The sequence below is a fragment of the Spirulina subsalsa FACHB-351 genome, assembly GCF_026130165.1.
Classification (GTDB): Bacteria; Cyanobacteriota; Cyanobacteriia; order Cyanobacteriales; family Spirulinaceae; genus Spirulina_A; species Spirulina_A subsalsa_A.
Genome location: NZ_JAIHOM010000001.1, coordinates 1 through 57,671, shown reverse-complemented (window position 1 = coordinate 57,671; position 57,671 = coordinate 1). Strand labels below are relative to the sequence as shown.

Below are 57,671 nucleotides of genomic sequence, written 5' to 3'. Positions count from 1 at the left end.
ATGGAAGTTGGGGTCAAATTCCTGACCTTCGGGGCGCATGGCTGACACTCCAATCCGTTTGAGTCCATCAACTAGGTTTTTGTAGACGCTTTGATAACTCTTGTGGATGACCATTTCTGCTTCGGTGGCGGGTTTGATTTGCGATCGCGCTCGCTCAAAGTTATCCACCACGGGCAAAAGCTCGGTAATAGTATTCCGTTTAACGTGATACTCCTGTTCTTCTTTTTCTTTTTGAGTGCGCTTACGGAAGTTATCAAAGTCGGCGGCGATTCTCAAAGATTGGGCTTTATAGGTTTCGAGTTGTCTCCCCTGTTCCGCGAGTTGTTGACGCAGGGACTCGACTTCTAACTGAAGCGCTTCGATAATTTGGGCTTGTTCACTAGAAACAGCATGAGTTTCCGGTGCAATATTAGGCTCTTCTCCTTGGGGGGTGACAGTTTCCCCTTCTGGGGTAGGAGTTGCTTCACCCGTGGCCTGCTCATCTAAGCGGGTTTCGGAGTCTAAGGACTCTGAGTTATTAATCTCTGCTCCCTCATCAGGCTGATCTATATTCACTTCTGGCTGCTTTTGCTCGTCCATCATAACGTCTTATATCTACCTCGAACACGCAGTACAGCATACCTGCACTCACGCCGTGAAGAATGACACTCATTCCCTTCCCCTATCATACCCCCTCTCTTTGAGGGATGTATCAGCTTTTTTTCACCCAACGAGGTCAGGAGCATTAGTGACCAGTTAAGCATAAATGTCCTCTTGTGTTGATTCTCCTGGGCAATTGGGTTCTGTCGGCTAGAATGAGAGTAAGCCTGTAGGTTGGGCTAGGGCAACCTAACCCACCCCCCCCTTTTTTCCTGACTTAACTCTATGGGTTGTTTACATTTGCCCCACTGTTCTTAAAGATTGGATAAATTTGCCCGGATTACTCTAGACAGTCCGTAATTCGGTTGTTTAACGTAGAAGATAAGAAGAGAAGGTTTGAACAACCGGATTCTGTTTAGGGAAAAGAAGGCTGGATCAATTACCGAAAAGGGCTAGGAGAACAAATGAACAACTTATCTACTCTGATCAAAAATACTGCAATTTCTGCTGGCGTTGCGATCGCCGCATCTACATTCTTCGCCGCAACCCCGGCTGATGCCTTTACCATGAAATTTGACCCCAGTTTTGGTACAACCAGTGACTACACAGGGTCTTTAGGTGAATTAAAATTCGACTTCGTGGACAGTGGGAACGGTGGGGTCAGCATCTTAATGACCGTTGCCAATACCACCCCTTCTGACATTGGCTCCACCTTAGTCGGTTGGACTTTCGACACATTGGACTGGATGGACAGTCTTGCTTGGAGTTATGACAATATGGGGACAGACTTCACCCTCGTTTTTGAAGACCCCAGCTATCAACCCTTCGGGACTTTTGACTTTGGGGTGCGCAGTGAAGGCGGCAACAACCGCAGTTTTAGTGGTGGTAAACCGACGGCTGGTTTGAGAGAAGGTGAATCTGCTCAAGTAGCTTTTACCTTTAGTAACGTCGGGAAAAGTGCCAGTGAATTAGAATCCCTGTTTGCCAGCGCTTATGAAAGTGGTCAACTCCGCGCCGCCGCTCGTTTCCAACAGGTTGGCGTGAATGGAGAAGAAAGCGACAAGGTGTTAGCGGGCTATTTCCAAGAAACTATTCCCCCCGAACCTCCCTCTGTTTCTGTTCCTGAACCCACCGTTACCCTCGGTCTAGGAATGTTCGCCCTCGGTGCTTTAGGGGCTGGTCGCAAAAACCGTAAGTCTGAGTGCTAATTCTCCCTCAACGGTAGTCAATCTTTTCACCCAACATCAGGAATCCAGAAGAAGGAGTATGAGGATAGCTCATGCTCCTTTTGGTTTCTTTAGGGGTTGAAAGGGCGTGGATTCTGAGCGGATGTTAGGATGGGGGGCCGGGGGGCGCTGAAGCGCAACTACGAACGAACTACGAATGAAGGAGTTAGAGGCGAGTTAACAGGTGGTGGAAATCTTGGACTATTTTGGCCTCGTTTTCAGGGGTGAGTGGGGGAACATGAACAAACAACCCCACACTAGAAGACTGGGTGCGGTGTAAATACTCTAAAACGTGAAAATATAACCCCTCACAGACGAATTTTCCCGCATCATGACTAATCGTTGTGGCAGCTAATGGGGCAATGAGAACCTCTAGGGGGAGGGATGTGGAAAATTGTGTAGTTCCCCAACAGGCACGGGATTCTACAGTCAGACCTTGCCGTGACTCAGCCATCCCACAACACACCACACCATAGGGTTGATATTGTTCTATAGCCTTCTGGACTTGTTGACTGGCCTGGTCAGTATCGACCGGGAGATGTCGGAGATAGAGTAACTCTAGGTTGTGGGGGGGATGCTCTTGGATTTTCTGCAATAAGTCATCCGAGGAGTTAGACCGTTGATGGGGCAACCAAGTTTGAAAGGATGTGAGGAGAATTTGACGCGCCATGACCGAGGAAGGAGAGATGATAATTGATCATTGATTCTCGAAAATTCCCCCCCAAAATTTGATAGCCTAGACTAATAGCTTTGGGAGCGGAAAAATAGAGTGGACATTCAAATTGGTCGAGGGAAAACGGCTCGACGTGCTTATGGTATTGATGAAATTGCCCTCGTGCCGGGGCAACGCACCCTAGATCCGATTCTAGCGGATACTCGTGTTACTATTGGCGGGATTGAGCGAGAGATTCCGATTCTGGCCAGTGCGATGGATGGGGTGGTGGATGTGAAAATGGCCGCCCTCCTGACGGAGTTGGGAGCAATGGGAGTTTTGAACCTCGAAGGGATTCAAACTCGTTACGCCGACCCTAACCCGATTTTAGACCGCATCGCTTCGGTGGGAAAAGAGGAGTTTGTGGGTTTAATGCAGGAGCTCTATGCAGAACCGATTAAACCCGAACTGATTCAACAACGGATTCAGGAGATTAAGGCGCAAGGGGGTATTGCGGCGGTGAGTTTAACTCCGGCTGGAGCCGCACAGTATGGTTCTGTTGTCAGTGCGGCCGGGGCGGATTTACTCTTTATTCAAGCTACTGTTGTTTCAACAGCCCACCTTTCTCCGGATTCGGTGACTCCCTTGGATTTAGTGCAGTTTTGCCAAGAAATGCCCATGCCTGTTGTGTTGGGGAATTGTGTCACCTATGATGTGGCCTTGAACCTAATGAAGGCAGGGGCGGCGGCTGTTTTGGTGGGCATTGGCCCGGGGGCGGCTTGTACTTCCCGAGGGGTGTTAGGAGTGGGGGTTCCCCAAGCGACGGCGGTGGCTGACTGTGCGGCGGCGCGGGATGCTTTCGCCCAAGAAACGGGACGCTATGTGCCTGTGATTGCCGATGGGGGGATTGTGACTGGGGGTGATGTTTGTAAATGTATTGCCTGTGGCGCTGATGCGGTGATGATTGGTTCTCCTATTGCCCGGGCGGCTGAGGCTCCTGGACGCGGGTATCACTGGGGGATGGCGACACCTAGCCCGGTTTTGCCTCGGGGAACTCGGATTAAGGTGGGGACGACGGGAACTTTAGCCCAAATCCTGACGGGTCCGGCGAAGTTGGATGATGGTACCCACAATTTGCTGGGAGCGTTGAAAACCAGTATGGGAACCTTGGGGGCGAAGGATATTCGGGAAATGCAGCAGGTGGAGGTGGTGATTGCGCCTTCTCTGTTGACGGAAGGTAAGGTGTATCAAAAGGCTCAACAGTTGGGGATGGGTAAGTGAAGGATTGACCCAAGAATCACGCTGATGGTGTAGGCTTTTCGTGACCTTGATCCGAAGATTGGCCTGACTTTGATGGGAGGCTTTTAGGGTGCAGACCCCGGTTCTGCAAGTTAAAAGCCCCCTCCCGAGGCCGACCTATGCCTTCGGCAAGCCATGCCCAAGGTTACAGCGCGGGGCAACAGTCGGAAAAGCTAAAGTTCCCAACTCACGATAGAATGTCGCCGGAAATTGAACTGCTGTTGTGTTGTCTTCGCACCCCTACCCTGCCACAGGCTGAGGGGAGAGTGGCCGAGTTACTCCAAGCTTCTTTGAATTGGGATGTCCTGTTAGCGTTGGCTCAGTGGCATCGGGTGACACCGTTGTTCTATTGGCATCTCAAGCAGGGGGGAGGATGGGAGAAATTGGGGGATGAGGTGCGATCGCATTTAAGCGGGCGATTTCAGCAAAACTTGCAAAATAATTTCCTGCTGACTACGATTTTATTGAAGGTGATGCGGCAGTTTCAGGCGCAGGATGTCCGGGCTATTCCCTTTAAGGGGGTGGTTTTAGCGGGACAAGTGTACGGGAATTTGGGGCTGCGACAGGTGAGCGATATTGATATTTTGGTCGAAAAATCTGAGGTGGCGATCGCCCAGAAATTGCTCCAAGACGCGGGGTTTTTTCCCGCACAGGTTCTCACCCCTCCTCAGCAAGTATTACGCCTTAAATCGAATTATGAGGACGTTTGGCTGCATCCTGAGAGTGAAACCCCCCTCGATTTACATTGGAATTTATTGCCGCCGTTTTTCCCTTGTCAAATTTCGGTGGCTGAGTTGATTAGTCGCAGTCAACCCTATGTTTTGGGCAAAAACCGTTTACCCAGTTTAGACCCAGTGGATTTGTTGCTGGTGTTGTGTGTCAATGGGTCTAAGGATGGTTGGTTGGAATTACAGCGCCTGTGTGATGTGTTCTACTGTCTGAAAAAGTATCCCCAGTTAGATGGGGAGGAGTTGCTCCAACGAGCAGCCAGCTATGATTGTTTACGGATGGTGTTATTGGGTTTATCCCTGACCCAGTTATTGTTCCAGCATCCTCTGCCTGTTGGGATAAAAGAGGCCATTGAGGGCGATCGCATGATTCCTACCCTCACTCAAACCATTTACCAGCGATTCCTCACCCCCACCCCTCCCCAACTCAGTTTATTAGAGCGCGCCTATTTTCCCCTACAACTCCAACCGGGATGGCAAAAGAAACTAGCTTATTGTGCCAAGTTGGTGCTTCCCATTAATGAGCGGGATTTAGAATCTATTCATCTACCCCAATTTCTCTTTCCCCTCTACTATCCCTTGCGTTTACTACGCTTAATTGCTAAACACACTCGCGATTTAAAGCGCCATTTTTTCTAGTCAAATCAGGACAAAATTGACCTAGGGTTTGTGGGTCGAGAGTCATCCCACACCAAAACATTTTGGGTTGTGCATAGTGTTTACGGTGTGGGGCTTCTCTCGACCGACATTTAAGCTAAAAACTGGGTTGGTGACGAATTAAACTGAGGAACTCCTCACGGGTTTTTTGATCGCTCTGGAACACTCCCACCATTGCACTGGTGACAGTCCAAGATCCCGGTTTTTGTACTCCGCGCATCACCATACACATATGACTCGCTTCCATGACTACAGCCACCCCTTGAGGATCTAAAACTTCTTGAATCGCTTCAGCGACTTGGCGAGTTAACCGTTCTTGGACTTGTAAACGACGAGCATACATTTCCACAATGCGCGCCAATTTACTTAAACCCACTACCTTCTGATTGGGGATATAAGCAACGTGAATTTTGCCCATGAAGGGTAACATATGATGTTCACATAAACTGAACACATCAATATCCCGCACTAAAACCATTTCGTTGTGTCCTTCGTCAAAAATTGCCCCATTGACGATGGTTTCTAGGGATTGGGTATATCCTTGGGTTAAAAACTGCATGGCCTCAGCCACCCGTTTGGGGGTTTTGAGCAACCCTTCTCGTTCAGGATCTTCTCCGACCCCTTCGAGAATTTTTTTCACGGCCTCCATCATTTCGGCTTTGGCTTCTTCTGTCACCGGACGAGGTTCAGCATTTTGGCCGTTGTGTGTGGATCGATCCGGACGACTCACGATTCCGGATGGGGAATTCACAGGGAGGACTCCGTTGCTGCTTACAGGGAGAGTTGAACTGTTGGAACCATTTGCGGCAGTAATTGTCATAACAGAATTAGGAAAGAAAATCCTTTATATTGGAGAGGACAAGGTGAGGAAAGATTCCTCGAACAAACACAGTAAGAGTTTCACTCCTGCACAACCGAGGGGTTGAACCCAGAGGATTGGGGAGTGGTGCTGAGGTGCGATCGCCTTGGCTAGGACTCCTCACGGCTTTAGGATCGGGAGTCATAACCAAACAATCTCCCCCCTGCGGAGACATTCGGTTCTTCGGATGACCCATTGAGTTTAGGGAATTGGATCAAACCAGCGCGCTATAGCCATCTACTCCTTGCCCTCGGGGACGAATTCAGGGGATAGAAGTTCACGGGCTTGGAAGAGAGTGCCGTTTATACATCACAGGCGTGATCCGAATTAGAGTTAAACTCTCGGGTCGTGCCAAGTGATGAACATTAAAAAAATGCTCAAAATTAAACTGAATGTAAATAAATTGTTACATTACACAGTATACCATCTCTGTTCCGCGTCTTAGGCATTCTAGGGGAGTAGATTCCAAATTAGACCGCTTCGAGTTTCTCCCCCCCTCGTACCTTGACAAAATTCACAGCTTCCCTATTCCCTAGGGCTTGCTGAATAACTCGGGGAGTCGGGAGCAGGGGAGCAGGGGAGCAGGGGAGCAGGGGAGCAGGGGAGCAGGGGAGCAGGGGAGCAGGGGAGCAGGGGAGCAATTATCAATTATGAATTATCAATTCCCTTGTTAAGTTCCCCACTCTCGCCGCTTATCCAATAACATGGGCGGGGCGGCAATGAGGCGATCGCGACCTTGAGCCTTAGCCCGGTACAATGCTTGGTCCGCCACCGTGATCAAGATTTTTGGTTGTTCTTGGAGGGTAGGAATCAAAGAGGCCACCCCGAGGCTTAAACTCACATAGGGACTAACTTGGGACTCCTGATGGGGAAGTTGTAGGGCTTTAACCTGCGATCGCATCCACTCCGCCACCTTCAGCGCCCCCTCCAGAGGCGTATTGGGCAAAATCGCCACAAATTCCTCCCCCCCGTAACGGGCCACCAAATCCCCCGGACGGTTGACACTGGCCGCTAAAGCCCCAGCCACCTGTTGAAGGCACAGATCCCCCGCCTGATGCCCATAATGGTCGTTATAGCGTTTGAAATAGTCCACATCGCACAAAATCAAAGACAAGGGCTGCCTTTCCCGCGCCATCCGTCGCCATTCATCCCCTAGAGTTTGATCAAAGCGGCGACGGTTAGGGATTTGAGTCAAACCATCTATCGAAGCCATCCGTTCCAAAGCCGCTAAAGCCTGTTGACGTTCTGTAATATCAACCCCCACAAAAAAAGCCGCTTGATTATTGTTGTATTTTTGCCCCACAATAAGATAGGATCGAGACTCACCCCTTATAATTGAGGTAATTTCCTGAAAAGCCTCTCGCTCAGAACCCTCAAAAAACTGGCAAATAAACTTGTAGAACTCAGACCCCGTTCCCATAAAGCCAATGTCGCGATTTATAAAGTCTTCAGGGGTTAGGTTGAACATTTGAGCGAGGTTGCGGTTGACCCCTAAATAACGCAAATCTGAACTCACCCACGATACAATCCCCGGCACTGCCCCTAAAATGGCCTCTAGTTGGTCTTTCGCCGTGCGTAGCTCCTCCTCCGCTTTAGCCCGTTCTGTGGCTTCGGCTAAAAGCTGTTCCGTCAGGCTCAACAGAGCCGCGTTTTTCGTCTCGATTTTCTGTAATAAATCCCACTTGCTGTCCTGAGTTCCCACCGCCCCCGTTGGAGATATCTGTTCTGGTGAACTGTCCGTTTCCTCAGCCAGTTGGCGCTCTAGTTCTAAAACCCGTTGGCGATGATATTGGAGCTCCTGGAGCAGTTGGGCATTCATAGCAGTTTCGGGATACAAGAAAATAGGGAATTCTCAGTAACTGAGAGTTCAGACGGATTACCCCCTGTTTTGAGCCTTGCTTTATCCCTAATTTACCCTTTCTGCTCTTTTCTTGCCCCTATTCTGGGTCAGATAGGCAGCGCCAGAGAAAATTTCGTGACGAATCTCTTAATAAATGTTACAATACTTAACATAAATGTAAAGTAATTGGCATCTGCGCAACAGTTGTTTGGGAAAGGCAGATTCTAAACTTGCTCGTAAACGTGCGGAAACTTAACTCTATGTTGCGGAGGAATGATATAATGAAAGTTTTTGAGTTTATGCCAGCCCCTCGATCAATCCGGTTAGATTATCCTGACCCCCTCGATACAATCTGCATTTTAGCCGTCTGCGGTTAACCTGTGGTTCACGTCTCTGGGAATGTGTTCTCCCCTTAGACCCTCTCTCCTAGCTTAATCATTCTTCAACAAATTTCTTTAAGAAAACGGGGACAGGTCGAAGCCTGAACCCATTGGTTAAAATCTCTAGTCCCATTGTCGATCATGAAAACTGCTCTAGATCCCGTCCGTACCTACTTAAAAGAAATCGGTCGCGTGCCGCTCCTCACCCACGAGCAAGAGATTGTCTTAGCCAAACAAGTGCAAGCGGGGATTGCCTTGCAGAACTTGAAAGAGGAGTTAGAACAAAACCGTGAGCAACCCCTGACCCTCAGTGAGTGGGCCAAGGCCGCCCAATTGAGCGAGGCCGAACTTCAGCGCACCTTGACGCTGGGAGATGTGGCGAAACGGAAAATGGTGGAAGCCAACTTGCGTTTAGTGGTGTCTGTAGCCAAGAAGTATATTAAGCGCAATCTGGATCTGTTGGATTTAATCCAAGAGGGCACCATTGGAATGCAGCGCGGGGTGGAAAAATTCGACCCGACCAAAGGGTATCGCTTCTCCACCTATGCCTACTGGTGGATTCGTCAGGCCATCACCCGGGCGATCGCCGAAAAAAGCCGTACTATTCGCCTGCCCATTCACATCACCGAAAAACTGAACAAAATCAAGAAAACCCAGCGCCAACTGTCCCAAGAATTAGGACGGGCGGCCACCATTGGCGAACTGAGCGAAGCCTTGGACTTAGAACCCAAACAAGTGCGCGAGTACCTGGAACGGTCCCGCCATCCCCTGTCCTTAGATTTGCGCGTGGGGGATAACCAAGACACCGAACTCGGGGATCTCTTAGAAGATACCGGAGCCTCACCGGAAGATTTCGCCACCCATTCCGCCCTGCAAGTGGATCTGGAGAAACTGATGGGGGATCTCACCCCCCAACAGCGTGAAGTCTTGACCTTGCGCTATGGTCTGCGGGATGGACAGCCTCTGACCTTGGCTAAAATTGGAACTCACTTGAACATTAGTCGGGAGAGAGTCCGGCAACTGGAACGAGAGGCCTTGAACAAGTTGCGCAAGCGCAAAGGCTCAGTTCAAGAGTACCTAGCGAGTTAAAGCCAAGTTCCCCCCTGAGTTTTCAGGGGGGAACTTGTGTTTTGCTCTTGCAGAAGACTTATCTTAGGGTCTGCTGAATAACTCGGGAAGTCGGGAGTCGGAAATAATTCTCAATTCCCTATCCCCTATTCCCTATTCCCTTGTTAGGTCTAGCGTTCTGTTGGCAAAGCCTTCCGAAGGAAAGGAAACGGTTTTTCCAACAAGCCCTAACTGCCCCCAATGCGAGCCACATCACGGGCATTCTCTTCAAAAGCAGCACTCAGGGCATCATCGCCACTTAAGCCCGCTTGGAGAGCCTTCTGGATGGCTTGTAGCACCCGTTTGTAATCCCGAGGCATGACCTTCACGAACTTGGGTCGCATTTCCTCCCAATTGTCTAAAACCTGTTGCGCTTTCCGACTTTGGGTATATTTAGCGTGGTTTTGGATCATCTGGTGGATTTCGGTGATCTCTTCGGGATCTTCGAGGGATTCTAAGTCCGACATCTCCGTATTACAACGGCTGGCAAAATCCCCGGTTTCATCTAGGACGTAGGCAATCCCGCCACTCATCCCCGCGCCGAAGTTGCGCCCGGTGCTACCGAGGACGATCACTTTTCCGCCTGTCATGTACTCACAGGCATGATCTCCCACGGCTTCGACTACTGTCCGGACTCCCGAGTTCCGCACACAGAAGCGTTCCCCGGCGACTCCACCAATGTAGGCCTCGCCTCCGGTGGCTCCGTAGAAGGCCACATTGCCAATGATGATGTTCTCTTCAGGAACAAAGCTAGAAACGGCGGGAGCATAAACAATGACTTTACCGCCACTGAGTCCTTTCCCAAAGTAGTCGTTGGCATCCCCTTCTAACTCTAGGGTGACTCCCTTGGGAACAAAGGCCCCAAAGCTTTGACCTGCGCTGCCTTGGAAGTGCAAATGTACCGTATCTTCGGGTAGGCCATCCCAGTGGCGTTTGGTGATTTCGTTGCCCAAAATTGTCCCAACTACCCGATTGGTGTTTTTAATCGGCAGGATGGCCTTGACTTTTTCGCCGTTTTCGATGGCAGGTTTGCACAGATCCAACAGGGTGGTCATGTCCAGAGATTTATCTAAGCCGTGATCTTGGGCCATTTGGCAATAGCGCCCGACTTCGGGGCCGACTTCGGGCTGATAGAGAATCTTAGACAAGTCAATGCCTTTGGCTTTCCAATGGTCTACGGCTTGTTTGGCTTCCAATACATCAGTCCGACCGACCATTTCGTTGATGGTGCGGAAACCGAGTTCTGCCATGATTTCCCGCAATTCTTGGGCGACAAACTTCATGAAGTTAACGGTATATTCGGGATCTCCGATGAAGTTCTTGCGCAGTTCGGGGTTTTGGGTGGCGATACCTGCGGGACAGGTGTTCATGTGGCAAACGCGCATCATGATGCAGCCGAGGGTGACGAGGGGGGCGGTGGAGAAGCCGTATTCTTCGGCTCCGAGGAGGGTGGCGATCGCAATATCTCGCCCGGTTTTCATCTGACCATCGGTTTCTACGGCAATGCGAGAGCGCAGATTATTCAACACTAAGGTCTGATGGGTTTCGGCTAATCCTAACTCCCAAGGTAAGCCCGCGTGTTTAATCGAGGTTTGAGGCGAGGCCCCTGTTCCCCCATCAAACCCGGAAATCAGCACCACATCGGCATGGGCTTTGGCTACGCCGGCCGCAATGGTTCCCACTCCCACCTCTGAGACTAATTTCACACTAATCCGAGCTTCCCGATTGGCATTTTTCAGGTCGTGGATCAGTTCTGCAAGGTCTTCAATGGAGTAGATATCATGGTGGGGCGGTGGTGAAATTAAACCCACACCGGGAGTTGAGTGGCGCACTTTGGCAATCCAAGGATAGACCTTCCGGCCGGGCAATTGTCCCCCTTCACCGGGTTTCGCCCCTTGTGCCATCTTGATTTGAATTTCTTTCGCTTGGGACAGGTACAAACTGGTGACACCAAAACGGCCTGAAGCCACTTGTTTAATGGCGCTATTTTTGGAGTCGCCCCGTTCATTGGTCCAAGTATAGCGTTCTGGGTCTTCGCCCCCTTCCCCGGTGTTAGAACGGCCACCGATGCGGTTCATGGCAATGGCGAGGCTTTCGTGGGCTTCCTTGGAAATTGACCCATAACTCATGGCCCCGGTTTTGAAGCGTTTCATAATCGCTTCAATGGGTTCTACTTCCTCCAAAGGAATGGGGTCCCGGGCTTTGAATTCCAACAGACCGCGCAGGGTGAAATACTGCTTGTTCTGTTCATTAATCAAGACCGCATATTTTTTATACAGTTCGTAGTCCCCGGTTTGCACGGCTTTTTGTAAGCTGTGGATGGCTTCAGGACTTAACAGGTGCGCTTCTCCATCTTTGCGCCATTGATACTCCCCACCCACATCTAAGGTGTGACCATTGGTGGGGCGGTCGGGGAAGGCGTGGCTATGGCGTAAAATGGCCTCCTGGGTAATGACTTCTAAATTTGACCCTTCAATGCGGGAAGCGGTCCAGGAGAAGTATTTATCCACCACGGAATGATCTAAGCCAATGGCCTCGAAAATTTGCGCCCCTCGGTAACTTTGAATGGTGGAAACGCCAATCTTAGAGGCGACTTTGATCACGCCTTTAGTGGCCGCTTTGATGTAGTTTTTACAGGCTTTGTCGTATTCCACATTGACCAGTAAGCCCTCTTGAATCATCTGGTCGATGGTTTCAAAGGCTAAGTAGGGGTTAACGGCACAGCAACCATAGCCGATTAGGGTGGCGTAGTGGTGAACTTCCCGAGGTTCGCCGGACTCTAGGATTAAGCCCACTTGGGTGCGGGTGCCTTCCCGAATCAGGTGATGGTGTAATCCGGCCACGGCTAATAGGGCGGGAATGGGGGCATGATTGGCATCTACGCCCCGGTCGGAGAGAATAATCAGGTTAATGCCGTCTTTAATGGCTTGACTGGCTTGGCTAAAAATCTCTTCCATGCGACCTTCTAGGCCTTGAACCCCGGCTTTGGGGTCAAAGAGAATGGGGAAGGTGATGGATTTAAAGCCGCCCTCGTCTACATATTTTAATTTGGCTAATTCCCCATTGGTGAGAATGGGGGTGGGCAAGCTAATTAAATGACAGCTTTCGGGTTGGGGTTCAAGTAAGTTACGTTCGGCCCCAATGGTTGTCTCGGCGGAGGTAATAATGGCCTCGCGGATGGAGTCAATGGGGGGGTTAGTGACTTGGGCAAAGAGTTGCTGGAAGTAGTCGTAGAGCAACTTGGGACGGTCGGAGAGGACCGCTAGGGGGGTATCGGTGCCCATCGACCCGACGGCTTCCACGCCATCCCGTGCCATGGGGGTCATGAGGATGCGTAACTGCTCAAAGGTGTAGCCGAAGGCGGTCTGCCGTTGGACGAGGGGCAGGGTATCGGTGAGGGGTTGCAGGGTGGGCGCGTCTTTGAGGTCGGCTAGGTTGACCATTTGCTGGTCAATCCACTCCTGATAGGGTTCGGCGCTGGCGATCGCGTGTTTAATCTCTTCATCGGCCACAATGCGCCCTTCGGCCATGTTGACCAGGAACATCCGACCGGGTTGGAGACGACCTTTAAAGGCGACTCGTTCCGGTTCGATGGGTAAGACTCCCGCTTCCGAGGCCATGATGACTAAATCATCTTTGGTGACGTAGTAGCGGGAGGGGCGTAAGCCGTTGCGGTCGAGGACTGCGCCGATCATGGTGCCGTCGGTGAAGGCAATGGAGGCCGGGCCGTCCCAGGGTTCCATTAAGCAGGAGTGGTATTTATAGAAGGCCTTTTTCTCTGGACTCATGGACTCGTGATTGGTCCAAGGTTCAGGAATCATCATCATGACGGCGTGGGGGAGGGAGCGACCGCCTAAAACGAGGAGTTCTAGGGCATTATCAAAGATGGTGGAGTCGCTGCCTTCGAGGTTGATGACGGGTTGAATTTTGTCGAGGTCGTCGCCAAATAGTTCGGATTGGAACAGGGACTGGCGGGCGTGCATCCAGTTAATATTGCCTCGGAGGGTGTTAATCTCGCCGTTGTGGGCAATGTAGCGGTAGGGGTGCGATCGCTCCCAACTGGGGAAGGTGTTCGTGCTAAAGCGGGAATGGACTAAAGCGAGGGCGCTTTCCATGTCGGGGTCATGGAGTTCGGGGTAGTATTCTCCCACTTGGACGGGCATCAACATCCCTTTATAGACCATTGTCCGACAGGAGAGACTGGCGGGGTACCAACAAGGATCTAGACCTGTTGCCCGGATTTCGTGCGATCGCTTGCGGATAATATACAATTTGCGCTCAAAGGCCAGATCATCCCCCAGGTTCGCCGCCCGTTGGATAAAGACCTGTTCCATAAACGGCTCACTTTTTTGGGCCGTCGCTCCCAAGGGACTGTCATCGGTCGGCACATCTCGCCACCCTAACACCTGTTGTCCTTCCTCAGCCACAATCTGCTCGAAGCGCTGACGGCTTTGTTGCCGTTGTTGGGGGTCCCGGGAACTATAAATCATCCCCACCCCGTACTGTCCGGGTTCAGGTAGGTTAATATTTTCGACCGCGGCCACTTTTTTCAGAAACTTGTGTGGCACTTGCATCAATATCCCAGCACCGTCGCCCGTATTCGGTTCACAGCCACAGGCGCCTCGGTGGTCTAGATTGAGCAATATAGTTAAGGCTTGTTCGATAATTTCATGTGATTTCTTCCCCAACTTATGAACAATAAAACCAACACCACAAGCGTCATGCTCGAACTGTGGCTCGTATAATCCTTGTTTAGACGGCAGCTTGTTGCTGTTCATTGATGCTTCTCTATAACAATTACGGTTCCGTGCGTTTTCAGCCTGAATCTAGAAGGCGGGAAGCTTTTAAGCCTAGATTCCTACACTTCAACGTTGTTTGATTTTTGATCAACCTTTTGGGTTCGGGGCGAGTTCTTAAGGAAATTTTAGACTCATCTTTACAACTTGTTAGGGTTTGAGCCTCTTTGGGGGGGGAGTATTTTGACTGGGGGGCAGAATCCTTAGCTGGGGTCTATCCTCTGTCAGGTAAGGGTTTGTGCGCCTTAAGACTCAAGGAATTTACCCGAATGCCCCCAAACCTTATCGTTTTGTTAACTGACATCCCTCAGAGGATGACATAGAATGAAATTGTCGTTAAAATGTAGTTAAAGTTACAGAAATAACGCACTGGCTTTAAACTGTATTATCCTTTACCATCGGAGATTGGAATTATGATGATTAACAAACAGGCTCGATTATTGAATGCTCGCAAGCGTGAACGCGACAACAACCGTCATCGTCAAATCTCTACCTTGATTCGCTCTGCTTCTGGTTTAGAAAATACTAACGATAGTGAAATGCGCTAGAGTTTAACGCTTTGTTCTCTTGAGTGCTAATCATCACCAGCTTGCAACAAGAAATAAGGTGTTCAGTTCTTAAGCGGTAGGATTTTAAGAGTCCTGCCGCTTTCTGCGTCGGCGTGTCTTGGAAAGATATTAGCTGCATTTTATGGCGACTTAAATCACCGTCTGGCAGGTAATCTGCACCTTTCCCCTCTAGATCGTTAACTCCCTTGTACCTCTACTTTAACTTTCACCCCAAACTCTTCCTCAAATACATCTTTTTTATACTCTAAATTCCACTTTTCTAACCCACAATCATCCCCAGAAATACGGGGGGTCAGATATAAAATCAGTTCCTTATGGTGAGGGTAATAGTCACAGTCAATGGCGGCGACTCCTCCGATTTGGCGACGGTCACAGGCTACGGCAAGGCGTAAAATAGCACTCAGTTGATCAACAAGGTGGCGATAGTGTTTGTTGGGTAAATTTTGATAGTTTTCGTGCTTTTTCTTGGGTTTATTTTTTCGGTGATACCGGGCAATATTAGCAATCACTTCTATTTCGGTTTCAGTAAAGCCTAATAACTCGGCATGGCGAATCAAATAATAGGAGTGTTTATGGTGGGCAGAATGACTAATATAAAGCCCACTATTATGGAGCATTCCGGCCGCCCATAAAAGTTCTCGTTCTTCTTCGTTCCAGTAGTGGAGTTTGTCGTGGAGTTGGTCGAATAAACTGAGGGCAAATTGTGCCACGCGCTCACTATAGTCCATTTTGACTTTGTATTTGCGGGCAATTTTATAAACACTGCGTTCTCGTACTTCACTTTGAAAATGGAGGCGATCGCTAATTAAACCATGAGACAGCATCCAATCCACGATCATCCCTTCCCTTAAAGCCCGTTCACAGAGGATAATTTCCTCGAGATCCAACATCTCCATGGCTTCCGTCAGAATCACCGCCCCCGCTACAATAATCTCAGCGCGTCTTTCAGACATTCCGGGGAGCTTCAGGCGATCGCTATAATCGGAACTGGCAAGGGTCTGAGTCAGGTCTAGCAAGGTTTCCCGGCTAATGCAATATCCCTGAATAGGATTAGGGGGATTCCCTGTCGTCATTTTGGCGTGGAGGGTGGCCAAGGTTTCAATGGTGCCGGAAGTCCCCACTAAACGGGCAACTTCCCCCGCTTGTAGCCCCTTTTGAATCTGTTCGACGGGGCGCTCTAACATCCCCCGCACATAGGCCCGTAAATAGGTTAACTCCTCCTGACTAATAGGATCCGTGGTGATAAACTCATGGGTTAAACGCACCGCCCCCACCTTGGTACTACTGAGAAAACGGGCTTCTTGGCGATCGCACAAAACCAACTCCGTGGACCCGCCCCCAATATCAATAATCACATGGGGCGCTTCCTCAAACTCCATCCCCGACAAGACCCCTAAATAAATTCGTCTCGCCTCCTCCTGCCCCGAAATCAGGTCGATTTGTAACCCTAACTCCTTATCCACCCGTTTAATAAACTCACTCCCATTGGGGGCCTCTCGCACCGCACTGGTGGCCGCTGCAACAATATATTGCGCCCCAAAACTGGTCGCCAAGCTTTGACAGCGTGCCAGAGTCGTCATAGCTCGTTCCACAGCCTCCGGGGTGAGATCCCCCGTCTTGGGGTCAGAATCCCCCAAACGCACCGTATCCTTTTCCCGCGCAATAATCGTAAACGCTGGAAGATGGGGATCAATGCGTACCACCACCATATGAATCGAGTTCGTCCCAATATCAATCGCCGCTAGGCGAACTTCTTCAGTAATTTGCAGGTCAGGGGAACGGTCTGCCGTAGGCCAAGGTGCAATGGGATCAAGCATAGGTTTTGTTGTCTCTCAATATCTGCATGGGGGTTCAGGAGAATCCACCCCACAGGAAACAGCTAGGGTTTCTCCTTCTTAGTTTCCCCTAGATCGGGTCGATTTCCGAGAGAACTTAACAAAATTTGCCCAAGAAAAGCGGGCAATCTGCCCGCTTTAGCATGAATGGGGGGATCAAGTCAGGGTCTAGCCCACAAATTCTAAACGAGGTTCAGAAACACCTTGAGATTCAGTCCCTTTCAGATACGCTAACATGGTGTCTGCATCAGAGGTTTCAAAGGGGTCGGTGGGGCAGTTGTCAGAGTAACCGGGTTCGGCAAACAGTTTTTCAATCTTGCCGTCGTTCACTAGCATAGAGTAGCGCCAAGAACGCATCCCGAAACCGAGATTCGCTTTGTCTACTAACATCCCCATTTTGCGGGTGAATTCCCCGTTCCCATCGGGCAGTAAGAACACATTTTTCGCGCCGATTTGTTTGCCCCACTGGAACATCACAAAAGCATCGTTCACAGATACGCAGATAATTTGATCGACCCCTTGGGCTTTGAATTCTTCGTATAATTCTTCATAACGGGGCAGGTGGTTAGAGGAGCAGGTAGGGGTAAAGGCTCCAGGAAGAGAGAATACAACTACTTTTTTGCCGCCGAAGATATCTTGAGTGGTTTTGTCTTCCCAACGGTAGGGATTCGGACCCGGCACGGACTCATCCCGCACGCGGGTTTTAAATACTACATCAGGCACTCTTTCAATTGCAGCCATAGATAACCTCTCAATATGTAATCAGTGTTTGAACCGTTTGGTTTGAACTGTTTGGTTTGAACTGTTTGATTTGAACTGTTTGAACCAATTGCTAGGGAATTGCAAGGGGTTCACGGGGTTGTTCTGTTCTGTATCTCAGAATAATTCTGATTTAAGAATCTGTCAATAGTCATAATTGCTTAATTTATAAATTTTTTCTAAAAGAGAACTATTCTGAGATAGGACTGCTAACATAGAACAATCAAGCAGCCTGTAATGGGCAAGAAATCATGACTCGCTAAGGGGCAGTGAGTTGTGAAGCGGTCGAGTTGGTGAAATCCTTTAAATTTCGTAAAATCCTTGAGCGAAGGAGTGTTGATTTTCGTGCTTTATCGTTGAGTCGGAGTGAGGTGGTATGGAGCAGCGAGCGGATCAAATCGTTAAAACCATGAAAACGAAGGGCTTACGGGTGACACCCCAGCGATTTGCCGTTTATGCCAATTTGCTGGAACGCAAGGATCACCCAACGGCTGAACAAATTTTGCAGGATTTAAACCAAGAAGCACCGAGGTCTTCTCAAGCAACGGTGTATAGTTCTCTACAGGCTTTGTGTCAGGTCAATTTAGTTAAGGCGGTGTTATTGGAGGAGGGGGTTTGTCGTTATGATGCCAATATTAACCGTCATCACCATTTTCGCTGTAAGTGTTGTGGCAAGATTGAGGATATTCCTTGGGAACAGTTACCAGAAATGACCTTTGAGCAACTCCGCCCGGGTTTACAGGTGGAGGGGTATGAGGTGACGGTGCATGGGATATGCGATCGCTGTGAAGAGTAATCACGCACAACAGCCAGACCTCAACTGACCAGTTACTCCACTGTCTAGTATGTACCCACAAGGTGAAATCATCTCACCTCAAAAAAGATCCAGATTGACCCCAGCCCCGAGTTAAAGGAGTTTGCCCTGTTTCACTGGAAACTGAAGCACCTCATCACTGGGAGTGGGAGTGGGGGGAGTAGGGGGGGTTTGGCTTCTCTGAGGTTTCAATAAATGCACGGCCATCGCATAGGGAAGCCCGGGGGAATTGGAGGGCAGGGGGGAAGGGTGGGAACGTAAGGGACAAGAGGGGGGAAGGCTGCCAATTTGTTTGAGGCGATCGCGCAATCCCCTTAAATGTTGTTGAGTGTCCTTGGGGAGGTGAGGTTTCGGTAACTCAGAATTCGGCCAAGAGGGGATATCATGACAGGGACAAGTATTAGGAGGCATTCCCCGTAATTTTGCGGGAACAGGCATATCACAACGAGCGCAAAGGATGAGATCCCAAGCGGGGGACAATAAGGCCTCAATCGTGGTATCTGTACCATCTAAGTAGCAATCCCGACCCTCCACAGCTAAAATCTGTTGCCAACACTGCTCAAATTCGGGAGAATAGCGATCGCCCTGCACAATAGACTGAGGCTGCATGACTTGTCCATTGTGGAAATGAACCGATTTCCCCAGTAATAACCAATGAGCGAGATATTGTTTAACGTGGTCAACAGAAGCCATAAGAAGTAAAGGTAAAGGTTTCGTGCGCTCTCTGTTTCGATCCTACTCTGATTTTTTGTGAACTCCCATTAAATTAAGCTTGAATCACGAGAAAGACCCTTAAACCGGCCCACTCCCTTATCCCATAGCCGGGATTTTCTAGCCCATTTTAGGTTACTTCTTCCCCTCTTGCTTCCCCCACCCTCACCTCATGAGAAGCGTTTTTTCTCGCTGATCCTCCCTAAACGTCCTCTGCGTAACCTAAGCCTTGATTTCCCTTGACCTAGGGTAGAATACTGCTAAAAATGCCTGAATCTTGCCCTAAAACCCGTGGGGATCAAAAATAACTGCAACAGTTTCAAACAATACTTCACACATCACTAGAGAAAACCGAAAGTATTCGTAAGAAATTATAAAGATTTTTAAAGTGATTCCTCACACAGTAAACAGAGAGACGTTGTAGGGTACGGAAGAATAACTGTAATGCTGACGCACTATCCCTCAACAGTAAACAGTACGACACCGGGAAACTATAGCGTTTCCAAATCATTGATCAACTCTCAGAGGAGTTTATCATAATACTTCAAGCTCCTTGTAACCCTTGTATACTGTTCCCCGTTCCCTTTGCTTTCTCTTGTGGATTACAAAACTCAAATGGGAACGCAATATACCCTAAGAGAGATTAAAAAACAGTCTTAACGATGACAGGCAACCATCCCTTGACAAAGGATGTATTATGCTTGTAGTATGGTATTGTTGAAACTAGCAAGCTCGGCTGCTGGCGTATTCTTGTACACATCCTTACACACAACTTAATAATCCCAGAACAACTCAATAATGATAGGTAGGTGAAAATCATGTCTACCAAAGTGTTGAACATCATCGAACAGATGAAAACCTTAACCTTAGTGGAAGCGGCTGAGTTATTCCGGGAAATTGAACACCATTTTGGTGTAGAAGCTTCTCCCTTAACAGTGAAATTTGGTTCTCCGGGGATGACTGAAAAAATGTCTGCTCGGGAAATTTATACCTCGGAAATGTCTACTCAGGAAATAATGATTAACGGGATAGCATCTCCCGCGATTTATAACTCTGCACAAGCAGTTGATGTCATTTTAGAGTTTATTCCGCCCAACCGAAAAACCGCCATCACTAAAGTGGTTTGGAATGTAACAGGAGTGGGGTTTAAACAAGCTAAATTGATGGTTAAAAAACCTCCGGTTGTCTTAAAAGAGTCCATTCCCTCCCATGATGCCATGAATATTAAAAAATATCTGGAATCATTTGGGGCGAAAGTCTCTCTGCAATGAGCTAAGACTAGGTTATTTTTGGCTCAGGTTGCCGGATTGAATAACGCGAACAACCCACACCAACCAAGCACAGGTATGGTGTGGGCTTTCTGCTTCAGCTTGTAGCATCTTAAGAGGCAGTTAGTTAATGTTGATTTTAGTTAATGATGATTAACGATTACATTTGAGCAGTAGGCTGTTGACTGATGGGGTGCGATCGCTGACGGTGACGAGTTTGGTACACTTTAATGGGTCGATCAATGCCCTTAAACGTGCGCTCCCCCAGCAAATAAAAGCCTTGAGGCCGTTTTAGCCGCTTATAGGTATCTTCCGAGATCACACATTCACAAGGGGGGCAAATCGCCTCCAAACGCGCCGCTAGATTCACCGTCGCCCCCAACACCGTATAATCCACCCGTTGGTGACTCCCCACATCCCCCACCACCGCTTTCCCACTATTAATCGCCACATGAATCTCTAACGGTTCAGGCCAAACCTTCGCCGCATTCAAACGGTCTAAATGGCGCAACATCCCCACCGCCGCCGCCACCGCCCGATCCGCGTGGTCAGATTGGGGCTCCGGTGCGCCAAAAAAGGCCATAATACAATCCCCAATAAACTTATCTAAAGTTCCCCCAAACTTAAACACATACTGCAACATCTCCTCAAAAAACCGATCCAACAGCTTGGCAATTTGCGCGGGAGTCATCCGTTCCGACATCGCCGTAAAACCCACCAAATCGGCGAAAATGATACTAATTTCCGCTTCCTTGGGTTTTAATCGTCCGTGATCCAACGCCCCCACCGCAATCAACTGTTGCACTACCGACGGGGAGTGATAACGTTCCAACTGTTGGCGAATTCGTTCCTCTCCTTGGAGTTTCCGCGTTAATAACCACCGTTGCACACTATAGGCCACCAAATTAGCCACCGTAGAGAAAAAGCTCAAATCCTCCTCATCTTCCGAGGCATCAGAAGTCTTTAAATTCAAACTCGCATCCGCATACATCACCCCCACCACTTGGTTTTTATCCCACAATGGCACCGCTAAGGCCCCGCGAATCCCTTTGGCTAAAATACTATGTTCCCCTTCAAAGCGTTTATCTTCTTGAGCATCAACGGTTTTAATCGCGACTTTTTCCTTAAAAACTTGCTTACAGATACTCCGACTAATCCAGCTATGAGTCCGGGTGTTCAGATAGTCGGGGAGTTCAAAACGAGTGGCCGCATCAATTAAGGTTAACTCCCCATTAGCATCCACATCCACCAACAGCGCCAGACGTTGAATATTTTTTAATTCCTTAAACACCACATCCTGCACCCGATTGAAAATAGCCTCAATAGACTCGGCTGAGTTTAAATCCTTGGCAATTTCCACCAAATACTGTAAACGAGAAATCGCCCGTTGCTGAATATTAAACGTTTCCCCCCGGCTGGTATCTTCGGATTGTAACCACTGCCTTTGTAACTCCTCCGCATTGCGCAAAATCGTCATGCGGGTGGGACTGTGAGAAACTTCTGTTGTGTGGGTAACGGTACTCGATTCAATGAGATAGGTAATCAGGAAAGCATTCCCCACCTGCACAATGTCGTTATGGTGCAGAGGGAGAGATCCCTGTAATTGAACCTGATTAAGGAGTGTGCCATTGGTACTCCCTAAGTCCTCAATCATCCATTCCTGGGCGGAGTTTTGAAAAATCCGGGTATGGTGTCGAGAAATTTCCGAAAATGGTAGACATAGATCACACTCAGGTAGACGACCAATGATAAATTCAGATGATGCTACACTTACCACTCGTTCCGGAGTCCCTTCAATATGTAAGCGTAGCCGTAACTCTGTCATAATTTACTCCCAGTCTGAGGGGGGCTAGGGTTGGGTAACAAGACCAACAGGGTTGAGTTGAGTTGGTTTTTCTCCACTCTACTCAATATTTTGGCTATTGGAGGTGATCAGCGTTCACCGTGTCAAATTGATAACACTAGATTTTTTGTAGTTGCACTCTGTTCGGTCAAACCCAAGAACTAAGGTAAGTGTAGCGAATAACTGGGGGGAGTACCACTCAGGGGGGGGGATTTCCCCCCAGATCGGTCAAGAGGGGGTCACATAAGCCACAATGAAGGAAGAACGCATCTAACCCAAAGAAATTATGACTGACCTCCTTTCTATTACTGAGATCGGTGATCCTATTTTGCGCCAAAAGGCTGACCCCCTAGAGAATATTTTAGACCCGGCTTGGCAAGGGTGGATGGATCGTCTGATTGCCACGGGATTAGCGGCCAAGGGGGTGGGGATTGCAGCGCCTCAAGTGTCCCAGTCTTGCCGTTTGTTTGTGGTGGCCTCTCGACCAAATGGGCGCTATCCCCATGCTCCACAGATGGAACCGACGGTGATGATTAACCCCTCTATTTTGGGCTATTCGGGGGAAATGGTGAAGGATTGGGAGGGGTGTTTGAGTGTGCCGGGTGTCCGGGGTTTGGTGAAGCGCGATCGCCATATTGAGGTCAGTTATTTGGACCGTTGGGGACAACCTCAACAAGGGGTTTTAACGGATTTTGTGGCGCGGATTTTTCAACATGAGTTAGATCATCTCGATGGTATTTTATTTGTGGATCGTTTAGAAAGTGAAGCGGATCGTTTCACTGAGGAAGAATATCAAGCCCTACTCATTCCCTAAGTCTCTCTTTCTCCATCGTTTTTCAATGAAATTTTAAACAAAACAGCCTAAATTCTTGCCCCCAATTCCCTATTTCCATTCACTCAACTGATTTTAGGATAGCCCGATGATGAAATCAAGTACAACACGCTATGCTGGCTTGTTGGGGGCTTTAGGCTCACCAGTCCGCTTATTTATTGTCCGGTTTCTGGTGAAAAAGTACCCCCACGAAATTACAGTAGCCGAATTACTGGAACGAATTAAGATTTCCAGTTCTGGGCTTTCTCGTCATTTGGATAGGTTAAAACAACAGGGTATTATTCGGGTGAGAAAAGATAAACAATATGTTTTTTATTCCCTGAATACGGAGGTTTTAGAGGATTTAATTGCCTTTTTTTATACAGAATGTTGTGTAAAACAGCATATTGTGGATTGGCATAAAATTACCCAACACAATGAGGAGTTTTTGTTGGGTCAAATTCTCCATAGAAATCCGCAACAAGAGGATTTAGAGGCTTTTATTCCCCATCATATTTATGAGCGCTTGGGGGGAAAAGCGGTGCAGGTGTTGCTGTTGGCGCGGATGGAAGCGATGCGCTTAGGGCAGGAGAAAATAGAGGCGGAACATATTCTTTTAGGCTTGTTGGGGGAAGGCAGTGGGGGGGCGGCACGGGCTTTGAAGATGGTGGGTTTAGACCTAACACAAGCGCGGTCTTTTGTCAAGAGTCGGTTAGGGACTCAAAAAGGGGGGATTATGGCATTTTCCCCGATGGCTCAACAGGTTTTACAGTTTTCTCTGGAGGAGGCGATCGCATCGGGTCATATTTTGATTGGCAGTGAGCATTTACTGTTAGGGGTGACTCGTCTCTGGAAGAAGTTACTCCCCCACCCTGAACAATTTTGTCCAGCCTTGGTGTTACTGACGGAATTGGGGATAGATCCCCCCACTTTAGAAAAATCTCTGCGCGGTGCTTAATCTTTCAGCATAACCGCTCAGGGGATGGGCAAAAATTTGTCCTGATGAATAGCAAGAAACTCCGTATCAGGAAATAGAAACCTGACACGGATTAAATTTGCTATGCACACATACATTACAGTAGTTCTCCTGAGCTTACTATCAATTGTTCCGGCTGTGAAGGCGGGATTAACTGAAATCAGCACGGTGCCCGAGCCTCTGCAAATTAGTTCAGCCCAGCCTAGCGCGGGGTCTGACACTTGTACGGATTACTGCTCTAGCGATCGCGGTAGTGGCCGAGTGAACCGTTATAAAGGCTATAAAGAGTTAGATGCAACGAAGGAGCGCGGTAGTGGACGACTGGAAGAAAAAACCCCAAAAGAAATGGCTTAAAATCCATTTGTAACCCAATCATCAGGGACACGAGAGAGTGTCCCTTTTTGCTGTTTTCCTCTTCAAAAGGGCAGCGAGAAGCCTAGGGCGGTTTTCACTCGCTCTAACACCACTTGGGCGCTCTGTTCGGCTTTTTGGCGACCTTGCCGTAAAATGCCCTCTAAATAGCCGGGATCTGCCATAATGTCCTGATATTTGGTTTGGATGGGTTGCAGGGCGGCAATGGTGGTTTCTGTTAACAGGGGTTTAAATTGCCCCCAGCCCATATCTTGACATTCTTGAGCGACGGCCTCTTTGGTTTGCCCGGAGAGTAGGGCATAGAGGGTGAGCAGGTTATTACATTCGGGACGTTCGGGGTTATCAAATTCTAGGCCTTTGATGGGATCGGTTTTGCAGCGTTTAATTTTTTTGGCGATCGCATCGGGACTATCCAACAAGTTAATCCGACTTTGCTCTGAGGGATCGGACTTCGACATTTTCTTTGTACCATCGGTTAAGCTCATCACCCTTGCCCCATCTTTACGGATTAAGGGATCGGGCAGTTTTAACACAGGTTGCTCTGGTGTGCCGAATTGATCATTAATCCGAATCACAATATCCCGCGTTAACTCAATATGCTGCTTTTGGTCTTCCCCGACTGGGACTAAATCCGCATCATAGAGCAAAATATCCGCCGCCATCAGTACCGGATAATCTAATAACCCTACGCTGACATTTTCCCCCTGTTTAATCGCTTTTTCTTTAAACTGAATCATCCGTTCTAGCCAGTTGATGGGGGTGACACAGTTCAATAACCAAGCGAGTTCACTGTGGGCTGAAATGTGGGACTGAACAAAAATCGTAGAATATTGTAGGTCAATACCACAAGCTAGATAAAGGGCGGCGATCGCATAAGTATCAGCCGCCAAGCTGGCCGGATTGTGGGGAACTGTAATGGCGTGTAAATCCACCACACAGAAATAATTGTCATAGTCCTGTTGAGACTCTACCCAGTTGCGGATTGCCCCTAAATAGTTGCCTAAATGTAAATTCCCGGTAGGTTGAACTCCTGAAAGAACTCGCTTTTTACTCATGCGTCTTAGTAAGTGGAAGGTCGTCTACGCTTCACGTAATGGTTTTCCTTCCTCAATTATGCCTAAAGATGTCCCCGGTTTATCCCATCCAGCATTTCAACAATTGTCAATTTTTGACCTGTTGAAATAGATAGAATTCCCGTCCGTTTACGGCGGGGCGGATGTCAAGGCTAACTGTTTACTCTAACGATAGCAGCCAAGGGACAGCGACAGCCCCCCCTTCAAAGGCGGCAAAAGGAACCCCACTGGGACTCAGAGTAAAATACTGTAACTCTACCTTTTGACGGGTATAGGGTAAAACCACTTGATCCCCTGCTTTTAACCCTTCATATTCCGACAAACGGACAATTTCTTTTTTTTCGCGACGTTTAGGTTTTTCCACTTTGGTGGATTGTTGGGGTTTTTTGAGGGTTTGGGTGGGACGACTCACGGGGGGAATCGGCCGCTGGGGGGGAATGGCTTCTGGGGGATGGTTGGTTTCGGTTTTCTTGTTCACTGTCATGCCTAACCCTTTGCTTTAATCCTTCTTCTCACGTTAGCAGTTTCGTTTCGCTTCTGTTTAATTGTTCCGAGGGCAAATTTCCTCAACCGGAACAATTGCCTGCGTGTTAGCCTGTGGACTAGATGGTTTGCAGTATATTTTGATAGTATATTTGAACTAGCAAAATCTCAAGGCTTAATAGTAGATTATGAAAACTCGCTTTGGCTTGGCACTGTTTTTGAGTTTGTTTTTAACGGTTTCTCTGTCTCCGGCCTATGGACAAAGTTCACGCATTGAACAACTGTTTCAAGCGGGGAATAGGGCTTATCAGGAGGGGAATTATGAGGGGGCTGTAGGGATTTGGCAACAGGTGCTGGAGATGGCTCCGGATAATCCTTCGGCTTATATTAATTTGGGTCTGGCGTTGATGGAACAGGGGGCCGTGGATGAGGCGGTGGCGGCCTATCAAAAGGCGATTGAACTAGACCCGAATAATGCGATCGCCTACAACAATTTGGGCAATGCTTTTAAAGCCCAGAATAACCTCTCGGTGGCGCGTTCTGCCTATCAACAGGCTATTGATCTTGACCCGAATTTTGCCATTGCCTACAGTAATTTGGGGGTCGTATTACGGGCCCAAGGCCGGACGAGAGATGCCCTGAATGCGTACCGTCGTGCGATCGCCCTTGACCCCAATTATGCCCAAGCTCATAATAATCTCGGCAACCTTCTTAGCGCCCAAGGCAACTTAGAACAAGCCATTCAAGCCTATGCCCGGGCTATTCAAATTGAACCCACGGCCACCCGCTACTATAATTTAGGCATTACCCTGATGGCGCAGGGCAATTATCCCCAAGCCATTGACGCTTATCTAAAAGCCCTTGAATTGGAGGAGAATCATCTTGAAGCCTATATCAATCTGGGAATTGCCTACAAAGCCAATGAGCAACTAGAGGCAGCACTTGAGGCTTATCAACGGGCGATTGCTTTGGATGGGAATAATGCGATCGCCTACAGTAACCTCGGCAACGTTTTAAGCGAAATGGGACAACTAGAGGAAGCCATTGCCGCCCACCGTCGCGCTGTGCAACTCCAACCTAGTGCTATCCGCCATAATAACCTCGGGTCTGCCCTTGCCCAAAGTGGGGATCTCGCAGGAGCTAAACAGCAGTTTGAACGGGCTTTACGTTTAGATCGAAACTACACTACAGCGCGGGAAAATTTGCAGATTATTGAACAAGCTTTGAGTAGTGATGAATAGGCAATCGGCAAGGCTGACAAGTTCAGCCTGAATGTCCTTTTGTCTCAGGGAATTAATAATTAATACTTGATAATTAGGACTTGCTGAATAACTCGGGGAGTCGGGAATAGGGAATAGGTGAAATGACTCAAAACAGGAAAACGAATAGTTACGAGAGAGACTATCATCAATGGACAATAGAACAAGCTCAGGCCTTGCGAAATTTGGTTAATACTTATCACAACTGGCAGGAGTTACAAGACTTAGACTGGGACAATATTATTGAGGAAATTGAAAGTTTGGGACGGAGTGAATATAATGCGGTCGTTAGTTTATTAAGAAGACAAATTGAACATCGTTTAAAAGTTGACTACGTTCCTTTAGAAGAATGTCATAGGAAATGGAAGGCGGAAGTCATTGCTTTTCAGAAAAATTTAAAAGGTAAATACGCCCCCAGTATGAAGCCTAAACTTGAAAACCAGTTCACCGAGATTTATCAGGATGCCGTTGAAATTGTTGAAGCTGAATATGACGTCAATTTACCGGAGCAATCCCCTTATTCTCTTGACGATTTGATCTTTTGACCCCATCCTAGGGAGAATTCATGAATTCCCCCTAGTCCCTATTCCCTTGATCACCGGATTGAATGCGATCGCCCCAAAGTTTTTGTAGATACCCTAAAATCAACAATCCCCCCCCCGTACTCAAGGTCGCCAACACCCAAAAACCATGAACAATGGCGGGTTTTTGGTCCAGCGCCCAGCCCCCTAAAGGAGGGCCAATGAGGTAGCCAATCGCCCAACATTGGGAATTCAGGGAGAGGTAAATTCCCCGTAGGGATTGAGGGGCCAGATCAACCACAAAACTGGAGGCAAAGGGGACATAACTCACCGTGGAAGCGGCTAAAATGCCCAAGCTGAGGACAGCCGGGATAATGGCATAATCAGACACCTGTCCCGTTAGCCAAACACAGGCAAATCCCGCCCCCCAGCCACAGAGAGAAAACATCAGGGCATGGGGACGGCTAAAATGACTGAGAATCCGCACCATAGGCAATTGTAAGAGGGCGGCTAAGACAATATGAAAACTGAATAACAGGCTAATGGTTTGGGGGGGGAATCCGGTGTCGTTAGCACTGCCGGGGACAAAGTTGGAGAAGTAGAGGGGGAGACTACTTTGAATTTGGGAAATGTAGGTGGTGAAGAGGACGTTAACGACAAGATAGATCAGGAAAAGGCGATCGCCCAGTGCCAACACCCAACGCTGGGAAAGTGACTCACTCGAAGGATTACCTTGACGAGTTTCTGCGATCGCCCCATAGATCAAGCCGAAAAACAAAACAAACGAGATCCCATCCACCACAAACAACCAACGATAGAGGCCTAGGGTCGCCATGAAGCCCCCTAAAATTACCCCCACCCCCAATCCAATCATATCCGCCAAACGAGTCACCGCAAACGCTTCATCGCGCTTCTCGACCCCCGTAGAATCGGCTACCACCGCCTCCGTTGCCGGCCAGTACAAACCAATACCCAACCCCATACACAAACAACCCAACACCAACAGAGGGAAATTGTGGGTCAGGAAAAACACCCCATCGGCCAAAGCCGAAATGGCCGCCGACAGTAACAACGTTTTGCGTCTCCCCCACTCAGGAGAATCCGATAAACTGCCCCCCACAAAGCGCCCCACGATACCAGAAACAGCCTGACTCCCTAATGCTAGTCCCACCTGAGTCGTCGAGAGTCCCACTTGATTGACAAAGAAAATGGGGGCATAAAAAAGTGTGAATCCTGTCCCCACTTGAGACAATAAACGACCAAACGCTAAAATCCAAACCGGAATAGGGAGTTGGGGAAACCAAGATTTCATAAGTTTGGTGCGGACTAAGATTCAGGTTAATACTTAAAGCTAAACTCGGACAAAAAGAGGGTACGTTTGCGCGTACCCTAAGGGGCTAAAAAAAATGAATTACCCAAAAAATTGATCTTTAAAATCAAGATTCAAAAGTTGTCCCTAATCGAGATAACCAATTAAAGTACTCATGTCTTCAATTTCATTAGAAGCCACTGGACGATTGCCCATAATACTGTAACTCTGGCTAATAGCTAACGTACTTTTCATGATGGGACGATTGCCCGACACCACCATACTGCTACTGATATCTAAGCCACTGGAAGTCACCGGACGTAAGCCCATCGTATCGTAAGTTCCCACCACTTTTAGATGACTGGGTTCAATCGGGCGGTTTTGGGGTAATCTGGTGGAAGATTGGTAGACTAAACCCGCAGATTTCTGACTAGCGGGAGCCAAACCCCCTTGAGAAGTAGCTGCCACAATTCCTGTTTCTGGTTTACCCATTTCCTCTTTTCCTTTATTGTCTTTACTGGTGTTATCTTTGTTTATGGTATCTTTACTGGTGTTATCTCTGCCATTAACAGCCGTTGCATTATCACCACTCACAGTTTTTTCTCCCTTGTCTTCAGAAGTTTTTGCATCAGAAGTTTTTGCATCAGAAGTTTTTGCATCAGAAGTTTTTAGATCCGGTGTCTTGTTGCTCGAACTTTGAGTTGTAACACTGTTTTTCACAGGTTTGGGTGCTTTGGCGGCATTGCTCATCTTAGTTGGTTAACCCTTGGGCTTGTACTAGGTGGACTGCTCTACTACAATTTTAAGAATAAGTGGCTAAATTTTAAACTTAATTTAACGTCGGTCGAAGCTCCCCACTCTAAAAATACAGGGATCTGTAACAATAATCTATAAAAATTCATGATTGGGGCGAAAAGTTTTACTTTATGGCGCAATTCCACCTCCAAGCACCCTTTACACCGACGGGAGATCAACCTGCGGCGATCGCACAACTGACGGATTTAGTCCAACAAGGCAACCGTTTACAAACCCTCCTCGGGGCAACCGGCACCGGAAAAACCTTTACCATTGCCAGTGTCATCGCCAATATCGGTAAACCGACCCTCGTCCTTGCCCATAATAAAACCCTAGCGGCTCAATTGTGCAACGAATTGCGGCAATTTTTCCCCGAAAATGCGGTTGAATACTTTATTAGTTATTACGACTATTATCAACCCGAGGCCTATCTTCCGGTGAGTGATACCTATATTGAAAAAACCGCCTCTATTAACGATGAAATCGATATGTTGCGCCACTCTGCGACTCGCTCCCTCTTTGAACGGGATGATGTAATTGTAGTGGCTTCAATTAGTTGTATTTATGGCTTAGGGATACCTGCGGAATACCTCAAAGCGGCCATTCCTCTACGAGTCGGAGCAGAATGTGATCAACGGCAATTATTACGGGATTTAGTCTCGGTGCAATATAGCCGCAATGATACCGAACTAAAGCGCAGCAATTTCCGTCTGAAGGGAGATGTTTTAGAAATTGTCCCCGCCTACGAGGATCGGGTGATTCGCCTTGAGTTTTTTGGCGATGAAATAGACGGCATTCGTTATTTAGATCCCCTCACGGGAGAAATTCTACAAAGTCTCTCGGCCGTGAATATTTACCCCGCCCGCCACTTTGTCACGCCTGATGAGAAGTTAGAGTCTGCTTGTCAAGACATTGAAACAGAACTTAACGAACAATTAGAAGCCCTACAAAAGGCGGGTAAACTATTAGAAGCTCAACGGTTGGAACAGCGTACCCGTTACGATTTAGAGATGTTGCGACAAGTGGGCTACTGTAACGGAGTGGAAAATTATTCTCGCCATTTAGCCGGACGAAAAGCAGGAGAACCGCCGGAATGTTTAGTGGATTATTTTCCGAAAGATTGGCTATTAGTTATTGATGAATCTCATGTTACAGTTCCCCAAATTCGGGGGATGTACAATGGCGATCAAGCCCGGAAAAAGGTACTGGTTGATCATGGGTTTCGTTTACCCAGTGCGGCGGATAATCGACCTTTAAAAGCCGAGGAGTTTTGGGCTAAAGTGAACCAATGTATTTTTGTTTCAGCCACTCCGGGAGATTGGGAAATGGAACAGTCGGGGGAGGCGATTGTAGAACAAATTATCCGACCGACAGGAGTCCTTGATCCAGAAATTTTTGTGCGACCGACAGAGGGACAGGTTGATGATTTATATGGGGAAATTCAAGACCGGGTGAAACGACAGGAGCGGGTGTTAATTACAACGCTAACTAAACGAATGGCGGAGGATTTAACGGAATATTTCCAAGAACATAATATTCGGGTGCGTTATCTCCATTCTGAAATTCAATCCATCCAACGGATTGAGATTTTACAGGGGTTACGAGAAGGGGAGTTTGATGTGTTAATTGGGGTGAATTTGTTGCGGGAAGGTTTAGATTTGCCGGAAGTGTCTTTAGTGGTGATTATGGACGCGGATAAAGAAGGGTTTTTGCGGGCTGAACGCTCTTTGATTCAAACCATTGGTCGAGCAGCGCGTCATGTGCGAGGTCAGGCGATTTTATATGCCGATAATCTGACAAATAGTATGATTCGGGCGATTGACGAAACGGAACGCCGTCGGGGGATTCAACTGGCTTACAATAAACGGCACAATATTACACCCCAACCGATTCAAAAGCGATCGCCCAATGCGATTCTGGCTTTCTTGGACATTTCCCGTCGTCTAAATCGTCAGGAATTAGAACAAATCTATGAAGTTCAGGCTGACTTGCCGTTAGAGCAGATTCCGACCTTGATTGAACAGTTAGAAGTGCAGATGAAAGAGGCCGCCCAAAAGCTGGAATTTGAGGAAGCGGCTAAGTATCGAGATCGCATCCAAAAATTGCGCGATCGCCTCTTAGGTCATATCTAGGGCTTGTTCCCTAGCCCCACAAGTAGAGTTATTTAGCAAGCCCTAGGTCAATTAAACCGTCTCCACAAACTGACGAATTCGGTCTAATCCCTTGGCAATAGATTCCATATCTGTCGCATAGGACATCCGAATACAATCATCAGCCCCAAAAGCCGCCCCCGGAATCACGGCCACTTGATGGGCTTCTAACAACTTACTGCAAAAATCCACCGAAGATAAACCCGTTTCGCCGATGTTGACGAACACATAAAATGCCCCCTCGGGAGTAGGACAACTGAGTTTAGGCATCGACCCAATCTGTTCTAAGATGTACTTCCGACGCTCATCAAAGGCCTTGACCATCTGAGTCACTTGTTCCTGACTGCCTTCTATGGCCGCGATCGCACCATACTGAGCAAAGGTACAGACATTTGACGTACTGTGGCTTTGAATGGTGTTCATTGCCTTAATAATTTCAATTGGACCGGCCGCGTAACCAATCCGCCACCCCGTCATGGCGTAGCTTTTCGCGAAACCATTACTAATAATCGTCCGAGCAAAACTTTCTGGACTGACGGCCCCAATACTTAAATGGGTGGCTCCGTCGTAGAGGATTTTCTCGTAAATCTCATCGGAAACGACCCAGATATCTAATTCGACCACCATCGCGGCCAAAGCACGGATTTCATCGGGGGTATAAACGCAGCCTGTGGGATTAGAGGGAGAGTTCAGGACAAATAACTTGGTTTTGGGTGTAGTAGCCGCCTTAAGCTGTTCTGGGGTAATTTTGTAGCCATTGCTGGCATCTGTAGTCACAATCACCGGAGTTCCCCCGGCCAGCTTCACCATTTCTGGATAACTCAGCCAATAGGGAGCGGGAATAATCACCTCATCCCCCGGCTCAATGAGAGCCAAAATCAAGTTAAATAGAGAGTATTTGCCCCCATTGGTGACAATTACGTTTTGAGCTTCGTAGTTCAGTTGATTGTCCTGTTGGAGTTTGCGGGCAATGGCTTCCCGGAGTTTCGGCTCCCCCGCCACCGGACCATAGCGGGTTTTCCCTTCATCTAGTGCCTTTTTGGCGGCTTCCTTGACATGAACGGGGGTATCGAAATCGGGTTCTCCGGCGCTAAAGCTACAGACATCTAATCCTTCGGCCTTCATCGCTTTAGCCTTTGCAGATATGGCTAGGGTAACAGAAGGCGGGACTTGGGCGACTCGTGAGGCTAGTTTCACAGTGAATAACACCCCCATTTCATGGTTTAGATTGTTTGGTGTTTTATTAGCCTAAAGTGCGATCGCCCAAATCCCCGATTTTTTCACTACTTTTTTAGATTGTGCCTTGATCGACTCCCCTATTTCCCTTCCTCCAACGCCCGGATCTGTAAATCCTCCAAGGAGATTACCCCTAGGGTCGCTTCATGGGTCGCTGACAATACCACTGGAGGGGCAACACCAGCCTCTAGGGCTTCTTTCCAGCGCCCAGCACACAAACACCAACGATCTCCGGCTTTTAGCCCCGGGAAATTATACTGGGGGGCTGGCGTGCTTAAATCATTGCCCTGTCGCCGAGTATAGTCCAAAAATTCCGCCGTCACTTGGGCGCATACCGTATGCAATCCGCGATCACCCGACCCAGTGTCACAGCAACCATTACGATAAAACCCCGTCAAGGGAGCAGTACAACAAATCTTTAAAGGTTCTCCTAATACATTTTTGGCATCAGACATTATTGGTAATTTATCCTCACGTTTCGGCAAATTTAACATTATGTAAACTATTTTAACTGGGGTGTTATAGCTCCCCTTAGTCAAAACAGGGTAAATTTGTGATTTATGTCACATTCTTAAGGCGAATAATTAGGTAAAAAACGATTGTTGAAAAATAATCAGCACCGCCAACCAACGAGCATCAGATTAATGTAGGGTAAGGCTTAAGGCTCTTTTTTACCCCCAAAAACCCCCAGATTGTTTAACATGGTTGTTGGCGTTCATTAAGCATCTTAAGGTTTTCTTTACAATTAACAATTCTCCACAAAAAAGTGGAATTACTCACAAAAAGCTCACATTTACTCAGTATTGTATAAACCGTAGGCGAAAAGCGTTCCATCTGCTATTAACCTTGATCCCCATTCCCAAGCCCTAGAAGATGAGCGCCAGTGACCAGCTTACTTTTGTCCCTGCTCCTGATTCACTCCCCCTAAGTCCTATGTCTCACGCATCTTGTCCTTGTTGTTCTTCTACACTTCTCCGCCATGTTAGGCACTCGGGTATTTATTGGTATTGTTCTCACTGCCACTCAGAAATGCCTAACTTTGCGGAACAGCCTCAACGGAATATCTTAGGCTTGTCTCAAGTCTCTGTCAGCACAGCGCTGGTGTTACAGTTTGAACGATCTAAAGTCGCTGTGGCTTCCTAGATTCCCTGCCGAGAGCTTAAGATACGGTTGTTCAGACCAGTTTTTTAAAGATTTTTTCAGATTTGTTCCCCGAGTTTTGACGTTTTTAACTTTTCTCCATTGATCCAGTTTTGATTGATCAGCCGGCCAGAATTGACGAGTTGGCTGGTTTTTTCTTGGTAGAAGTCTCCCAACGTCCCAGATAATAGATTGAAAACCCTTAAAACAGGAGAGACAACGTAAAGTATGGTGCGCACTGCTTCAACCATGTTACCTCTAGGAACCTCTGCCCCAGATTTTGAACTGCTGGATGTGGTATCCGGGAATCAGATTTCTTTAGCCAGCTTTGAGAACAAAAAAGCACTGTTGGTGATGTTTATTTGTCGTCACTGCCCTTTTGTCAAGCATATTCAAGAAGAATTAGCCCGCTTGGGAAACGATTATGGAGACAGTGAGTTAGGAATGGTGGCGATTAATTCTAATGATGTGGAAAACTACCCAGATGATGCTCCAGACCGCTTAAAGGATATGGCCCAGATGTTAGGCTTCACCTTTCCGATGGGATATGATGAGACGCAGGAGGTGGCTAAAGCTTATACGGCTGCCTGCACTCCAGATTTTTTCTTGTTTGATGGCGATCGCAAACTGGTTTATCGCGGTCAGTTAGATGATAGTCGTCCGGGCAATGATCTCCCGGTCAATGGTCAAGACCTACGCGCTGCCATTGATGCCCTTTTAACCAATCAACCCCTTCCCCCTGACCAAAAACCCAGTATTGGCTGTAATATCAAGTGGAAACCCGGTAATGAGCCTCCCTATTTTGGTGCTTAAACCGTTGCCAAATTCACCCATTTAGGGGATGTACTCAGATCCGTGAATTAGCTATGATAAAAGATGAGCTAGGAAATAACCAGTCGGTTATTTAGTGATAATGTGCATTATTCAACCTGCTGGAAACAGCAGGTTTTTTGTGTCAACCCGATTGTTCCCAGAGAAACCACAGTGCCTGAACGTAAAATTCCTGAAACTGTGCCAGTTTTGTTCTAGAGATACATCACCTAGACCAGTAGGGGCGACCTTTCCAAAACACCCCGACAATGATTCCAGTTAGGGTGACACCGGACATCTGTAGGATGCCATAGGGGAGTATGGCACTTTTAACGATGACACTGACCAGTAAACAGAGGACTAACGCCCACAGAGTCCCACTATTTAACATTAAGTGCGATCGCTGTCTTTGAGCCAAGAGAACCCCTAACACCCCCAAACCTAACCCCACAAAAAAGGGCATGACTTCCTCCCAAGGCGGACTAAATAGAGGGGATAACAGGGTGTTAGCCGCCTCAGATTGCCTCAACACTAAGACTAAAAGCTGATCGGCGATTGTCCCCAATAGTACCGTCATCCCAGCCACCAAGAACAAGATAGACCAGGGTTGTTGCTTAAAATTATGCCAAGGGTTCATATCTAGAGAATAGGGAATAATTAATAATTTATAATCATTAATTATTAATTCTTTACACCAACTCAATCACACCAATTAATATATACTTCCCGAAAAACTTAGTCCGAGTCGCGTAGAGGTCAATGTCCATCACATGACGATTTTTCTTTTGCCCTTGACAACGACAAGAAAGGGTAGACGTAAACCCCTTAATACATTGGGAAAACTGATCCGCTACGACATGATAATGACGAGTGGAAACCAGCTTTAAAATGGAATCTAGGGCGACTAGCTCGCCAAAATCGTAGGCAAACATCTCCGCGACTTGATTATTGGCATATAAAAACTTGCCCGTGTCGGCAATAATGAACATTCCCAACTGAGATAAATCTCGTTCCCTTTCTAGATACTCCTCATCTTCGGCTTGGGATTTTTCCCGTTGTTGGTGTTCCTGCATATAGAGTCGGGCATTATCCAAGGCTAAGGCCATTTGAGTGGCGCACATTTGGATTAATTCGGCTGATTCTTGATTAAAATGCTCCGGTTTAGGGTGGGTGAGGGTGAGAATTCCCAACAACACTTTACCGCGTAAAATCGGCACACAAAGGGCAGAACCGACAGTATAGGGTTGATTGGGCAGTGTGACCCAGCGTTCATCCTGTTTCGTATCACGGACTAAACCAATTTGACGATGACGGACGACCCAGCCCGCTAAACCTTGGTCTAACACTTTGCCAATCAGAACATCGCGTTCTTCCCGCAGAGTAGCCCCTCGTGCTAAAACGCTTTCGGTGACTCGCCCTTCTTGATTGAGCAAAAATAAACTACTTTCTTCGGCCTCGGTGAGTTTGATGGAAATTTTAGTGGTTTGCAGTAACATGGAGCGCAACATTAGCCGTCCGGTAGCGGCCCGTCCCATGGAAATGAGCGATCGCACTAACTCATCTTGAGCATCAAAAGCCAGTTTAATTTTCTGGAGTTTCGCCTGTTCTTGACGCAGGGTTTCGATTTCCTGTATCAATTCGGCGGGGGACAGTTGGGAGAGGTCGCGATCGCTCATGATGTTTCGGTCACTCAAATAGGTCTGTGGACAGGCTCTTAATCTAAAGTTCCCTCCCCTCTGGGAAGATGCACCATCTTGAATTGTTGATCAATATTCAACTAAAGCTGACGCTGAAACTCTTCCAATAAATCCATTAAATCCACCTGACACTGTAGCGGCAATAAATCCCCTAAGGGAACCTCTCGTTTTCCCCCCCCAATTTTGACTGGGATATTGCTTAAAAGGCGGGTAACATTATCTTCATTCAAATCATTCTCGACCAGCAAGGGATAAACTTGTTGGGCGACTACAGTATGGAGTTTGGCATCCGTTAGGTACAGGTGCCATTTTGCCACGTCAATATAAACCACTTTGCCAATTTCGGCGGCTAAATTCTCGATTACTTCTGTCGTGTGAAAGTCAACCATCGGCTTTTAGAGATCGGATTTTACAGAATAGTCTGCGATCGCCATAATATAGACCAAATGGCACAACACCACCACGGCCCAAACCCCTGTTACCCAGATTACCCAGTCCCAGTTCGCTTGACGGACAATATCCACAAACCACAAACCGGAATTACAAGCGGCAAAAACCGCCACATGGAGGGCAAAATTCATCCGGTCATCTAAACGACGGTAAGCCGGATCATTGCGGTCAGGTTGACGAGGCCAACGGGGAGGCATAGGATTCTCCTTAATACAGTCGAAGGGGGCAACACTGGACAAGGCGAATCAGTGACCCCAAATCGTTCACGCATGAACTTATTATAGGGGAGAACGTCTTTCCTTCTCATACTCTCCCCTCCCCCATGACTCAACAAGTTGTCTGGCGGCACTATTTCCCCCAACTCCTCGATCCCCTGCGCGCTGCCTTTCACCCTCAGCAACTGATCCCCAGTGTAACAGCCGGACTGGTGACGGGCATTATTGGGGTCATTCGGGCGATTTCCTACGCGGCCTTGATTTTTTCTGGCAGTCTTTCCGTCTACCTCTCGGCAGGTATTGGCATGACGGTATTTAGTGCGGCGGTGGTGAGTGCGGTGGTGGCCCTAACTAGCGCCTTGCCGGGGATGATTGCCACCCCTCTGGCCGCCCCTACCGCTATTTTAGCCCTTATGGCAGGGTCAATTGCTCAAGACCTGCAAAACCAAGCCAGTCCGGGGGAAATCCTGATCACGGTGACAGTTGCGATCGCGCTGACCTCCTTTCTCACCGGATCTTGTTTATTCACCCTCGGCCAGCTTAAACTCGGTGATGCCATCCGCTTCATTCCCTATCCCGTAGTCGGGGGATTTATGGCCGGGACAGGATGGTTATTAGTCAATGGTTTTTTCCAAGTTACGACGGATTTTTCCCTCTCCTTTTATACCCTTGCCCAACTTTTTACGCCCCATTGTTTACTCCATTGGGGAGTCGGTTTAATCTTTACGCTGATTCTCCTGTTTATGTCCCAGCGCTTCAAACATTATTTAGTGATGCCGGGGACATTAATTAGCTTAATTGGAGTCTTTTACTTATGCCTTTTTGTCACCCAAACCTCTATCTACGAAGCGCGTTTAGATGGGTGGTTATTGGCAGAATTTCCTCAAGGAGGACTCTGGCAACCCTTGGGATTTTCTCATCTGGCTCAAGTCCAATGGTCAGCAATTTTTTCCCAACTGGGTGCGATGATCACCGTCATGTTAATTAGTTTACTTTCCTTGGTTTTAAGTAACAGCGGCATTGAGTTAGTGGTTGGGCAAGATATTCAACTGAACCGGGAGTTAAAAGCCATTGGATTAGCCAGTTTAGCCTCCGGGTTTGGGAGTGGAATGGTAGGCAATCAAGCCTTACCCAGTACCTTACTGGTTCACGAAATTGGCGGTCATAGTCGTTTAACTGGACTGTTTACGGCTGTTCCCTGTTTGGCAGTTTTATCTTTTGGGTCGGCTTTTTTGTCCTACTTTCCTAAACCGATTTTAGGCTGTTTATTGCTCTATCTAGGACTCTCTTTATTAATCCAATGGCTCTATCATGGCTGGTTTAAGTTGCCCTTAGTAGACTATGCTATTGTTTGGATTATTTTAATTACGATTAATAGTTTTGGCTTTCTACAGGGAATTCTCGTGGGGTTTATTTTCACGGTGATTTTATTTATGTATCAATACAGCCATGTTAATGTAGCAAAAGAGGTCTTATCCGGGGACATGACCCGCAGTAATGTAGAGCGCAATGCCGAGGAATTAAGCATCCTCAAGGAAAAAGGTCAAGGAATTTTTATCTTAGCGTTACAAGGGTTTCTCTTTTTCGGGACGGCGAATTATTTACTGAATCAAGTCAAACAGCGAGTCGAGAATTCTGAGTCTTTACCTGTTCAGTATTTAATCATTGATTTTGGTCGGGTGACAGGAGTAGATTCCTCGGCGGTTTTAAGTTGTAGTAAAATCCTAAAAATTGCCCAAAAACAGCAAATTCAACTGGTTTTTACTAATATTTCTCTAACTTTTCAGGAACAACTAGCTAAGGGTGGGGGATTGCAAAAAGAGGCGGATTTTTGCCACATTTTTCCCGATTTGGATCGAGGTTTGGAATGGTGCGAAACTCAGTTATTAGAACAGGCAGGCTGTTGTAGTTTTTCGGGGGATGAGTTCCAGCAACACTTGATGACGCTGTTTTTACAACAGCAACAGGTGGAACGATTTATGGGCTATTTACAGCCTCAAACATTCCCAGCCCAAACTTTTATTTATACTCAGGAAAATCCGGGAGATGCCCTTTATTTTATTGCCCAAGGTCAGGTCAGTGTTTTGTTAGAATTACCCAATGGACAAACCAAGCGGTTACAAACAGCTAAAGCGGGAAATTTGCTCGGAGAAATGCGCTTTTATGGCAAAAATCCCCTGTCTACTTCAGTGGTAGCAGATACGGATTGTCAACTTTACCGTTTAAGTCAAGAGGCTTTAAGCCAAATGCGTCAAGAATCCCCGGATCTCGCGGAACGATTGGGGGATTATATTATTCGCCTGTTATGTGATAGTTTGGCTAGACGGGAACAACAATTAAAGGTTATGCGTTGAACCACTTTGTTAAGATTTCCTGAATTTTTGTGGCAACTTGTTCCTCTGACCCGTTAGCATCAATAGGAATGATTCTCTGGGGAAATTGAGCGGCTAGGGTTCTAAAACCCTGTTGAACTCGTTGGTGAAAGGCTAAATCCGCTTGATCAAGGCGATCGCGTTTTCCCCGTTGGTGGGTGCGGGCTAGCCCTCGTTCCACTTCAACATCAAGCCACAAGGTCAGGGAACTTTCTAAACCTTGGCTGGCGATGCGGTTCAGTTGTTCAATTAAGGTGAGGTCTAAGCCTCTGCCATAGCCTTGATAGGCTATAGTAGAATCGGTAAAGCGATCGCATAAAATAATCGCTCCCTCGGCTAAGGCAGGTTGTAGAACTTCCGCCACATGGTGGGCGCGATCGGCGGCATAAAGGAGTAATTCTGTTAGATCCGGTATAGATTCCCCCTCTAGCAGAATGTGCCGCAAGGCTTGACCTAAAGGACTCCCTCCTGGTTCTCGGGTGACGAGAATGGGTGTATCTAGACTCAATTGTTTTTGTAACCACAGACGCGATCGCTCAATTTGAGTAGTTTTTCCAGCCCCTTCCCCCCCCTCAAAGACAATAAAATGTCCCGTCAAATATTGGGGTGGGCTGTTCGGTTGTATTCTGCTCATGATAGTTGGGCGGGTAAACGACTTTAATTTTTCCCAAATTTTCCTAACTTTCCCTCAAACTTAAAATATGGCCGAGATTTAGGCCAAGGACACATCGTCTTGAAGTCCAGTTGGTTCTGAGTTTGGGTGGATTTGATTGCCGTCAATTTTTTGTCCGGACGGGTCAAGATTTCCCCTGAAATAAGGGGTCAAATGTGTAAAGGACATCCCATTTTTGTAAAAAAAACCCTTCCCCTCCCGTGACGTTCTCGGTTCGTTCGATATGATGGAAGAGTTTAAACGATGTGATGTCTAGGGTCAAAGAAGAGAATATTTGATATGGCTCGCTATAGTTGTTCATTCAATATGCCCGGCCCCCTCGATCATCTCGTTCCGATGCTCGGTGAAGTCCTGCGCTCCTGTAACTTTGAGATCATCTATGATACAGGTGATTACATGATGGGACGAGAAATCCCGGGGCGCGTTTCCTTCGCTAAGTTGGTAACAGTTGAAGCACTGATTGATCGCAGTCGTGCGACTAATCAGGGGGTCAATATGAATTTTGTGATCAAAAATGAAGAGTTACCTCTTCAAACACAAAATCATTGTCGAGAAATGTTTGATCAAGTTACAGAGGCTATCGAGTCTCAAACTCAAGGCAAACTGCGTAAAACGGCTGATCCCACTCGTCAAGTCTAGTCGCGGCCCCCTTAACCTCCCCCTCGGGAGGAGGGGGTCGCGCCATGAAATGCCCCCACTGATTGAGGTGGGGGGGCTGCCCAGAAAAGTTGGGTTAGCTTGGGCTTGCTGAGAAAGTCTGCTGGCCGGAGAGTCGGGAATTAGCAAGAGTTTTGGTCTATGCCCTATTCCCTATTAGAGTTGAATCTTCTACCGCTCCCAATTCTACTCATCGGGACTAGATTCGTCAAAATCACCCATCATCATGGCTGGATCAATTAATGTGATGTCAAAGGGATCATCATTAGAAGCACTAGGCATGACCCCTCGTTGTCGGACTTGATAGATCGCGAAAACTTGAGGACCAAAAACAACCTCATCTCCATGTTGTAAAGAGTGATTGGTCTGATCTTGCAGTTTCACGCCGTTGATCAACAGTCCATTAACACTCCGTTTGCCGTTTTCGTCTCCATCGACGATCTCATAAAAGGATGTGCCGTCAGCCTGTAATCGTCGATTCAGGATCGCATGACGACGGGAGACAAACTGTGAAGACAGACGAATATCACAGCTTTGATCACGACCAATGGAGTATGAGGCCTCAATCAGAGGGACTGATCGCCTCCCTTTGTCATCTTCGATGATCAATAAATGCTCTTGATGCAGTTTTGCCGTTTTTGCAGCCATCAGTGAATGCTCTTGCGGTTAGGGTGTTGGCATCAATACTTGGACAAAGCCAAGTGACTTTTTCACCAAGAATGCCCAGAAAAAAATGGATATCTATTAAGTGGTTACTTGTTCTTCTATTTTGTCATATTCCTTGGCTTCAGTCTCGTTAAACCTCTGAAATTTGATTGAGGGCGATTTCTTTCCTTGGGAATGCTAGGCTTTCGCGTGGCGTTCCGTTGGCAAAGCCTGACCTGGGCGAAGCCTTCCGAAGGCAAGGAAAGGTCACGCTGCGCGATCGCACTACATCAAACCGGGTTGGGTTCGCCTTTATTTTACTTCAGACTGGCCGTTCTGGAAAACGGCTCAGGTTCTAAGTCACTAGGACAGAGCATCAAGACGGTTTGAGGGCAAAGCCTGAAGCCATTGGGGGCTAACGGGATGGAGTCCAACGATGTCGGCGCAATAGCAAGGAGTTGGTGACAACTAACACAGAACTCAGTGCCATAAATCCTCCAGCAAGGGGAGGACTGAGGGCGATCCCCTGACTAGGCAGCAGGACTCCTGCGGCGATGGGGATTGCCAAACTATTGTAGCTTAAAGCCCAAAATAGATTTTGGCGAATTTTCTTAAATGTGGCTTGACTGAGTTGAATGGCCTCTAATACAGGGTGCAGGGGAATGGCGACTCCTTGGGAAGCCATGAGGATAATGCTGGCCGTTTCCATGGCGATTTCTGTGCCGCTTTGCAGGGCAATGCTCACATCCGCCTGGGCGAGGGCGGGGGCATCATTAATCCCGTCTCCCACCATAGCCACGGGGGCGGTGGTGGGGGAATTTTGTAGGGTTTGCACAATGCCCGCTTTGGCGGAGGGGGAGACTTGGGCGTAGATTTGCTCAATGTCTAATTTTTGGGCGATCGCACGGGCGGCGGTGGGGCGATCGCCTGTTAATAACACCACCTCTAACCCCATCTCCTGTAACCCTTGTACTGTCTGGGCGGCATCCGGGCGCAGTTGATCGGCAACGGCGATTAAACCGCCATATTCCGAACCCACGGCTAAATAAATCACGGTTTTTCCCCCTTGGGCCAGGTGTTCCCCTTGGGCTTCCACCTCTTGAGGAATCCGAATCTGATGCTGTTCTAACCAGGCCTGATTACCCAATAACACCCTCTGGGGGCTACCCTGCCAGATCACTTGAGCCACCACCCCTAAACCCGCTTCCGTGTGGAAATGTTCCCCCGCTAATAATGGGAGTTCCTGCTTTTGGGCTTCTGCGACCAAGGCTGTGGCGAGGGGGTGGTTGCTGCCCTTTTCGACACTAGCGGCCAGTTGCAGCAGTTCTGAGGGCTGATAGAGGCCCCAGGGACAACAATCTGTCACCTTCGGTTGACCGACGGTGAGGGTGCCAGTTTTATCAAAGACGACGGTTTTAAGAAGGTGCATCTGTTCTAATACATCACCGCCCTTAATTAAAATCCCCCGTTCCGCGCCTAAGCTGGTGCCGACTAAGATGGCCGTGGGGGTAGCTAATCCCAAGGCACAGGGACAGGCGACAACTAAAACGGCGATCGCTAACTTCAAACTCAACAACACCGGGGAGGTCATAGTCATCCCATCCATCCCCGGCATACTGTGAGTTACAGAGGTTAAGACTTGAGGCCAGAGTTGGGTTCCCCACTGGCTCCAAAACAGGAAGGTAAGGGCGGCCAGGGCCATCACCCCATAGGCGAAATAGCCCGCCACCGTATCCACCAACTTCTGCACCGGGGCCTTACGAGTTTGAGCCGCTTCCACCGAGGCGATAATCTTGGCCAGAGCGGTATCTGAGCCGATTTGAGTCACACGGAGGGCGATCGCACCGGATAAATTCAACGTCCCAGCCGCCACCTTCGCCCCCACGGTCTTAAATACCGGAGTCCCTTCCCCCGTCAACATTGACTCATCCAGCGTCGTTTGTCCTAGGACAATTTCCCCATCCACCGGGATCTTTTCCCCCGGCAACACCTGCACCCATTCCCCGACGCGCACCAACTCCACCGGAATTTCAATCCCCCCCTCCTCGGGACTCTGGCCATCAGCCACCAAACGCGCCACCCGAGGCTGAAGCGCCATCAACTGTTCCAAGGCCGCCGCCGCCCGGCCGCGGGCATTCCCTTCCAAGGTACGCCCCAGAAAAATAAAGCCCAACAGCATCACAGGTTCATCAAAAAAGCATTCCCAGTTCAACTGGGGAAAGGCCAAGGCCACACAACTGGCCGTATAAGCACTTAACGTTCCCAAACCCACTAGAGTATTCATATTGGGCATTCGATACCACAAACCCCTTGCGCCATCGAGAATAATTTCTCGCCCCGGAATGAACAAAGCCAACGTAGCCAACGCCCAATGAAAGCCAATATCACTAATCACCGGGAGACGGGGCCCGCCCCAGTGGTCTAAATGGCCCAAAGCCGAAAAGAATAATAACAGGGCGGCCGTGATCAGTCGTTGGACTTGTTGCCGTTGTTCCTCTTGGCGACGTTCTGACCAGTTGGGCAGAGTCTGGGCTTCCCCCGCCCGGAGTTGACTGGGAAAACCCCGGGCTGTGAGAGTTTGGGCGAGACTCTCCGGTTGAACCGTTTGGGGGTCATACTGGATAACGGCCACTTGGGTGATTAAATTGACTTGGGCGGACACGACTCCCCCCTGTTGGGTTAATTGTCGTTCAACGGCATTTACACAGCCTGCACATTTCATCCCGGCAACATCTAGAGTCGCGGTGGTCAGAGGTCGGGTTTCTGTTGGCGTGGCCTGACCGAGGAAAGGTTTGGAGACAAGTTGCATAACAGTAATATGACGGGTCAGCGTAAAAAATACTATTGGCGAGTTGGTTTTCCCTTGGGGGTTTTGATCGCCTGTGAAGTAGCTTTAAGGGTGACGGTGGGGTTAGGGAGTCCCCCCCTGAGTCAGGCGGATTCCCTCATGGGGTATCGCTTCCAACCGAACCAGAATCTACAACGCTTTGGCAACCAAATTATCTATAACCAATATTCCCAACGGTCTAATCCTATCACCCCCCAAAAGCCGCCTGATACTCTCCGCATCCTGATGATTGGGGATTCTGTCCTCAATGGGGGCGCGATTCTAGACCAAGGGGAAACGATTTCGGGGCAGTTACAAGCTAAATTTGACCAAGCGGGCATCCGGGCGGAGGTGTTGAATGCTTCGGCGGGGTCTTGGGGGATTGGGAATCAATTGGGCTATGTTCAACGGTTTGGCTTCCTCGATAGTGACCTGTTGATCTTACAAATCGGGACTCATGATCTGATTCAACCGACTAGCACGGGCGATCGCATTGGTTCGGATCCTAACTACCCCACCCAAAAACCCCTCCTCGCCCTTCAGGAATTGATCACCCGTTACCTAATGCCCCATCTCTTGCTGCAATTGGGCTGGTTTGCTCCCACGAGCGAAATTCCCGCCACTACCCTCCCCCCTCAGCAACAATTTGAGGAGAATCTCGGAGATTTGCAAACCCTGCTGAATCTCGCTCAACAGGAGAATATCCCGGTTTTGGTACTCTATACGCCGGATTGGGTGGATGTCTTGCCCCAACCTAGCACTCCCACCTATAAACCCCCCTTTGTGGAGTTTCTGACGGCTCAGGATGTGGGGTTGATTGATACCCATGAGGATTGGGGTCAACTTCCCCCGGAGCAAGTGAGTCTGTATTTTCGCGATAGTGTACATCTGACGGCGTTGGGGAATCAACGCATTGCTCAACTGCTCTGGAACAGTCTTTGTGTCAATAGAGACACAAGCGCTGCACCCCTTTGTTCTGATTGAGGGGAAATGATTATTAAAGAACCCGAGATTTTCTGAATCCATCCGTAGAATACAAGGTGTATCCCATTGGAGGGTCTGAATGAATTCAGATGACCGTGAGATACGTTGTTTAGGAGGTAGAAATGTTACCACAACCCCCCACGGAGAAGATCATGAAACGAGTTACCGGAGCCTTTGCCCTCATTGATAGCTTGAAACGGCATGGCGTAAAACATATTTTCGGTTATCCCGGGGGTGCAATTCTACCCGTTTATGATGAAATGTATCGCGTCGAGGCGGAGGGCGGTTTACAGCATATTTTAGTCCGCCATGAACAGGGCGCGGCTCATGCGGCGGATGGTTATGCCCGCGCTACGGGGCAGGTGGGGGTGTGTTTCGCCACGTCGGGTCCCGGGGCGACTAATTTGGTCACAGGTTTAGCAACGGCAATGATGGATTCTGTGCCGATGGTGGCTGTGACGGGACAGGTGCCGCGAGCTTTGTTGGGAACTGATGGGTTTCAGGAAATTGATATTTTCGGCATTACCATCCCCATTGTGAAGCATTCTTATATGGTGCAACACGCGGCGGAAATTCCCCGCATTGTGGCGGAAGCGTTCCATATTGCGAGTAGTGGTAGACCGGGGCCGGTGTTGATTGATTTTCCCAAGGATGTGGGAACGGAGGAGTTTGATTATACGCCCATTGATCCGGGGGTGGTTCAGTTGACGGGTTATCGTCCCACGGTGAGGGGGAATGTCCGGCAGGTGAGACGGGCGTTAGAGTTGATTTGTGCTAGTAAGCGGCCTCTGTTGTATGTGGGTGGAGGTGCGATCGCCGCAGAAGCCCATGCTCAGGTGAAACAGTTGGCGGAACATTTCCATATCCCCGTGACTACAACGTTGATGGGTAAGGGGATTATGGATGAATCTCACCCCTTGGCTTTGGGAATGTTGGGGATGCACGGCACGGCCTACGCCAATTTTGCCGTGGGAGAATGTGATTTATTGATTGCCCTAGGTTCTCGCTTTGATGACCGGGTGGCCAGTCAACAGGAAAATTTTGCTCGGGATGCCCAGGTGATTCATGTGGATATTGACCCGGCGGAAATGGGCAAGAATCGCACTCCTGATGTGCCGATTGTGGGGGATGTGCGGGAGGTGTTGGTTCAACTGTTGGATGAGGTGGCAAAGCAACAAATTGAGTTAGAAGACTCCCAAACTCAAGCTTGGCTGGGGCGCATTGCGGAATTAGAGGCGGAATATCCTCTGGAAGTTCCCCACCCTACGGGAATTTTATCCCCTCAAGAGGTGATTGTGGCTTTAACTCGTCAATGTCCTGATGCTTATTACACGACCGATGTGGGACAGCATCAAATGTGGTCGGCTCAGTTTTTGAATACTAAACCTCGTCACTGGATGTCTAGCGGTGGGCTGGGGACTATGGGCTATGGACTCCCGGCTGCAATGGGGGTGAAAATGGCGTTCCCGAATGATCCTGTGATTTGTATTAGTGGGGATGGCAGTTTTCAGATGAATATGCAGGAAGTGGGTACTTTGTCTCAGTACAATATCGGGGTGAAGGTGGTCATTTTGAATAATGGTTGGCTGGGGATGGTGCGTCAATGGCAGCATATGTTTTATGGCGATCGCTACGAGGCGACGAATTTGGAAATGGGGATGCCCCAGTTTGCTAAGTTGGCGGAAGTCTATCAGGGGATTAAGGGGATTACGGTCACGGAGCGGGAGGAGTTAAACGGTGCGATCGCCGAAATGTTAGCCCATGATGGTCCGGTCATCTTAGATGTCCGCGTCAATCGCACGGAAGACTGTTATCCTATGGTTGCCCCGGGTCATAGTAATAGTGACATGATTGGCTTACATCCTCGCTCTGGGCAGGTACAAAGTTAGGGAACCGTTATAGATTGAACGGCAGTAGTGATCTAGTTCCCCACCTCCTGTCCGGGTGGGAAAATATTAATAATCCCACATCCATAGCCAACCTATCTGAGTCGTGGCAAAAAAGGCTCGCCTAGAATCGAAATAGGACAATAGCCCAGAGTTCACGTCTCATTAGGACTAGCTATAGAAGATGTGGGTTTTCTTGCAGCGAAAATAGTGATTGACTGGGTTTAGATAGTTTATTTATACCAATAAAAACTTCTAAAGTCAGAATTATAATAGAGTGGAGGATAAATTATGGGAGATCAATAAAATAATGGCTCAAAAAATTGCCCTCTTTAATCATAAAGGTGGAGTGAGTAAAACCACAACTACTTTCAATCTTGGCTGGATGTTGGCATCAAAAGGCAAAAAAGTCATTCTAGTAGACACTGACCCACAGTGTAATTTAACAGGTATGGCTTTAGGGGCAATTCCCCAGAATGATAACGATCTAGACGAAACAATTGAGGAGTTTTATAATAATACCACTTACTCTAACATTAAAACAGGTCTAGCTTCGGCATTTGAATCTCAACCAAAACTAATTGAAGCCGTCAATTGTATTCCCTTAGTAGGTCAAGATGGACTCTTTTTGTTACCGGGTCATGTTGGCTTGGCAGAATATGAAGTAACCTTGGGGATTGCTCAACAACTTACAGAGTCGATTCAAGCACTTAAAAATATACCCGGTTCTATCAACTATTTATTACAAAAAACGGCCGAAAAATTTAACGCAGATTATATTTTAATTGATATGAGTCCTAGTTTCAGTTCAATTAACCAAAATTTGTTAGTAATTAGCGACTTTTTTATTATTCCAACAACGGCTGATTTCTTTTCAGTGATGGCAATTGAGTCTTTAGCTCGTATCTTACCAAAATGGTTTGATTGGGGTAAAAATGCCAGTTCAAAGCAAATCTTAAAAGATGCTAATTATCCATTCCCTGATATTAACCCACGTTTTTTAGGGACAATTATTCAAAACTATCGGATGCGTAAGGGTACAGAAACAGTTGCTTTTCAGAAATGGATTCAAAGAATTGAAACTGATGTATCGAATGAGTTAATTCCGGCTTTAAATGGCAAAGGAATGATTTTAGATAAATCCCTGTACCAAAATCTTGAAGTTTATCCAAGCTATACCCTGCAAAAAATTCCCGACTTCAACAGTTTAATTGCCTTATCACAAGAGTATAACACGCCGATTTTTGCTTTAACTACTGAGCAGTTAAATTCTGCTAAATGGTACGGTAAAGTGTTAGATACGGCTGAAGAAAAACAGCAATACTTTAAGAGAATTTTTGCTGAACTTGCTGAAAAAGTTATAGCATTAACTACATAAAATTATTATCACTTCAAGGTTAAAATCTGATGTTATGAACTCAGCAGTGGAACAATTTAGAATTAGTATTGCTCGTGTTCGAGATTTAATCTCTATTTATAACTCTATGAGTTCACAGGTCACTGCGGTTCTGGATTTATCAGATATTTTGCGTGCTGCTTTAGTTCTAACCGTCAGTGCTTTAGATTACTATGTCCATGAAGTTGTAACACTGGGAATGTTAGAGATTTATAGAGGTCAACGCTCTGAACCCATCTCTTCTAGGAATCAATCTAGTTCGGCTTTTGCTCGTTTTCAAGTATCTCTAGGAAATGCAAGAACAGAAAGATTAATTGCTCTAGATATTGCCAGTTGGTTAGAAGATGAAATTCGGGAAAATCAAGGTTCTGATTTTTTAGAACAATCCTATTCTGTGTCTGATTTTATCCCTATTTTATCGAGCAGTCTGAGCCGTCGATTAAATCAAGATTGTTGGCTGGAAGATGAAATTAGAGTACGCTTAGGATATCAAAGTTTTCAACAGCCGGAGAAAATAGCAGATGCCATTAGACTGATTTCAGATAAAAAACTTTGGGACGAAGTTGCAACCCATTTGGGAAAGCAGACACAAGAGGTTAAACAACAATTAAGTTTAATTGTAGACCGTAGAAATAAAATTGCTCATGAAGCTGATATTGATCCAACTTTTGGCATTGGAGGACGCTGGGAAATCAATCCGGAAATGGCTAATGATACGGTTGACTTTATTGAGCAGGTCGTTGAAAGTATTCACCAAGTTCTAGAAAACGATTAAACGGGGAGTTTAAGACTCGCGACGGGTTAAATTTTGGCGGTTGCGGCGGGCTATTTGTTGGCGCGGAAGGACGGCTAAGGGAGAGCGTAGGATGCCTTCTTGTTCCAGTAAGTAGAGGGTTTCTAGTTCGCTCAGACGGGTGACGCGCCCGATGAGGGACTGTTGAGGCTGCCGGGCGAGGTGGGGGTGTATTTGGCGACGGTTTCCAGTTGTTGGGTGGCGATGACGCTATTTCCGGGAGCCTCGGAAAATATCGCACAATCTTGACAAATTACCCTCTCTGTGCTAAACAAAGCCAAAGATGAGCCACCTTAAACCGTTCCCACCTTAGCATCTTGTTGTTGATAGAGCGCTTGATAACGACCTTGGAGAGCCATTAACTCCTCGTGGGTGCCGTGTTCCACCACAGATCCCGCGTCCATCATCAGGATAATATCAGAATGGCGCACAGTGCCGAGACGGTGAGTAATAAAAAACACAGTGCGATCGCCAAATCGTTCCGCCAAATTCCGACAAACTTGTTGTTCCGTGGGATAATCGAGGGCGCTGGTAGCTTCATCAAGGACGAGGAGAGAGGGACGTTGTAAAATAGTGCGGGCGATCGCAATTCGTTGTCGTTGTCCCCCAGAAAGCGCGGCACCCCGTTCTCCCACCCGGGTATTATACCCCGCCGGAAGGTTCATAATAAACTCATGGGCGGCCGCAATTTGAGCCGCTTCGATAATTTCCTCACTACTCGCGTCAGGATTATTCATAGCAATATTTTCCTGCACCGTGCCATCAAACAACAGAGGATCTTGTGGCACCACCCCAATTTGTCGCCGCAGGGAATATAATTCCACCTTAGCCACATCATAGCCATCCAATAAAATCCGCCCCGACTCCACATCATATAAACGGACTAATAACTTAGTGAGGGTACTTTTCCCCGCCCCACTTTTCCCCACAATCCCCACAAAACTCCCACTGGGAATATCAATATTAACATTCACCAATTGCAGAGGCGCATTACTCTTAAACCGGAAAGAAACATTCTCATATTTCACATGACCCACAATAGGAGGCATGGGGATATTTCCCCGATCCTCTTCCCCCTCTTGGGGCGTGTCCAAAATATCCCCCAAACGCTCCAAAGAAAGGGCGACCTCTTGGAAATTTTGCCACAATTGGGCTAAACGCAGTAACGGATTAGTCACATAACTGGCAATAATCCGAAAAGCAATCAGTTGTCCTAAACTCAGTTGCCGATCTAAGACCAAATAAGCCCCAAACCATAACACCAACAAGCCCGAAAACTTATTAAAAAAACTACTAAAGGAACTCGCCAAAGTTGAGGTAATCACCGTTTGAAAACCCGCCGTCACATAACGAGCATAATATTCTTGCCAACGCCAACGGGAGCGTAATTCAATATTCTGGGCTTTCACCGTTTGAATCCCCGAAACCACTTCCACCAGATGGGATTGAGTTTGGGCATTGCGTTCCGCTTTCGTGCGGAATTGTTGACGAATAATCGGCGAGAGAACCACACTTAAAATCACAAAGAGGGGAATGGTGGCTAATGCCGCAATGGTTAACTGCCAACTGTAGAAGATCATCACGGCAATATAGACCACCGAAAAGATAGAATCCAGAACTACAGTTAAAGCCGTTCCTGTGAGAAAATTGCGAATATTTTCCAGTTCATTGACCCGACTCGATAACTCCCCAACGGGACGTTTATCAAAGTAGCGCAGGGGTAAACGTAACAGGTGATCAATAATTTCTGACCCTAACCCCATATCAATGCGGTTAGTTGTATCCACAAATAGATAAGTGCGGACAGTGGTGAGGATGGCTTCTAAAACAGCCACCCCGACTAAAAATATGCCCAAAACCTGTAATGTATCTGGGCTATTTTGTACAATGACTTTATCAATAATGACCTGAATAATGAGGGGATTAGCTAACCCAAACAGTTGGACAAAAAACGAGGCAATAAACACCTCGATTAACACACTGCGATACCGCCATAAAGCCGGCCAAAACCACTGAAATCCGAACCGTTGGGTGGGGGTTTCTTTCGTCGGTTGCAACAGGAGAACAGACCCCACTTCCTCCCAAGTATCGAGGAAATCGGCTGGTTTGCGGCGTAAAATGCCCAATTCCGGCACCGCAATCACTAACTGGCGATCGCTAATTTCATACAAAATGGCTAAACTCTCCTGCCACACCACCAAAGCAGGCCCTTGTAAACGGGTGACACTCTTGGCAGGCAGTGTCACCAGTTGGGCATTGAGGCCAATTAACTCCGAAATCGCCCCGGCCGAATAGAGAGAAATTCCCCCCTGACGCTGTACCTGCTCCGTGACCACCCGACGGATCACATCCCGACGGAAAGGCATATTAAAATACTGACTCAGCATCTGAAAACAGGCCACAGTCCCATCCACCATGCCCCCACCCCGCACAAAAGGGTAACGATGGCGGCCCCGTTTCCGTTCCCGAGGGGCTTCTGTGGCCGCTTCCTCCACCTCTGGGGCGTAGGGGATATCCTCCCCCCTTGCCCGCCCTTGTGGGGCCTCAGAGGCGAGATTAGCGGGGTCTGGGGGAACAAATTTAGAGGGTAGGGGGGGCAGATGCTCCTGATACATCGTCCGCAGATGCTGTTCCCGAAAACCGAGAAACCGGGCCGGTAAACTCCCCCGCACTTGAATTTGTTCTTCCCCGGGGGGCAATTGGAAGCGCTGCCCAACGGGGTGATTCATCACTTCCCCTCCCCCACTGACAAACCACAGCCAATCCGACTGTAAGAGGGGGCGTACCATTGGATTTTGTACATTGGTTTTGCCCGGGGGCAGTACACAGACTTGACATTGTGCCGTCAGAGGTTTAGCCAACAGTTTGACATCATCAATGCCCCGGAGGGGAATGGGCAGATCCTCCGTCGTCCCAATTTGATAACTGAGGACGGCAAAAATTTCTGCGATCGCCGCCTGATTTTGGAAATAATCGGCAAAAGAGGGATACTCATTCAACAGTTGAAAAAACCCCCGTTGATCTAAAGTCAAACAGAGGGTTTCCGTCGAAGCAATCACCGTTTCGCAGCCCACACCGCGCAATAGACCCGCCGGCCCCACCGTTTCCCCCTTTTCTAGGAGGGCTAGAGTTAAGGGCATTTGGGTATTGGGATCATAACCTAATAACCGCGCCTGACCTTCTGCAATGAAAACGATCTGACTGGGCAGTTTATCCCGTAATAGAATCGTTTGCCCCATACGATAGCGCAGGGGTTGGAATTGCTCCCCCAAGCGGCTTAAAACGTTGCTTGGCAGGAGATTATAGGGGGGATATTGGGCGAGAACGGCTTGAATATCCGTCGCGGTTAAAGTCATAAAAAAACAGTGATCAGTAATCAGTAATTCTATAGATTCGTAGGTTGGGTGAAGCGACAGCGCAACCCAACAAGGTCGGGAGTCGGGAGTCGGGAGTCGGGGAGCAGGGGAGAGGGGGAGCAGGGGAGCAGGGGAGCAGGGGAGAAATTATCAATTATCTATTCCCTATTCCCTATTACCTGTTCCCTAGCCCCACGAGTAGAGTTATTCTGCAAACCCTACCTACAGCCCAAACTAGCCCGCGTCGCGATCCCTGTTGTGGGATTAATCCCTTCGGCCCGTTCACACATTAAAGAGACTTGATACCGATCTAAGATAGCACCGGAAAAGTCAGCCCCGGTGATGGTCGCGTCAAAAAAGTGACTACTGGTGAGCATGGCATCGGTGAAAATGGCATTGGAGAGATTCGCACCACTAAAATCCACGCGATCGCCAAAAGTTTCCGTTAAATCCACCCCCGTTAAATTAGCATCCAAAAAAATCGCCTTGGTTAAAATCGAAGCCCGTAAATTCGCCCCCGCAAAATTCGCCCGTCGTAAATCCGCCCCCGCAAAGACTCCCCGTTCTAAATTCTGCCCCGAAAAATTCCGCTCCTGTAAATCCGTCAGGGCGTAGTTAATCTTACCCACTTGCCCCCAAGCGGGGCGCGCATTGAGGACTAGCCAGCCCCCCGTTAATAAAAGGAGCAAAACTAATCCTACAATGCGCTTTAACCAAATATTAACTCTCTGTTTCATCCTGATTCTGTCCTAGGAGATCATACCAATCAGCCCCCACGCGGATGGTAATTTCTGAACCTAGATCCCCCGTTGAATTCGCTTCAACACGACCGAAACCTAAGGCCGTTTGCAGCGCTTGGGCCGCATTGCGATCGCCCTGTTGAACAATAATCTCCGTAGTCCGTAAGGGGCGGGCGAAATCTCGGTTCGAGTAGTAGATATTGTGGAAGCCCTGTTTATTCAAATATTCTACCGCCTTTCTCGGAAGCTCAGAATCCTCGCTAGCGTTTTGGATGGCAATGCGTACCCGTTTGGGATCTCGCTCCCGGGGGACTCCCGATGTTCCCGTTTGATCAAAATACTCCGCCACCACGCGATCGCGCCCTTGACGGGACATAATCCAATAACTAATCCCCTCAAACTCGCTCACATCGCTAAAGCGTCCCGGTAATAAAACCATGCGGATATTATCCCGATCTAAACTCATGCCAAAGTTCACTAAAGCCAGAACTTCTTCTAAACTCAAATTAGTGTCAATGTACTGTAGCATCAGTTGTATGGCCTTCGGCAGACGAGGTAACACCGTAGGATGTTCTAAACGTTCCCGCAACGCCTTTAATAAAACCTGTTGGCGTTGAACTCGTCCAATATCCCCATACTCATCCATCCGGAAACGGGCAAACTGTTCCGCTTCATCCCCATTTAACCGTTGCCAACCCGGTTTCAGGTCAATTTTCAAATTTTGGGTACGATCTTCATAGACCATGGGCTGAGGAACATACACCTCCACCCCACCGACGAGATTCACTAACTCCTGAAACGCATCATTGGTAACACGCACATAACGATCAATCGGAACATCATTTAACGTGCGACTCACCACCTGCATCGCCAGTTGTGGCCCCCCGTAAACATTAGCCGCGTTGATTTTACCCTGACCCACCCGAGGGATAATCACCTGAGTATCTCGGGGAATTGACAACATCCGTAAACTGTTATCCGTCGGGTCAAAACGCAGCAGAATCATGGTGTCCGTGTTGCCACTAAAGGCCTCATCGCTGCCATCTTCCGCCTCTAATACCCGGTCAATCCCCATCACCAAGATATTCACCGGGCGCTCTACTTTGTACTGGAAAAGGGGCGGAATGGCCTTGGTTTTCGCCTCCTCAATGCTCGTAGTCCCGGCCGTAGCTGCTTCTTCCTTAACGCTGAACATCGGCAGGGAAGGCAGGGGTCCAACCATCGCCAAAATCGCCCCCACTGCGGCGGAAAACGTCGCTACAGTGAGAAACGTCACCCCCCAGATCATTTTTAACCCGACAGGGACTTTCCGGGCTTTAGGGGAGCGTTTTTCAGATTTTCTGCCCTTATTTAAGGACAACTGATCAAGGTTTTTACCGGGAGTTTGGACGGAAGAATCTGTCCTACTGTCGGTTTTTCCTTCTGGGAGACTTTTGGGTAGCATATCCATGCTGTCTTTCACCGTCACCTCAACACCATCAAAACTTTAAGTACGAGTTGATCATAGAACCTATGTTCTAGGCTGCTTAAGCTTAAGCGGGAACTGGGGGTTTAAACTTCACTGCTATATTCAATCTCAAGGTGGATTATAACGCCCTCTTGAGATATTCTGCGCAGAACTTACAATTCTCTGAGTGAAGTCCTTGGGTAAGAGGGAACAATGAATAATTATCAATTATTAATTCTCAATTTCCCCCTCTTACAGTTTACTGATGACTGATAACTGTTTACAGCACTAGATCCCCCAACACAGGATAGGATGGGGAAAAAGAATGAAGGTTGTTGAGCGCATGAGTCAATCATTAATTCCAGTCATCCTCGCGGGGGGAAAAGGTGAACGGTTTTGGCCCTTAAGTCGGAGACAACGACCGAAACAGTTTCTGAGTTTAGACGGTAGTGGTCGGAGTTTACTACAAGCTACGGCCGACCGATTACTGGAGATGGCCGGAGGATGGGATAAACTTTGGGTGATTACTTCAGCGTTAATTGCTGAGGGAGTCCGGGAACAATTGCCGGAATTGCCCGAGGAGAACCTACTGGTGGAACCGGAAGGACGAGATACAGCCCCGGCCGTGGCTTGGGCGACCTTGGAGGTGGCGAAACGGGAAGGGGAGGAGGCGGTGATTGGCTTTTTCCCGGCGGATCATTGGATTGGGGATCAGACTGCCTATTGTGCCACATTAAAGGCGGCTGCTAGGGTTGCGGCCGAGGAGGAGGCGATTGTAACGTTAGGGATTAAGCCGGCTTACGCTTCAACAGGCTACGGCTATATTGAACAGGGGGAGAAAAAGGGGGATTATGGCGGATTGCCTGTGTATCGGGTGAGTCGCTTCACGGAAAAACCCGATCTGACCACGGCGGAGCAGTTTATTGAGACGGGTAAGTTTAGCTGGAATAGTGGGATGTTCATTTTCCGGGCGAGTGTGGTCTTAGGGGAGTTGGCACAATATGCCCCCCATATTCTCAATCCTTTGAGGGAACAGGGGAAAGGGGCTTACGGAAGCTTGGAAAAGAAAAGTATTGACTACGCGCTGATGGAAAAAACCCAACTGGCCTATGTGTTACCGGGGGATTTTGGCTGGGATGATTTGGGGGATTGGAATGCCATTGAACGGCTGCTTAAGGGGGAGGCGGCTAATGTGGAATTAGGGGATCATGTGGGACGGGATACCCAAGGGGCTATTATCTACGCCAGTGATGAACAGGAGACGATTGTGACCATTGGGGTGGAGGATTTGGTGATTGTGCGCGATCGCAATGTTACCCTCGTCGCCCACAAAAGCCGTACCCAAGAGATAAAGCAAGTCCTTCAACAACTCAAAGATCATCCCCGAGTTGATGAGTTGTTATAACTTAAAGGGGAATAAATTCCCCTGAGTCGTTTTTCCTCTCAGGTCTAAAGACACTGAGTTTCCAAACTCCCACCCTTTTCTTATGAACTCCCCCCAACCCTGATCGGCCGGGGGTGTCACCAACTATCGTTAACTTAAACCCGATTCCGATCGGTCAAAATCTCGTAGCCATCGGGGGTGACTAAAACCGTGTGTTCAAACTGTGCCGAGAGGGATTGGTCTACTGTCACCACCGTCCAGCGATCGCGCAATACCCGAGTCACCTTAGACCCAGCATTAATAATCGGTTCAATGGCCAAGGTCATCCCCGCTTTTAACTTCACATTGGGCAACTGCCGCGTCCGAAAGTGAAAAACCGCCGGTTCCTCATGGAGATTGCGCCCCACACCATGCCCCGTGTAATCTTCCACCACACTATAACCCTGTGCCTTCACATGATCTTCAATTGCCCCAGCAATATCTAACAAAAAATTCCCCGCCTTAACCTGTTCAATCCCCTTATATAACGACTCTTCCGCCACCCGAATCAACCGCGCTGCCTCGGGACTCACCTTGCCCACAGCCACCGTAATACAAGAGTCTCCATGATAGCCGTCCTTAAAGGCCCCTGTATCGATTTTCAGGACATCTCCCCCTCGAATGACCTTTTTGGGGTTCGGGATGCCATGCACCACTTCCTGATTGATACAGATACAAATGGAAGCGGGAAAACCATGATATCCCTTAAAACTCGGAACCGCCCCCATTTCCCGAATCCGTTGCTCGGCATAATCATCTAAATCTGCCGTTGTCATCCCCGGTTGAACCCGTTGCGCCAACTCCTTAAGCACCGTCGCCACAATCCGGCTCGATTCTCGCATCCGTTCAATTTCCACCTCGGATTTAATCTGAATCCCGCTACGCTTCTTTTTCAGGGGGGGCAAGGCCTGAGTTGAAGGAGATGGTTTTTTATGAGACTGTAATATATTGTCTAATATCTTCATTGGTATCCAGTTAATTTGTCCTAGGAGGGGCAGAAACCCCTTTGCTCATTACTATTTGCTGATCAGAGATGGCTTTTCGCCATAACTTAATGAAGCTCGCCCCACCTGCCTTGGGCGAGGTGGGGGTGTCAGTGCTAACCCGAGACTATATTGGTCCACAGTTGACACTCCTCGGCCTAAAGGCACGAGGATTCTTGGTTCACAGACTCGCCATAACCTAGCAGGATTGCTCCAACCAGGCTAGAGGGCAAATCTCCCCAAGCTTTAGATCCGGTATGCCCTACCGTA

Annotated in this window: 49 protein-coding genes and 1 pseudogene (1 of these 50 running past the window's edge); 22 read left to right on the top strand and 28 right to left on the bottom strand. The window is 48.1% G+C overall.

What is annotated here, in order from left to right:
- Positions 1 to 582 carry the 5' portion of a nucleotide exchange factor GrpE gene (gene grpE, locus K4A83_RS00245; RefSeq protein WP_265262358.1) on the bottom strand. The gene continues 183 nt to the left of window position 1, outside the view, so the window shows 582 of its 765 coding nt (coding positions 1-582); its start codon is at positions 580 to 582; its stop codon lies off the left edge, out of view.
- A 461-nt stretch (positions 583 to 1,043) separates the two neighbouring features.
- On the opposite strand from grpE, the gene K4A83_RS00240 reads away from it, so the two are divergent.
- A complete protein-coding gene (locus tag K4A83_RS00240) occupies positions 1,044 to 1,787 on the top strand; it encodes a PEP-CTERM sorting domain-containing protein (protein WP_265262357.1) in 744 nt (247 codons plus the stop codon).
- A 184-nt stretch (positions 1,788 to 1,971) separates the two neighbouring features.
- Here K4A83_RS00240 and K4A83_RS00235 read toward each other — a convergent pair whose 3' ends face one another.
- On the bottom strand, positions 1,972 to 2,475 hold the full coding sequence (locus K4A83_RS00235; RefSeq protein ID WP_265262356.1) for a C15 family peptidase: 504 nt from the start codon (positions 2,473 to 2,475) through the stop codon (positions 1,972 to 1,974).
- Between the two features lie 99 nt (positions 2,476 to 2,574).
- On the opposite strand from K4A83_RS00235, the gene K4A83_RS00230 reads away from it, so the two are divergent.
- Both K4A83_RS00230 and K4A83_RS00225 read left to right on the top strand, forming a co-directional pair.
- Positions 2,575 to 3,738, top strand: coding sequence for a GuaB3 family IMP dehydrogenase-related protein (locus tag K4A83_RS00230; protein ID WP_265262355.1), 1,164 nt, complete (start codon positions 2,575 to 2,577; stop codon positions 3,736 to 3,738).
- 137 nt (positions 3,739 to 3,875) lie between these two features.
- Entirely contained in the window at positions 3,876 to 5,123 is a 1,248-nt protein-coding gene (locus tag K4A83_RS00225; protein ID WP_265262354.1) for a nucleotidyltransferase domain-containing protein, read from the top strand.
- A 115-nt stretch (positions 5,124 to 5,238) separates the two neighbouring features.
- On the opposite strand, the gene folE is transcribed toward K4A83_RS00225, so the two are convergent.
- On the bottom strand, positions 5,239 to 5,961 hold the full coding sequence (gene folE / locus K4A83_RS00220) for a GTP cyclohydrolase I FolE (protein WP_407809761.1): 723 nt from the start codon (positions 5,959 to 5,961) through the stop codon (positions 5,239 to 5,241).
- A 709-nt stretch (positions 5,962 to 6,670) separates the two neighbouring features.
- A complete protein-coding gene (locus K4A83_RS00215) occupies positions 6,671 to 7,819 on the bottom strand; it encodes a diguanylate cyclase domain-containing protein (protein WP_265262353.1) in 1,149 nt (382 codons plus the stop codon).
- Between the two features lie 542 nt (positions 7,820 to 8,361).
- Between K4A83_RS00215 and K4A83_RS00210 the strand changes: the two genes are divergently transcribed.
- A complete protein-coding gene (locus tag K4A83_RS00210) occupies positions 8,362 to 9,309 on the top strand; it encodes an RNA polymerase sigma factor, RpoD/SigA family (RefSeq protein WP_265262352.1) in 948 nt (315 codons plus the stop codon).
- A gap of 206 nt (positions 9,310 to 9,515) precedes the next feature.
- Here the strand turns inward: K4A83_RS00210 and gltB are convergent, their stop codons facing one another.
- Positions 9,516 to 14,105, bottom strand: coding sequence for a glutamate synthase large subunit (gene gltB / locus K4A83_RS00205; protein ID WP_265262351.1), 4,590 nt, complete (start codon positions 14,103 to 14,105; stop codon positions 9,516 to 9,518).
- A 431-nt stretch (positions 14,106 to 14,536) separates the two neighbouring features.
- On the opposite strand from gltB, the gene K4A83_RS00200 reads away from it, so the two are divergent.
- Complete coding sequence (locus tag K4A83_RS00200; protein WP_265262350.1) at positions 14,537 to 14,671, top strand: hypothetical protein; 135 nt, start codon at positions 14,537 to 14,539, stop codon at positions 14,669 to 14,671.
- A gap of 197 nt (positions 14,672 to 14,868) precedes the next feature.
- On the opposite strand, the gene K4A83_RS00195 is transcribed toward K4A83_RS00200, so the two are convergent.
- Entirely contained in the window at positions 14,869 to 16,509 is a 1,641-nt protein-coding gene (locus tag K4A83_RS00195; RefSeq protein WP_265262349.1) for a Ppx/GppA phosphatase family protein, read from the bottom strand.
- A gap of 186 nt (positions 16,510 to 16,695) precedes the next feature.
- Complete coding sequence (locus K4A83_RS00190) at positions 16,696 to 17,268, bottom strand: peroxiredoxin (protein ID WP_265262348.1); 573 nt, start codon at positions 17,266 to 17,268, stop codon at positions 16,696 to 16,698.
- Between the two features lie 394 nt (positions 17,269 to 17,662).
- Between K4A83_RS00190 and K4A83_RS00185 the strand changes: the two genes are divergently transcribed.
- A complete protein-coding gene (locus K4A83_RS00185; protein WP_265262347.1) occupies positions 17,663 to 18,082 on the top strand; it encodes a Fur family transcriptional regulator in 420 nt (139 codons plus the stop codon).
- 111 nt (positions 18,083 to 18,193) lie between these two features.
- Here K4A83_RS00185 and K4A83_RS00180 read toward each other — a convergent pair whose 3' ends face one another.
- Complete coding sequence (locus K4A83_RS00180) at positions 18,194 to 18,793, bottom strand: hypothetical protein (protein WP_265262346.1); 600 nt, start codon at positions 18,791 to 18,793, stop codon at positions 18,194 to 18,196.
- An 836-nt stretch (positions 18,794 to 19,629) separates the two neighbouring features.
- Between K4A83_RS00180 and K4A83_RS00175 the strand changes: the two genes are divergently transcribed.
- Positions 19,630 to 20,082, top strand: coding sequence for a ribosomal protein L7/L12 (locus K4A83_RS00175; RefSeq protein WP_265262345.1), 453 nt, complete (start codon positions 19,630 to 19,632; stop codon positions 20,080 to 20,082).
- Between the two features lie 157 nt (positions 20,083 to 20,239).
- Here K4A83_RS00175 and K4A83_RS00170 read toward each other — a convergent pair whose 3' ends face one another.
- Positions 20,240 to 21,904 carry an adenylate/guanylate cyclase domain-containing protein gene (locus K4A83_RS00170; RefSeq protein WP_265262344.1) on the bottom strand — a complete coding sequence of 555 codons (1,665 nt, stop codon included), beginning with the start codon at positions 21,902 to 21,904 and terminating at the stop codon, positions 20,240 to 20,242.
- Between the two features lie 304 nt (positions 21,905 to 22,208).
- Between K4A83_RS00170 and def the strand changes: the two genes are divergently transcribed.
- The 3 genes from def to K4A83_RS00155 all read left to right on the top strand — a co-directional run bounded on the left by def (position 22,209) and on the right by K4A83_RS00155 (position 24,063).
- Positions 22,209 to 22,736 carry a peptide deformylase gene (def, locus tag K4A83_RS00165; RefSeq protein ID WP_265262343.1) on the top strand — a complete coding sequence of 176 codons (528 nt, stop codon included), beginning with the start codon at positions 22,209 to 22,211 and terminating at the stop codon, positions 22,734 to 22,736.
- Positions 22,737 to 22,842: 106 nt separating this feature from the next.
- Positions 22,843 to 23,691: an ArsR/SmtB family transcription factor gene (locus K4A83_RS00160; RefSeq protein ID WP_265262342.1), complete on the top strand. Its 849-nt coding sequence runs from the start codon at positions 22,843 to 22,845 to the stop codon at positions 23,689 to 23,691.
- Positions 23,692 to 23,793: 102 nt separating this feature from the next.
- Positions 23,794 to 24,063, top strand: coding sequence for a hypothetical protein (locus tag K4A83_RS00155; protein ID WP_265262341.1), 270 nt, complete (start codon positions 23,794 to 23,796; stop codon positions 24,061 to 24,063).
- Between the two features lie 62 nt (positions 24,064 to 24,125).
- Here K4A83_RS00155 and trpS read toward each other — a convergent pair whose 3' ends face one another.
- Together trpS and K4A83_RS00145 are read right to left on the bottom strand one after the other, a co-directional pair.
- On the bottom strand, positions 24,126 to 25,136 hold the full coding sequence (gene trpS, locus K4A83_RS00150; protein WP_265262340.1) for a tryptophan--tRNA ligase: 1,011 nt from the start codon (positions 25,134 to 25,136) through the stop codon (positions 24,126 to 24,128).
- Positions 25,137 to 25,314: 178 nt separating this feature from the next.
- Positions 25,315 to 25,638 (bottom strand): hypothetical protein, encoded by a 324-nt coding sequence (locus tag K4A83_RS00145; protein WP_265262339.1) that lies wholly within the window; start codon positions 25,636 to 25,638, stop codon positions 25,315 to 25,317.
- 187 nt (positions 25,639 to 25,825) lie between these two features.
- Between K4A83_RS00145 and K4A83_RS00140 the strand changes: the two genes are divergently transcribed.
- Together K4A83_RS00140 and K4A83_RS00135 are read left to right on the top strand one after the other, a co-directional pair.
- Positions 25,826 to 26,878, top strand: coding sequence for a tetratricopeptide repeat protein (locus tag K4A83_RS00140; RefSeq protein ID WP_265262338.1), 1,053 nt, complete (start codon positions 25,826 to 25,828; stop codon positions 26,876 to 26,878).
- Positions 26,879 to 27,000: 122 nt separating this feature from the next.
- A complete protein-coding gene (locus K4A83_RS00135; protein WP_265262337.1) occupies positions 27,001 to 27,441 on the top strand; it encodes a DUF29 domain-containing protein in 441 nt (146 codons plus the stop codon).
- A 31-nt stretch (positions 27,442 to 27,472) separates the two neighbouring features.
- Here the strand turns inward: K4A83_RS00135 and K4A83_RS00130 are convergent, their stop codons facing one another.
- Complete coding sequence (locus tag K4A83_RS00130) at positions 27,473 to 28,729, bottom strand: MFS transporter (RefSeq protein ID WP_265262336.1); 1,257 nt, start codon at positions 28,727 to 28,729, stop codon at positions 27,473 to 27,475.
- A 144-nt stretch (positions 28,730 to 28,873) separates the two neighbouring features.
- Complete coding sequence (locus K4A83_RS00125; protein WP_265262335.1) at positions 28,874 to 29,320, bottom strand: hypothetical protein; 447 nt, start codon at positions 29,318 to 29,320, stop codon at positions 28,874 to 28,876.
- Between the two features lie 332 nt (positions 29,321 to 29,652).
- Between K4A83_RS00125 and uvrB the strand changes: the two genes are divergently transcribed.
- Complete coding sequence (gene uvrB / locus K4A83_RS00120; RefSeq protein WP_265262334.1) at positions 29,653 to 31,653, top strand: excinuclease ABC subunit UvrB; 2,001 nt, start codon at positions 29,653 to 29,655, stop codon at positions 31,651 to 31,653.
- Positions 31,654 to 31,704: 51 nt separating this feature from the next.
- Here uvrB and K4A83_RS00115 read toward each other — a convergent pair whose 3' ends face one another.
- Both K4A83_RS00115 and K4A83_RS00110 read right to left on the bottom strand, forming a co-directional pair.
- A complete protein-coding gene (locus tag K4A83_RS00115) occupies positions 31,705 to 32,868 on the bottom strand; it encodes a pyridoxal phosphate-dependent aminotransferase (protein ID WP_265262333.1) in 1,164 nt (387 codons plus the stop codon).
- A 119-nt stretch (positions 32,869 to 32,987) separates the two neighbouring features.
- A complete protein-coding gene (locus K4A83_RS00110) occupies positions 32,988 to 33,362 on the bottom strand; it encodes a DUF2237 family protein (RefSeq protein WP_265262332.1) in 375 nt (124 codons plus the stop codon).
- A gap of 478 nt (positions 33,363 to 33,840) precedes the next feature.
- Here K4A83_RS00110 and K4A83_RS00105 point away from each other — a divergent pair, with 478 nt between their 5' ends.
- Entirely contained in the window at positions 33,841 to 34,050 is a 210-nt protein-coding gene (locus tag K4A83_RS00105) for a hypothetical protein (RefSeq protein ID WP_265262331.1), read from the top strand.
- Positions 34,051 to 34,275: 225 nt separating this feature from the next.
- Complete coding sequence (locus K4A83_RS00100; RefSeq protein WP_265262330.1) at positions 34,276 to 34,860, top strand: thioredoxin family protein; 585 nt, start codon at positions 34,276 to 34,278, stop codon at positions 34,858 to 34,860.
- 223 nt (positions 34,861 to 35,083) lie between these two features.
- On the opposite strand, the gene K4A83_RS00095 is transcribed toward K4A83_RS00100, so the two are convergent.
- The 4 genes from K4A83_RS00095 to K4A83_RS00080 form a co-directional block, all read right to left on the bottom strand.
- The gene (locus K4A83_RS00095) at positions 35,084 to 35,560 is read right to left on the bottom strand and encodes a hypothetical protein (protein ID WP_265262329.1); all 477 of its coding nucleotides are present in this window, start codon (positions 35,558 to 35,560) and stop codon (positions 35,084 to 35,086) included.
- A complete protein-coding gene (locus K4A83_RS00090; protein ID WP_265262328.1) occupies positions 35,547 to 36,533 on the bottom strand; it encodes a GAF domain-containing protein in 987 nt (328 codons plus the stop codon). The genes K4A83_RS00095 and K4A83_RS00090 overlap by 14 nt, the downstream gene beginning before the upstream one ends.
- A 101-nt stretch (positions 36,534 to 36,634) precedes the next feature.
- Positions 36,635 to 36,943: a DUF3181 family protein gene (locus K4A83_RS00085; protein WP_265262327.1), complete on the bottom strand. Its 309-nt coding sequence runs from the start codon at positions 36,941 to 36,943 to the stop codon at positions 36,635 to 36,637.
- A 6-nt stretch (positions 36,944 to 36,949) separates the two neighbouring features.
- Positions 36,950 to 37,201, bottom strand: a complete 252-nt coding sequence (locus K4A83_RS00080) for a 2TM domain-containing protein (protein WP_265262326.1) — start codon at positions 37,199 to 37,201, stop codon at positions 36,950 to 36,952.
- Between the two features lie 125 nt (positions 37,202 to 37,326).
- Between K4A83_RS00080 and K4A83_RS00075 the strand changes: the two genes are divergently transcribed.
- Positions 37,327 to 39,573 carry a SulP family inorganic anion transporter gene (locus tag K4A83_RS00075; RefSeq protein WP_265262325.1) on the top strand — a complete coding sequence of 749 codons (2,247 nt, stop codon included), beginning with the start codon at positions 37,327 to 37,329 and terminating at the stop codon, positions 39,571 to 39,573.
- On the opposite strand, the gene tmk is transcribed toward K4A83_RS00075, so the two are convergent.
- A complete protein-coding gene (tmk, locus tag K4A83_RS00070) occupies positions 39,563 to 40,225 on the bottom strand; it encodes a dTMP kinase (RefSeq protein ID WP_265262324.1) in 663 nt (220 codons plus the stop codon). The genes K4A83_RS00075 and tmk overlap by 11 nt on opposite strands.
- A 318-nt stretch (positions 40,226 to 40,543) precedes the next feature.
- On the opposite strand from tmk, the gene K4A83_RS00065 reads away from it, so the two are divergent.
- On the top strand, positions 40,544 to 40,903 hold the full coding sequence (locus K4A83_RS00065; RefSeq protein WP_265262323.1) for a hypothetical protein: 360 nt from the start codon (positions 40,544 to 40,546) through the stop codon (positions 40,901 to 40,903).
- A 204-nt stretch (positions 40,904 to 41,107) separates the two neighbouring features.
- Here K4A83_RS00065 and K4A83_RS00060 read toward each other — a convergent pair whose 3' ends face one another.
- A complete protein-coding gene (locus K4A83_RS00060; protein WP_265262322.1) occupies positions 41,108 to 41,569 on the bottom strand; it encodes an FHA domain-containing protein in 462 nt (153 codons plus the stop codon).
- Positions 41,570 to 41,981: 412 nt separating this feature from the next.
- Positions 41,982 to 44,375, bottom strand: coding sequence for a heavy metal translocating P-type ATPase (locus tag K4A83_RS00055; RefSeq protein WP_265262321.1), 2,394 nt, complete (start codon positions 44,373 to 44,375; stop codon positions 41,982 to 41,984).
- Positions 44,376 to 44,384: 9 nt separating this feature from the next.
- Between K4A83_RS00055 and K4A83_RS00050 the strand changes: the two genes are divergently transcribed.
- The 4 genes from K4A83_RS00050 (at position 44,385) to K4A83_RS00035 (ending at position 49,434) form a co-directional block, all read left to right on the top strand.
- A complete protein-coding gene (locus K4A83_RS00050) occupies positions 44,385 to 45,377 on the top strand; it encodes an SGNH/GDSL hydrolase family protein (RefSeq protein ID WP_265262320.1) in 993 nt (330 codons plus the stop codon).
- Between the two features lie 122 nt (positions 45,378 to 45,499).
- Positions 45,500 to 47,266, top strand: coding sequence for a biosynthetic-type acetolactate synthase large subunit (ilvB, locus tag K4A83_RS00045; RefSeq protein ID WP_321160981.1), 1,767 nt, complete (start codon positions 45,500 to 45,502; stop codon positions 47,264 to 47,266).
- Between the two features lie 307 nt (positions 47,267 to 47,573).
- Positions 47,574 to 48,641, top strand: coding sequence for a ParA family protein (locus K4A83_RS00040; protein WP_265262319.1), 1,068 nt, complete (start codon positions 47,574 to 47,576; stop codon positions 48,639 to 48,641).
- 34 nt (positions 48,642 to 48,675) lie between these two features.
- A complete protein-coding gene (locus tag K4A83_RS00035; RefSeq protein ID WP_265262318.1) occupies positions 48,676 to 49,434 on the top strand; it encodes a HEPN domain-containing protein in 759 nt (252 codons plus the stop codon).
- Positions 49,435 to 49,565: 131 nt separating this feature from the next.
- Here the strand turns inward: K4A83_RS00035 and K4A83_RS00030 are convergent, their stop codons facing one another.
- The 4 genes from K4A83_RS00030 to K4A83_RS00015 all read right to left on the bottom strand — a co-directional run bounded on the left by K4A83_RS00030 (position 49,566) and on the right by K4A83_RS00015 (position 54,992).
- Positions 49,566 to 49,733 (bottom strand): hypothetical protein, encoded by a 168-nt coding sequence (locus K4A83_RS00030; protein ID WP_265262317.1) that lies wholly within the window; start codon positions 49,731 to 49,733, stop codon positions 49,566 to 49,568.
- A 12-nt stretch (positions 49,734 to 49,745) separates the two neighbouring features.
- Positions 49,746 to 52,808 (bottom strand): peptidase domain-containing ABC transporter, encoded by a 3,063-nt coding sequence (locus K4A83_RS00025; protein ID WP_265262316.1) that lies wholly within the window; start codon positions 52,806 to 52,808, stop codon positions 49,746 to 49,748.
- Positions 52,809 to 53,026: 218 nt separating this feature from the next.
- Complete coding sequence (locus K4A83_RS00020) at positions 53,027 to 53,545, bottom strand: pentapeptide repeat-containing protein (RefSeq protein ID WP_265262315.1); 519 nt, start codon at positions 53,543 to 53,545, stop codon at positions 53,027 to 53,029.
- Complete coding sequence (locus K4A83_RS00015; RefSeq protein ID WP_407809763.1) at positions 53,529 to 54,992, bottom strand: LCP family protein; 1,464 nt, start codon at positions 54,990 to 54,992, stop codon at positions 53,529 to 53,531. Before K4A83_RS00015 ends, K4A83_RS00020 begins: the two co-directional genes overlap by 17 nt.
- Before the next feature lie 346 nt (positions 54,993 to 55,338).
- Here K4A83_RS00015 and K4A83_RS00010 point away from each other — a divergent pair, with 346 nt between their 5' ends.
- Complete coding sequence (locus K4A83_RS00010) at positions 55,339 to 56,400, top strand: mannose-1-phosphate guanylyltransferase (protein WP_265262313.1); 1,062 nt, start codon at positions 55,339 to 55,341, stop codon at positions 56,398 to 56,400.
- Positions 56,401 to 56,534: 134 nt separating this feature from the next.
- Here the strand turns inward: K4A83_RS00010 and map are convergent, their stop codons facing one another.
- Positions 56,535 to 57,383: a type I methionyl aminopeptidase gene (map, locus tag K4A83_RS00005; RefSeq protein ID WP_265262312.1), complete on the bottom strand. Its 849-nt coding sequence runs from the start codon at positions 57,381 to 57,383 to the stop codon at positions 56,535 to 56,537.
- 176 nt (positions 57,384 to 57,559) lie between these two features.
- Positions 57,560 to 57,671 (bottom strand): annotated as a pseudogene (locus tag K4A83_RS22915) (RNA-guided endonuclease InsQ/TnpB family protein); the annotation flags it as partial.

Bases quoted from the DNA above. Each gene is read 5' to 3' on its own strand.
- K4A83_RS00100 (WP_265262330.1), top strand. From the start codon at position 34,276: ATGGTGCGCACTGCTTCAACCATGTTACCTCTAGGAACCTCTGCCCCA.
- K4A83_RS00210 (WP_265262352.1), top strand. From the start codon at position 8,362: ATGAAAACTGCTCTAGATCCCGTCCGTACCTACTTAAAAGAAATCGGT.
- K4A83_RS00080 (WP_265262326.1), bottom strand. From the start codon at position 37,201: ATGCCTCCCCGTTGGCCTCGTCAACCTGACCGCAATGATCCGGCTTAC.
- K4A83_RS00135 (WP_265262337.1), top strand. From the start codon at position 27,001: ATGACTCAAAACAGGAAAACGAATAGTTACGAGAGAGACTATCATCAA.
- gltB (WP_265262351.1), bottom strand. From the start codon at position 14,105: ATGAACAGCAACAAGCTGCCGTCTAAACAAGGATTATACGAGCCACAG.
- def (WP_265262343.1), top strand. From the start codon at position 22,209: ATGACTGACCTCCTTTCTATTACTGAGATCGGTGATCCTATTTTGCGC.
- K4A83_RS00025 (WP_265262316.1), bottom strand. From the start codon at position 52,808: ATGACTTTAACCGCGACGGATATTCAAGCCGTTCTCGCCCAATATCCC.
- K4A83_RS00105 (WP_265262331.1), top strand. From the start codon at position 33,841: ATGTCTCACGCATCTTGTCCTTGTTGTTCTTCTACACTTCTCCGCCAT.
- K4A83_RS00240 (WP_265262357.1), top strand. From the start codon at position 1,044: ATGAACAACTTATCTACTCTGATCAAAAATACTGCAATTTCTGCTGGC.
- K4A83_RS00190 (WP_265262348.1), bottom strand. From the start codon at position 17,268: ATGGCTGCAATTGAAAGAGTGCCTGATGTAGTATTTAAAACCCGCGTG.
- K4A83_RS00155 (WP_265262341.1), top strand. From the start codon at position 23,794: ATGCACACATACATTACAGTAGTTCTCCTGAGCTTACTATCAATTGTT.
- ilvB (WP_321160981.1), top strand. From the start codon at position 45,500: ATGTTACCACAACCCCCCACGGAGAAGATCATGAAACGAGTTACCGGA.
- K4A83_RS00015 (WP_407809763.1), bottom strand. From the start codon at position 54,992: ATGCTACCCAAAAGTCTCCCAGAAGGAAAAACCGACAGTAGGACAGAT.
- K4A83_RS00040 (WP_265262319.1), top strand. From the start codon at position 47,574: ATGGCTCAAAAAATTGCCCTCTTTAATCATAAAGGTGGAGTGAGTAAA.
- K4A83_RS00060 (WP_265262322.1), bottom strand. From the start codon at position 41,569: ATGGCTGCAAAAACGGCAAAACTGCATCAAGAGCATTTATTGATCATC.
- K4A83_RS00130 (WP_265262336.1), bottom strand. From the start codon at position 28,729: ATGAAATCTTGGTTTCCCCAACTCCCTATTCCGGTTTGGATTTTAGCG.
- map (WP_265262312.1), bottom strand. From the start codon at position 57,383: ATGAAGATATTAGACAATATATTACAGTCTCATAAAAAACCATCTCCT.
- folE (WP_407809761.1), bottom strand. From the start codon at position 5,961: ATGACAATTACTGCCGCAAATGGTTCCAACAGTTCAACTCTCCCTGTA.
- K4A83_RS00180 (WP_265262346.1), bottom strand. From the start codon at position 18,793: ATGGCTTCTGTTGACCACGTTAAACAATATCTCGCTCATTGGTTATTA.
- K4A83_RS00235 (WP_265262356.1), bottom strand. From the start codon at position 2,475: ATGGCGCGTCAAATTCTCCTCACATCCTTTCAAACTTGGTTGCCCCAT.
- K4A83_RS00160 (WP_265262342.1), top strand. From the start codon at position 22,843: ATGATGAAATCAAGTACAACACGCTATGCTGGCTTGTTGGGGGCTTTA.
- uvrB (WP_265262334.1), top strand. From the start codon at position 29,653: ATGGCGCAATTCCACCTCCAAGCACCCTTTACACCGACGGGAGATCAA.
- K4A83_RS00215 (WP_265262353.1), bottom strand. From the start codon at position 7,819: ATGAATGCCCAACTGCTCCAGGAGCTCCAATATCATCGCCAACGGGTT.
- K4A83_RS00090 (WP_265262328.1), bottom strand. From the start codon at position 36,533: ATGAGCGATCGCGACCTCTCCCAACTGTCCCCCGCCGAATTGATACAG.
- K4A83_RS00065 (WP_265262323.1), top strand. From the start codon at position 40,544: ATGGCTCGCTATAGTTGTTCATTCAATATGCCCGGCCCCCTCGATCAT.
- K4A83_RS00200 (WP_265262350.1), top strand. From the start codon at position 14,537: ATGATGATTAACAAACAGGCTCGATTATTGAATGCTCGCAAGCGTGAA.
- trpS (WP_265262340.1), bottom strand. From the start codon at position 25,136: ATGAGTAAAAAGCGAGTTCTTTCAGGAGTTCAACCTACCGGGAATTTA.
- K4A83_RS00050 (WP_265262320.1), top strand. From the start codon at position 44,385: ATGACGGGTCAGCGTAAAAAATACTATTGGCGAGTTGGTTTTCCCTTG.
- K4A83_RS00010 (WP_265262313.1), top strand. From the start codon at position 55,339: ATGAGTCAATCATTAATTCCAGTCATCCTCGCGGGGGGAAAAGGTGAA.
- K4A83_RS00035 (WP_265262318.1), top strand. From the start codon at position 48,676: ATGAACTCAGCAGTGGAACAATTTAGAATTAGTATTGCTCGTGTTCGA.
- K4A83_RS00140 (WP_265262338.1), top strand. From the start codon at position 25,826: ATGAAAACTCGCTTTGGCTTGGCACTGTTTTTGAGTTTGTTTTTAACG.
- K4A83_RS00225 (WP_265262354.1), top strand. From the start codon at position 3,876: ATGCCTTCGGCAAGCCATGCCCAAGGTTACAGCGCGGGGCAACAGTCG.
- K4A83_RS00020 (WP_265262315.1), bottom strand. From the start codon at position 53,545: ATGAAACAGAGAGTTAATATTTGGTTAAAGCGCATTGTAGGATTAGTT.
- tmk (WP_265262324.1), bottom strand. From the start codon at position 40,225: ATGAGCAGAATACAACCGAACAGCCCACCCCAATATTTGACGGGACAT.
- K4A83_RS00195 (WP_265262349.1), bottom strand. From the start codon at position 16,509: ATGCTTGATCCCATTGCACCTTGGCCTACGGCAGACCGTTCCCCTGAC.
- K4A83_RS00185 (WP_265262347.1), top strand. From the start codon at position 17,663: ATGGAGCAGCGAGCGGATCAAATCGTTAAAACCATGAAAACGAAGGGC.
- K4A83_RS00145 (WP_265262339.1), bottom strand. From the start codon at position 25,638: ATGACAGTGAACAAGAAAACCGAAACCAACCATCCCCCAGAAGCCATT.
- K4A83_RS00170 (WP_265262344.1), bottom strand. From the start codon at position 21,904: ATGACAGAGTTACGGCTACGCTTACATATTGAAGGGACTCCGGAACGA.
- K4A83_RS00085 (WP_265262327.1), bottom strand. From the start codon at position 36,943: ATGGTTGACTTTCACACGACAGAAGTAATCGAGAATTTAGCCGCCGAA.
- K4A83_RS00055 (WP_265262321.1), bottom strand. From the start codon at position 44,375: ATGCAACTTGTCTCCAAACCTTTCCTCGGTCAGGCCACGCCAACAGAA.
- K4A83_RS00075 (WP_265262325.1), top strand. From the start codon at position 37,327: ATGACTCAACAAGTTGTCTGGCGGCACTATTTCCCCCAACTCCTCGAT.
- K4A83_RS00110 (WP_265262332.1), bottom strand. From the start codon at position 33,362: ATGTCTGATGCCAAAAATGTATTAGGAGAACCTTTAAAGATTTGTTGT.
- K4A83_RS00175 (WP_265262345.1), top strand. From the start codon at position 19,630: ATGTCTACCAAAGTGTTGAACATCATCGAACAGATGAAAACCTTAACC.